Raw genomic sequence first — 54,323 nt, 5'->3', positions numbered from 1 at the left:
AGGGCGAAGGTGCCGCTGTGCTCGCCTTCCTCGGCGAAGTAGCGGGGCTCGGGATAGGACATGCTCTCAGCTCCTCCAGCTTTCTAAGGAACCTTAGAATAGCGACGGAAGCACCTCCGCCGCCAGCCGTTCGAGCTGTTCTGCTTCGTCGGACATCGCATCCAGCAGCACCAGGTCCGCGCCCGCCCGCAGCACCTCGGCCAACCCCTGCGCGCATGCGTCGGGCGGTCCGCTGACCAGCATGTCGGCGCTGCCGTACATGCGGGACAGCGGCCCTTCGAGCCTTGCCTCCGCACCCACCGACACGTAGACACGCTTGGCGACCCGGAAGCTCGCCGGATCGCGCCCGGCCTGCTCCAGCTCCGCTCTGAGCATGCGCACCTGCCCGGCGAACGCGTCCGTGGTGGCCCCGCCCGCGCCGATGAAACCGTCGCCGTACCGGACCGCCCGCCTGATCGCGGCTGGCTGATGCCCGCCCAGCCAGACCGGCGGATGCGGCTTCTGGTACGCCTTCGGCTCCATGGCCGTCTCCACCTCGAAGAACCGCCCGTGGAAGGCCACCTTCGGCTCGCTCCAGCACGCCTTCATCAGCTCGATGCCCTCGGTGAAGCGCGTCACGAATCCCTCGGGGGAGACGCCGAAGGACGCCAGCAGGTCCCTGGAGCCCAGCCCGAACCCCACCTCCAGACGTCCCCGGCTGAGCTGGTCGAGGGTGCTGAGGCTCTTGGCCAGATGCAGCGGGCTGTGCACGACGCTGACGTAGATGGCGCAGCCGAGGCGCAGGCGTTCGGTGCAGGCCGCGGCGTACGTCATGACCTCGGTCGGGCCGAGGGTGGGGACGGGGTTGAGCGTGCCCTCGCGGGTCCAGGCGCTGTGGAAGCCGAGGTCCTCGGCGCGGCGCAGGTAGGCGCGGAAGGCTGCCGGGTCGAATGTGGCGTCGGGGATCTGCTGGGGGAGGGAGACGGCGAAGCGGTCCATGGTGGTTTCTGTCATGCACCACCGCATAACTCAGCCATGGCGGCGCGTCCAGTCTCACGCGCCCGCCGGAGATGGACGAGTGATGACGGTGGGGCGTTGTGGCTCTGAGGTTGTGGTCCGCTCCCTGGTCGGGACGGCCGAGGAAGAATCTTCCAGGAGATCAGGACCATGGCAGGTCGGCCCACACTACGCGGTGCTCACCATCGGTGAGATGGGTGCCGCAGCGAATCGCCAAGCTCGCCACCAAGCTCAGGCCCCGGCCCGATTGCCGCATCGAGCCCGGGTTCAGCGGCTCAAAGCGAGGCTCGCGATGGGGCGTTCCTGGATCGATCACCTTCAGCCGGATGAAGTCGTCGGCGGTGCCGAGCCGGACCTCGACCCAGTTGCGCTGATCCCCGGCCGGGACATGCCGGATGACGTTGGTCACCAGTTCGCAGGCGACCAGCACCGCGTTGTAGCGCAGATCAGGGTCGACATCGCCTAGCCACCGCCGGAGCATTCTCCGGGCCTGACATGGTGTTTCTTTGCTTCGCCGCAGCGTTGTGCCCTGCCAGCGGGCGACGTCCGGCATCGATGCGAAAAAGGCCGGTACTGACATGAAATCACCGACTTCCCCATGATTGTGTGCGATTTTCGAGACACGTAGGCTGTCGTGATCGAACGTGTCGGCTCTCAGCATGGATGCTCGCGCTGCCCGCACACTGGTCAACGTCATGAAATCTGGCCGACAAAGAAATACATACTCTCTGTATTGATCGTCGTCTCGGCGTCGCAGTACCGTAATGAAGGAGTTCTGTCCTGCTCACCACCGCGGAGACGTCATGCAGGCAGCCCCCGGCGACTCGATGTCACCCCGTGCCCGCTTCGCCCATGATTTGACCGAATATCGTAAATCAGCAAAAATGACGCAGGCCGCGCTGGCGCTGCGAATGCGCTGTCATGAGTCGCTCATCAGCCATATCGAGACCGGCCGGCGCGCCCCCACCGTAGATATCGCCGAGGAAGCCGACAGAACCTTCGGCCTTGACGGGCACTTCGTTGCCCTGTTCACGAGGATCGCCCAGTCGCCCACCCTTGGCTGGTTCGCCCGCTGGGTGGAAGAGATCGAACCCCGCGCGGTGATCCTGCAATCGTGGGATCCGTTGCTGATCCCGGGCATCCTGCAAACTCCCGACTATGCGCGCGCGATTTTCCAGACCGGCTCCGCTCCCGACCGTGTGGAGGAGCGGGTCGAAGCGCGCATCCGGCGGATCTCCATCTTCGACGGCGCATGCCCGCCGACCTTCCTCGCCCTCATGGACGAAGGCGTACTGCATCGCCCGATCGGCACGGCCGACATCCTGGCGGCCCAACTGCGTTACCTGCTCGAACTGACCAGGCATCCACAGATCACTGTCCAACTGGTCCCTGTCGTGGCTGGCTGTGTCCCTGGCATGATGAGCGCATTCGCCTTGGCGCGGCTGCGGGACGGCTCGGAAGTCGTCTCGGCCGACTCGGTTCTGTCCGGCCAGGTGACTGCGGACCATGACGCCGTCGTGCAGCTCAAGCAGAGATATGACCGCATCAGAGCGGATGCGCAGCCGAGATTTGATACGCAGCAGGCGATAGAGGATGCGATCGGAAAATGGACCAGGTGAACCTCGACGAAGCCGAGTGGCGCAAGGCTACTGCCAGTGGCGACAACGGGCAGTGCGTGGAAGTCGCCACCAACCTGCCCGGCATCGTTGCTGTCCGGGACAGCAAGAACCCGCAGGGGCCCGCGCTGATTTTCACCCCTGGTGAGTGGAAGGCGTTCTTGAAGGGCGCCGGCCGAGGCGAGTTCGACATCTGACAACAACGGTCGGCCGAGGTCGTCGAGCGGTGCCGGCATGCCGACGACCTCGGCTTCTACCTGCGGCTCGTGGGCCATGGTCCACTGACTTCCGTCTTCCGAGGCCATGGGGCCGGAACGGCGGACGACTTCGTCCGGTCGACGGTTTGGCACAGTGGGCGACATTGAATCGCCTCGATGTCGCGGATCAGGTGTGGTGTGAAAAGATTCTGTCGGGGCGTTATGTGCGCTCATGAGCTCTCTCGGATGCGATGTTCAAATGTCTCACACGCGGTTGGTCAGCCAGAAGGAACGAGGTTTCTCTCTACGCGGGCCCGACAAACCTGCTCGCCTCATTTCCGAAGGAACAGCATTCGGAGTTGTTGGAGGTGCTCACGGCTGACGCGCACGGGTCACATGCTTATGTGATGCTGGAGCTCAGCGAAGCGGGCTAGAAAATGGCAGGGTCGCAGTAGGGCTTGCGATGGCTGTCGCGCCCCGGGGTCGGCGGGCGTAATTAGAGAAGACCGCTCGGAGCGGGCTCCCAACGGTGCATCGGAAACGAGCGGGCAAGAGCTGTGAGTACGCATGCAGGAATCCTCAATGGCACGCCTGCTGTCCGCGCGTCGACACATCCGCGGTGGGTTTCCGGAGCAGCAGCGCGGCGACCGCCTCAGGGTCCTCACGCATGGCGTTGTGTCCGGTGGGGAGGTCGTGAACCTGCCACTCGGGATCGGCCTGGAGCCGGGCGCGGAGTTCAGCGAACGGCGTCCGGTCCTCCCACCCCGAGCAGTAGACGAACTCCCGCCGGGAGCCCCGGGCCAGCCCGCCCGTGAGCCGGACCGCCTGCAAGAACGAGGCGAGCGGATGAGGCCGCCGCCGGGGATCGCCACCGGCCGGCGGGAGGACGGCGTAACCGGTGCTCGCGGCCCCGGCGGCGAACACCTCCCGGTAGCGCTCGGTCGTCGCCGACCAGCACGACTCGCCGTCGCGCGGCACATAGGCGTCGAGATGCACCAGCCGCGAGACCCGGCCACCGGCACGATCGGCGGCGGCGGCGATCACCATCCCGCCGTAGCTGTGGCCGACCAGCGTCGCGTCGGTGAGGCGGGCGCGATCCAGGAGCCGCAGCACGTCGTCGGCGTGCGTGTCGAGGTTGGCGGCCGCGACCGCCGCCTCGTCGTCTTCCGGACGCAGACCGGTCAGGGTCAGGGCGTGAACGGCATGTCCGGCGCGTTCCAGCAGCGGGATCACCGTCTCGAACGACCAGGCGCCGTGCCAGCCGCCGGGCACGAGGACGAACGTTGCCATGTGTCTCTCCTTCGGTCGCGAGCGGTCCGGTCGGCTACCGCTTCGCATGCAGGCAAGTCTCGCCAGCGCTGGGTTTGGCTTGCTACCGATAAGATGCCAACCGATGCCCTTTCGCCGCCAACCTCGTCAGACGTCGCACCTGTGGCCCTCCGGCGGGCGTCACCTCTGGCCCTCCGGCGAGACGAGCCCAGCGCAGACGCACGCAAGAGGACACCTGGTGTACGCGGCCAGTGGCGTCCTGACCGTGCACACCGAGCGCGGCACGTCGATCGTTCCGGCCAACCGGGTTGCCTGGACGCCCGCCGGGTTCACTCACCAGCACCGCGCCCATGGCGACACGGACATGCGGATCGTCTTTCTCGCGCCGTCCCTCGCCCGGCTCATCCCCGACCGTCCCGCCGTGTTCCTGGCCTCCGGCCTCGCCCGCGAGGTCCTGCTCGCCCTGACCGGCCCTGGCAACTACGACGACACCGCGCCTGCTTACAGCCGCTCTGCGCGCTCGCGCCTGCTTCGCGTGCTTGTCGATGAGCTCCGCGAAGCGCACGAGCAGGCGCTGCACCTGCCGGAGCCACGGGACGACCGGCTGCGGGCCGTCGCCAGGATGTTGGACGAGAATCCTGCGGAGAACGCCACGCTGGCCGAACTGGGGAAGGCGATCGGAGCCAGTGCACGCACTCTCAGCCGCCTGTTTCGTGATGAGCTCGGCATGACCTTCTATGAGTGGCGCACGCAACTGCGTATCTACCATGCGCTCGTGCTTCTCGGCGATGGTCATGACACCACTCAGACCGCGTATGCCTGCGGGTGGGCCAATCCCAGCAGTTTCATCGCGGCGTTCAGCAACGTCATGGGGACGACTCCGGGCCGCTATCGGGCGGGCGCTCGCGGGTCTGGCCTCTCAGCGGAGTGACTCAGGCAACGGGCAACTCAGTAGGCCATGGTGATGGGTGGATGTGCCTCTGAGGGGGAGCTGGTGACGGCTCGGGGGAGCGCGAGGGGGCTGGAAAGCCCTCTCGCCCCGGGGCTTGCGGCGAAGCCGCGAGCCGCGGATAGGCGCAGCCCGAGCCGAAGGCGAAGTCCCGTTGTCTTCGGGGCGGGCTCCCAACGGCCAGCCCGGTAAATGGGATTGGGGCGGGCTGGGTTTGGAAGGACGCCCGAGCGATCAGCGAGGACCGAGCAGTTGCGGGGTCGAAGGGGCGGAGCCCCTGGGAGGCAGGGGCCCGAGCCCTCGATTGGCGCGTAGCGCCCGCTTGTGAGGACCGTGCTTTTAGAAGGTGATGACGGTTCGGGCGACGGTGCCTTGGCGGACGTGTTCGACGCCGTCGTTGAGTTGGTCGAGGGGGAGGCGTTCCGAGATCAGCGCGTTGAGGTCCAGGCGGCCCTGTACGTACTGGGCGGCCAGCATCGGGAGGTCGTGGGCGGGGGAGGAGTCGCCGCCCTGGGTGCCCATCAGGCGGCGGGAGGCGAAGAGGAGGCCTGTGTCGAGTTGCATGGGCTGGCCTGCTGGGGGGCTGCCGACCATGACCGTGGTGCCGCCGGGCTGGGTGGAGGCGAAGGCTTGGGCGAGGACGCCGGGGGCGCCTGTGGCGTCGAAGGCGTAGTCGACGCCGCCCCGGACCACGTCTGAGACCTGGCGGGGGAGGTCGGTGGCGAGGAGGGTGTGGGTGGCGCCGAGGCGTTCGGCTTGTTTGAGTTTCTGGTCGGCGACGTCGGCGGCGATGATCGTGGTGGCGCCCGCCAGGAGTGCGCCCTGGATGACGTTGAGGCCTACGCCGCCGCAGCCGACCACGAGGACGGTGGCGCCTGGGGGGACCTGGGCGACGTTGAGGACGGCGCCGACGCCGGTGATGACGCCGCAGGCGAGGAGGCACATGGCGTCGAAGGGGAGGGATTTCGGGATTTTTACGCACATGGGTTCGGGGATGACGGCGTACTCGGCGAAGGAGCCGATGCCGATGAAGCGGCGGACCTCCGTGCCGTCCAGGGTGATGCGGGGCAGGCCGCCCATGATGGTGGGCAGGCGGCTGGGGCCCGTGCAGAGGTGGAAGCGGCCGGAGGCGCAGGGGCGGCAGCGGCCGCAGGGGCCGTTCATGGCGATGATGACGTGGTCGCCCGGTTGGAGGGTGGTGACGCCGGGGCCGGTCGATTCCACCACGCCGCTGCTCTCGTGGCCCAGGATGTAGGGGAGTTCGCTGACGACGGGGCTCTTGCCGTCGATGGCCTTGAGGTCGGAGCCGCACACGCCCGACGCCTTGATCTGGACGCGGACCTCGCCGGGGCCGGGGTCGGCGATCTCGACCTCGCGCAACTCCATGGGGGCGTGGAACGCGGTGAGCACGGCGGCGCGCATCAGCATGCGACTCACGCTAGCCGGGGCATCGGTCGCAAACAAGCGGTTGCTCGGTAATTCCGATCACCCCCGTTGACGTCCATGGCGAGGAAACTTACGCTCGCGCTAACCAAGCGAGCGCTAGGCCGAGTGTGAAAGTTGGGCCGGACGTGCGGGAGGCCGTCATGAAGCGGAGGAAGTCGGCGGCGATGCTGGTCGCGGTGCTGGCCGCCGCCGGATGCGCGGCACAACAACAAGGCAGCCGGCAGAACGAAACGGAGCAGGGCGTCACCGACACGACGATCAGGATCGGCGGCGTGCTGACCAAGACCAGCGCCAGCGGCTACTCCACCAAGGACGCCGAACTGGGGGCGAAGGCCAGGTTCGAGCGGGCCAACGCCGAGGGCGGCGTGCACGGCAGGAAAATCGAATTCCTCGGCGCCGAGGACGACGGGCAGGACGCGGCCAAGGGCGACGCGGCGGCCAAGAAGCTCGTACAGAAGGACCAGGCGTTCGCCCTCGTCCCGGTGCACGCCCCCAACTTCGGCGGCGCCGCGTTCCTGGAGCAGCAGGGCGTGCCGTGGTTCGGCTGGGCGACGGGCCCGCAGTGGTGCGGCACGAAGACGGGCTTCGGCTACAACGGCTGCCTGGCGCCCAAGCAGGGGGCCGGGTCGCAGACGTGGTGGGGCAGGCAGATGGCCGACCTGCTGGGCGGCTCGGAGGGCAAGAGCGTCTACGTCCAGACCTCCGACTCCAGCGGCAGCAAGTACGGCGGCACGACCATCTCGCAGTCGTTCACCGCCGCCGGCTTCACGCTGGCGGGCGTGAACTCCGGCCTGCCGGCGGCCGCCCCGCCGCCCGACTGGCTGCCGTACGTCAACAAGATCATGACGTCGGACGACGGCGGCCCCCCTGACGTGGTCGTCTCCGTGATCGCCGGGACGAAGTTCAACGTCGGCCTGTACGCGGCGCTCAAGCGGGCGGGCTACCAGGGCGTGCTGACGGACGCCACCAGCTACGACGTCGCCATCCTGAAGGACCAGGCGAGCGCCCAGGCCCTGGACGGCGTGATCGCGGCCCCCATGTTCGAGCCCTTCGAGTCCACCGCCCCCGAGATCGCCAAGCTCAAGCAGGACGTCGAGAAGGTCGCCCCCGGCACGCAGCTCACCCAGCACCTGGCGATCGGCTACTGGGCGGCCGACATCTTCCTCGACATGCTGAACAGGACCGGCAAGGAGCTGACCAGGCAGAAGTTCCTGGCGACGGGCAACGGCTCGTACCTGTACGAGAACGCGGGCTTCGGCCGGATCGAGTACCCGAAGGACCATGACGAGCCGAACGGCTGCGGTGCCCTGGTCAAGCTGGAGGGCGGCGCCTTCCAGGTGGCCAAGAGCATGAAGTGCTTCGACAACGTGCCGCTCAAATGATCCTGGACTACGTGCTCAGCGGCCTGGTCACCGGCGCCGTCTTCGCGATCATGGGCTCGGGCCTGACGCTCTCGTACGCCGCCACGGGCGTGTTCAACTTCGCCCACGGCGCCATCGGGTTCCTGACGGCCCTGCTGTTCTACCAGCTCGGCCAGGCCGGGCTGCCCGCGTGGCTGTCGGCGCTGCTGGCGGTGGCGCTGTTCGCGCCCGCGCTGGGCTACGTGCTGCACAAGGCGATGTTCAGGGGGCTCGCGCAGGCGGGCGAGACGGCGCAGATCGTGGCCACGATCGGGCTGACGATCGCGCTGCCCGCCCTCGGCCTGCTGGTCGTGGACCTGGCGGGGCTGCCTCCGGCGGACGCGACCGCGTTGCCGCGCGGCGTCGGGCCGCATCCGGCGCAGGCGTTCGACGTGCTCGGCGTGCGGCTGGACAGCGACCAGCTCATCACGTTCTGCTTCTCGGCGGTCGCGGCGGCCGGGTTGTGGGCGTTCATCCGGCACACCCCGTACGGCCTGCGCATGCGCGCCTCCGTGGACCGGCGGCGCCTGGCCACGCTGCGCGGCATCGACGTGGACGCCACGTCGGCGCTGGCCTGGATGCTCGGCTCGGGGCTCGCCGGTCTGGCGGGAGTGCTGGCGGTGTCGGTGCTGGGGCTGGACGCGACCGCGTACACGGTGCTGCTGTTCGCCTCGGCGACGGCGGCGGTGTTCGGGCGGCTGCGCTCGATCCCGTGGACGTTCGCGGCCGGGCTGGCGCTCGGCGTCGTGCAGAACCTGGTCGCCGGCTACACCGACTTCCTCGAAGAGGTGACGGGGCTGCGCACGGCGGTGCCGGTGATCCTGCTGTTCGCCGGGCTGGTGCTGCTGAACAGGTCGCGCGAGCGGGTGGCGGGCAGCGCTTCGGAGGACGTGCCGCCGCCGGACCATCTGGCCGGGCTGCCGCCGTGGCGGCGCAGGCTGCCGTGGGCGGCCGGGGTGGCGGCGCTGGTGGTGTTCGCGTTCACCGGGCCGGAGTACTACGTGGGCGTCGCGGCGCAGGGCCTGGTGCTGGCGCTCATCTTCTGCTCGTTCGTGGTGGTGACAGGGATCGGCGGCATGGTGAACCTGGCGCAGGCCGCCTTCGCCGCCATGGCGGCGCTGACCTGCGGGTGGGCGTTCGCGTCGGGGCTGCCGTTCTTCGTGGCGATCGTGCTGGGCGTGCTGGCCGCCGCCGCGGTGGGGATGCTGGTGGCGCTGCCCGCGCTGCGGCTGGGCGGGCGGGTGCTGACGCTGGCCACGCTCGCTCTGGCGCTGCTCGCCGACCAGGTGCTGTTCCAGGTGGACGCGTTCAGCAACGGGACGATCGGCTGGTCGATCCCGGCGCTGGGGTTCGGGTTCGCCGACACCTCGGACGCGCGGGTGCGGGTGGTGGTGCTGCTCCTGCTGATCGGCGCGGTGGCGCTGCTCGTGCGGAACCTGGAGCGGTCGGCTTCCGGACGGGCGATCCTGGCCGTGCGGTCGGCCCCGGCGGCGGCCACGACGTCCGGGCTGTCGGCGCCGCGGACGAAGATCACGCTGTTCGTGCTGGCGTCGGCCGTCGCCGGGCTCGGCGGGGTGCTGTTCGCGATCTCCAAGGGGTCGATCACGGCGACCGACCTGCCGGCGTTCGCCGGGTTCGTGTGGCTGGCCGTGGTGGTGCTGCAGGGCGTGCGGCGCATCGGCGGGGCGGTGCTGGGCGGGCTGATCGCCGTCGCCGTGCCCGAGGTGCTCTCCACCTGGGACGTCTCCGCGCACGTCGGCGCCATCCTGTTCGGCCTCGGCGGCATGATCCTGGCCAAGCATCCCGACGGGGTGCTCGCCCAGGTCGCCGAGCTGCGCCACAGCCGCGCGAAGCCGCCCGCCGGGGAGTCGCCCGCCGGGCCGCGCGAGCCCGCGCTGTTCGCCCTGGAAGGCGTCTTCGCCGGGTACGACGACGTGACCGTGCTGCGCGGCGTGGACCTGCAGGTGCGTCCCGGCGAGGTCGTCGCGCTGCTCGGCGCGAACGGCGCGGGCAAGTCCACCACGTGCGCGGCGGCGGCCGGGGACCTGCCGGTGACCGCCGGCCGGATCCTGCTGGACGGCGCGGACGTCACCGCCTGGCCCGCCCACCGCAGGGCCCGCGCCGGCATCCTGCTCGCCCCGGAGGGCAGAGGCGTCTTCCCCGGCCTCACCGTCGAGGAGAACCTGCGCACCTGGCTGCCCGACCCCGAGCCCGTCTACGAGCGCCTGCCCCACCTGGCCGAGCGCCGTACCGTGCTCGCCGGCGCGCTGTCCGGCGGTGAGCAGCAGCTCCTGACGCTCGCCCCGGCGCTGGTGCGCCCGCCGCGCGTGCTGATCGCCGACGAGCCGTCGCTCGGGCTGGCGCCGATGGTGGTGCGGCAGGTCTTCGACGTCTTCGCCGAGCTGCGCGAACGCGGGGTCGCGCTGCTGCTCGTCGAGGAGAAGGCCACCGAGGCGCTGGCGATCGCCGACCGGGTGGCGTTCATGCGGCTGGGCCGCGTCACCTGGGTGGGGCCGCGGGCCGAGGTGGACAGCGAGCGGCTGACCGCCGCCTACCTGGGGGTGCGGTGAGCATGCTGGCCGTGGAGGGCGTGTCGGTGGCGTTCGGCGGGGTCAGGGCGCTGGACGGGGTGACGTTCGAGGTCGGGAGGGGCCTGGTCTGCGGCGTGATCGGGCCGAACGGGGCGGGCAAGACCACGCTCTTCGACGTGGTGTCGGGGCTGCGCGGGCCGGACGAGGGGATCGTCCGCCTCGACGGCCAGGACGTGACGGGGGTTCCGGCGATCAAGCGGGCCAGGGCGGGGCTGCGCCGCACGTTCCAGCGCACCCAGGTGTTCGGGCGGCTCACCGTGGCCGCGAACGTGCTTGCCGCGCTCGACTGGCACGGCGGCGGGGGCGGGCTCGCCGCCGACCTGGCCGGCTGGCCGTCCAGGCGGCGACTGGAACGGGAGCGGCAGGAGCGCGTGGCCGAAGTGCTGGAGCTGTGCGGGCTCACCGAGCTGCGCGACGCGTACGCCGCCGCGCTCCCCGTCGGCCAGCGCCGCCTCGTCGAGCTGGCCAGAGCCCTGGCCGACCACCCCCGCGTGCTGCTGCTCGACGAGCCCACCTCGGGGCTGGACGCCGGGCAGACCGCCCGGCTGGGGGAGGTCGTCAGGGCCCTGGACACGACCGTGCTGCTGGTGGAGCACGACATGGGGTTCGTGATGGACGCCTGCGACCGGATCGTCGTGCTGGACCTCGGCAAGGTCGTCGCCACCGGCACGCCGGACGAGGTCCGCCAGGATCCCGTGGTCAGGGCCGCCTATTTGGGCTGAGCGTGCCGTTCGGTGAACGACAGGATCCGCCGCCAGGCGTCCTGGCACGCCTCGGCCCACTCGCCGTAGGTGCGGTCGAAGAACGAGTGCGGCGCGCCCTCGTAGATGTGCGTCTCGTGCTCGGTGCCGGCCCTGTCGAGCGCGGCCTCGTACGCGGCGAACTCCTCCGGCGAGGACACCGTGTCCGCCCCGCCCCGCAGCAGGAGCAGCGGCGCGCCCGGGCCCGACTCCGGCGCCTCGATGAAGCGCAGCGCGCCGTAGAAGCCGATGCCGCCCGACAGGCCGTTGCCGCCGGCGGCCAGCCACCAGGACAGGGCGCCGCCCATGCAGAAGCCGGTCGTGAAGACGGGGCCGCCGAGCGCGTCGGCGGCGGCCCGCGCGTCGGCCCGTGCGCCTTCGAGGGTGACCTGCTGGACGTGCGGCATGAAGTCGAAGTCGTCGTCGCGGACGCTCAGGCCGGCGGTGCGGCCGAAGTAGTCGATCGCGATCGTGCGGAACCCCGCCTCGGCGAAGCGCTGGGCCAGGTCCATGTAGAAGGGGTGCAGACCGCGCACGTCGGGCAGGATCACCATGTTGCGCCCGTTCGGCTCCGCGGGCTCGGCCCGGTAGGCGAGGAGCCGGTTGCCGTCGGACGCGGTCAGCTCGATCTGCTCGTGTGAGGCCACCTCGCCCTGGACGGGCGGTGCGGGCGGCCTGCTGTCGGTGGAATGGCACATGGGAATCAGCATGCCCGTAGACGATCCCGGCTATCCAGGTACGCGCAGGGACAGGCTGGGCCCGTCCGTGAACCAGCAGACTGATGGGGTGAACAGGGAACTGGGCGCGTTCCTGCGGGCGCGCAGGAGCGAGGTCGCGCCGCAGGACGTCGGGCTGGCCGGCGGGTCGCGCAGGCGGGTGCGCGGGCTGCGCCGCGAGGAGCTGGCGGACCTGGCGGGGATCAGCGTCGAGTCCCTCCCCCGCCTCGAACAGGGCCGCACGGAGCAGCCGTCGGCGTCCGTCCTGGAGTCGCTGTCCAGGGCGCTCGGCCTGAGCGACGCCGAGCGGGCGCACCTGTTCGACCTGGCCGCCCCGCGTCCCAGGCCGAGGCCGTCCGGCGGGGTGCGGCCCGAGCTGGCCCGGCTGCTGGAGCGGATCTCCGGCGCCGAGGTCCCGGCGCTCGTCACCGGCCACCGGCTCGACGTGCTGGCCTGGAATCGCCTGGCTGACGCGCTCTTCCCCGGCCTGTGCCGCCCTGGTGCGAACCTGGCCCGCTACAACTTCCTGCACGCCGGCGACCTGTACGCCGACCGCGAGGAGGTGCTGCGCGCCACCGTGGGGCAGCTCCGCCTGGCCACCGGCCGCCATCCCGGCGATCCCGCGCTGGTCTCGCTGATCGGCGAGCTGTCCGTGCACAGCGAGCGCTTCCGCGTGTTGTGGGCCGGGCGGGTGGTCAAGGAGCGCATCAGCGGCGTCAAGCGGTTCCGGCATCCCGTGGTGGGGGAGCTGGCGCTGCGCTACGAGACCTTGGACGTGCCGGGCGGCGGCGGTCAGCGGCTCAGCCTGCTGCACCCCGAGCCGGACGGGGTGACGGAGGAGTCGCTGCGGCTGCTGGCGTCCTGGGAGGCTTGATCCGAACAGCTGGGCTTGATCGGAACGGCTGAGCTTGATCAGAATGACTGGGCGGCGCGCAGCTCGCGCACCAGGTGCTCGCGTACGCGGACCACGGCGGGCCTGAATCGAGCAGGTCGTCGAGCTGCTCGCCGAACGGCGGGCCTGAGGCGGGTAATCGCCGCCGGATGTCGGTTGTGCCCCAGGGGTGTGGGATCTGACCATCTAGGAGTAGTACTGCCGTCCCGTGGAAGGGAACCCCCATGGCCCACCCCAACCTCGATCCGGAGCTGCGCGCCGGGATCGAGCAGTTCCCGATGCCGCCCGGCGACATGTCCGCCCTGTTCGCGGACCTGCCAGGGCAGCGGGCGCAGCTCAACGCGATGATGGCCGCCGCGCCCCCGCCCGACACGCGGATCTCGATCGAGAACCGCCACGTGCCGGGGCCCGAGGGGGCGCCCGACGTTCGGGTGCGCGTCTACCGGCCGGAGGAGCGCGGGGAGAACCGGGCGGCGCTGTACTGGATCCACGGCGGCGGCATGATCATGGGCTTGCCCGAGGGTGACGACGCCCAGATGATCGAGTACGTCGAGCGGCTCGGCGTGGTCGTCGTCTCCGTCGACTACCGGCTGGCCCCCGAGCACCCGCATCCCGCCCCCGTCGAGGACTGTTACGCCGGCCTCGTCTGGACGGCCAAGAACGCCGCCGAGCTGGGCATCGACCTGAGCAGGCTGGCCGTGGGCGGGGCCAGCGCGGGCGGCGGGCTCGCCGCCGCGACCGTGCTGCTGGCCAGGGACAGGGGCGGGCCCGAGGTGGCCTTCCAGCTCCTCGTCTGCCCGATGCTCGACGACCGCAACACCACGCCGTCCAGCGTCGAGTTCACCGAGGCCGTGGTGTGGGACAGGCAGGCCAACCTCTTCGGCTGGGGGGCGCTGCTCGGTGACCGGATGGGCGCCGAGGACGTGTCGCCGTACGCGGCTCCGGCCCGGGCCACCGACCTGTCGGGGCTGCCGCCGGCGTTCGTGGACGTGGGGGAGCTGGAGGTGTTCAGGGACGAGTGCGCCGACTACGCGTTGCGGCTGGCGCGGGCCGGGGTGTCGACGGAGTTCCACCTGTATCCGGGGGCTTTCCATGGGTTCGACATGCTGGTGCCCGGGGCGGCGTTGAGCGTCAGGGCGCGGGAGGCGCGCGAGGCGGCGCTCAAGAGGGTGTTCGGTATTTAACAGAGCAGGCGGACCAGGACCAGGGCCAGGTGGGCGCGCATCCGGCCCGGCTGGTCGCCCAGGGAGAAGCCCAGCGCGGACTCCGCGCGGGAGATCCGGGCGGCCAGGGAGCTGTGGTGCAGGTGGACGGCCTGGGCCGCGCCACGGACGGACCCGGCCAGGCACAGGGCGCGCACCGCCAGCAGCGACTCCTCGCCCAGTCGTGACATGGCCCGCACGTCGGGCAGGCCGGCGATCGCCTGTTCGGGCAGGTCGGCGAACAGGGCCAGCGCGCCCAGGTCCGACCAGCGCATCACCGGGTCGTGCGGGCCGGTGAACCGCAGTGCCGTGCGGGCGCCGGCCCACGACTCGGCCGCCCGCGCGCCGGGCAGCTCGGGCCCGACCCCGACCCTGGACGTGCCCGGCGGCTCGGGGCCGACCCCGACCCTGGACGCGCCCGGCGGCTCGGGGCCGATCCCGGTCCCGGTCCGAGGCGCGTCGGGCAGCTCGGCGCTGAGGGTGGTCGCGACCAGGACGGCCTCCGTGTCGCCGATCGTGGCGGCCCGCACGTGGTGCCCCATCGCCCGCAGCCCGGAGGCGAGCCCCTGGTCGGGCAGCGCGATGGCCAGGGCCTGCAGCGGCGTGGCGGGGTCGAAGCCGAGCAGCCGCAGCGCGCGGGCGCGCTCGGCCTCGCCGGTCTCGGCCGACAGGGCCAGCTCGACCAGGGCGGGATCACGGGCGGTGTGGACGAGGGCGGCGGCGCGTTCGAGGGTGACCTCGGCCGCCGCCGCGTACCGTTCGAGCACGATCTCGTCGAGCCCGTGCGCGGGCCCTTCGCGTTCCATCCAGACGGCGCCGAGCCCGGAGCTCAGCTCCCGCACGGAGCCGGGGAGGGCAGGGGTGTCGGCCGTGCCGTCGGCGCGGACCCGGGTGCGGCGGCCGGTGGCGGCGTCGAGCAGGCCGACCGGGCACTGCGTAAGCCGGGCGGTGGCCGTGAGCAGCACGGGCACGCTGACGTGGTCGCGCACCAGCGAGTCGAAGTAGGCGATGACCCGGACCGCGCTCTCCGCGTCGGTGTCGAGGGTCGAGAGCCGCAGCAGCAGTCCCTGCACGACCTCCACACTAGCCTGGTCACGATACCAAGCGTGCGCTAGGTTGGTTGTCGTGGATCTCGACTACTCCACGGCGGAGCTCGCCTTCCGCGCCGAGGTACGCGACTGGCTGAGCAGGCACGCCCCGCCACTCCTGCCGTCCATGGACACCAGGGAAGGCTTCGCGGCGCACCGTGCCTGGGAGGCGGAGCTGGCGTCCGCGCGGCTGTCCGTCGTCTCCTGGCCCGAGGAGTACGGCGGGCGCGGCGCCTCCCTCATCGACTGGCTGATCTTCGAGGAGGAATACTGGGCCGCCGGCTGCCCCGCCCGCGTCACCCAGAACGGGATCTTCCTCCTCGGCCCGTCCCTCCTCCGCAACGGCACCCCCGAACAGCGCGAACACTGGCTGCCCCGGATGGCCAGGGGCGACGACGTGTGGGCGCAGGCCTGGTCGGAGCCCGAGGCGGGCAGCGATCTGGCCGCCCTGACCTCCCGCGCCGAGCCCTGTCCAGGCGGCTGGCGGCTGTACGGGCACAAGACGTGGAGCTCGCGGGCCGCCTTCGCCACCCACGGCTTCGGCCTCTTCCGCACCTCGGGGGCGCGGCACAAGGGGCTGACGTACTTCATGTTCCCCATGGACGACGTCGCCGTCCGCCCCATCGCCCAGCTCGACGGGCTGCCCGGCTTCGCCGAACTGCGCTTCGACGGCGTCTTCACGCCCGAGTCGATGGTTCTCGGCGAGGTCGGCGAGGGCTGGCGCATCGCGATGGCCACCACCTCCTCCGAACGCGGCCTGACCCTGCGCAGCCCCGGCCGCTTCCTGGCCACCGCCGACCGGCTCGTCGAGCTGGTCCGCGACGCCGACCCGGTGCTCGCCGACCGGGCCGCCCGCTGCCGGGTGGAGGCGGAGGCGTACCAGTTGCACACGTTCGGGACGGCGCGCCGCATCATGGCGGGGGAGGAGATCGGGTCCGCCGCCAGCATGGGGAAGATCTTCTGGTCCGAGCTCGACCTGCGCATGCACGCGCTCGCCCTGGAGCTGCTCGGGGACCGGGCGGAGAGCTGGCTCGACGGGTTCCTGTTCTCGCTGGCCGGGCCCATCTACGCGGGCACGAACGAGATCCAGCGCACCATCGTCGCCGAACGCGTCCTGGGGCTGCCGCGATGAACTTCGGCTTCAGCGAGGACCAGCTCGCGCTCGCCACCAACGTACGGGACGTGCTGCGCACGCACTGCCCGCCCGGCTCGCTGCGCGCCGAGCGGCGGCCGGGATGGGAGCAGCTCGCCGCGCTCGGCTTCTTCGGGCTGCTGCTGCCCGAGCACGCCGACGGCCTCGGCCTGAGGCTGGTCGACGTGCTGCCCGCCCTGGAGGAGACCGGGCGTGCCTGCCTGCCCGGGCCGGTCGTGGAGACCGCCGTGGTCGCGCCGTACCTGCTGGCCGAGGTGCCCAAGCTGGCCTCCGGCGCGGTGAGCGTCGCCGTGCTGCCACCCGGGCAGGCGTACGCGGCCGACGCCGACCTGGCCGACCTCCTCGTGGTCGTGCGGGACGGCCGGGCGCGGGTCGTCCAGCGTCCGGACGTGCGGCTCACGCCCCGGCGCGGCGTGGACCCGTGCAGGCCGCTGTTCGAGGTGGGCTTCTTGCGGTCCGAGCCCCTGCCCGCGCCGGTGGGTCCGGTGCTGGCGCGGGCCATGGTGGCCATCGCCGCGCAGCTCGTCGGGGTCGCCAGGGAGCTGCTGTCGGTCACCGTCGGATACGCGCGCGTGCGCACCCAGTTCGGCGCGCCGATCGGGTCATTCCAGGCCGTCAAGCACCAGCTCGCCGACGTGGCCGTGGCCGTGGAGTTCGCGGCTCCGCTGGTGTACCGGGCGGCGCTCACGGTGGAGACCTCTGGTTCGGACGGCTGCGCCACGGACGGCTGCGCCACGGACGGCCGCGCCACGGACGGCTTCGCTTCGAGCGGCGCCGGGCGGGACGCGAGCGCCGCCAAGGCCGCCGCAGGCGAGGCCGCCGCCCTGGCCGCCAGGGCCGCCCTGCAGATCCACGGCGCGATCGGCTACACCGAGGAGCTGGACCTGCGGTTCTGGCTCGCCCGCGCCTGGTCGCTGGCCGCCGCGTACGGCACCACGGCCGCCCACCGCGAACACCTGCGGAACGCGATCGCCGGGAGGCGCCCGTGAAGTTCGGCGTCCCCCTCGGACTGGTGCATCCCGACGCCTGGAAGGACGTGGCCGTCGCCGCCGACGAGCTGGGCTTCGAGTCGGTGTGGCTGCCCGAGCACCTCGTCTTCGCCACCGACCTGTCCCTGGCCGTCTACCCGGGCACCTCCGACCCCGGGATCAAACCGCAGACGCCGCTGTTCGACGCGCCCGCCTACCTGTGCTGGCTGGCCGCCCTCACCACCCGCGTCCGGCTCGGCACCGCCGTCCAGCTCCTCGCGCTGCGCCACCCGTTCGTGTCGGCGCGCGCCTTCGCCACCCTGGACGTGGTCTCGTCCGGACGGGCCATCTGCGGCGTCGGCGCCGGCTGGTACCGGGGGGAGTGGGACGCGGCCGGCGTGCCGTTCGCGACCAGAGGGGCGCGGCTGGACGAGGCGATCGAGGTGGTGCGGCGGCTCTGGAGCGAGCCCCTCGTCGCCCACTCCGGGCGCTTCTACGCCTTTCCCGAGGTCGCCTTCGAGCCCAAGCCGGTGCAGCGGCGGCTGCCCGTGCTCGCCGGCGGCGAGTCGGCCGCCGCGCTGCGCAGGGCCGCCACGCTCTGCGACGGGTGGATCAGCATGCCGCACACCATCGAGTCGATCAAGCCGCAGCTCGCGCGGCTGGCGGCGGGGGTGCCGGTGACGGCGCACGCGTACGAGCTGGGCTCGCCCGGTGAGGTGGAGGAGTGGGCGGGGATCGGGGTGGAGCGGCTGATCGTCCGGCCCTGGACGCGGAGCAGGGACGCGGTGGCGCGGCTGGCCGCGTTCGCCGACGAGTACGGCGTCAGGAGCACACCCTAGAGGTGGTCTTGCCCGACTTGACCGTCCTGCACCGGCGGGAGGTCGTCGCCGTGGGCCTGGTGGTGGGCCTGGTGGTGGGCTTCGTGGTGGGGCTCGTCGTGGGTCTTGAGGTGGGCTTCGGGGTGGGGCGGGGCTCGTCCGTCTCGGGAGGGGCGGTGGTGGGGCGCACCATGGCCTTGGCGCCCTTGCCGCCGTCGCGCCGCGCCCTGAACGTGTCCACGAAGGCCGACGGGGTGAACGTGCCGCGCTCCGCCTTCTTCCCGATCGCGGCCACCTGGCGCTCCATCGGCAGGAAGTACCACTCGCGGCCGTCGAGGTGGTCGTCGCAGTGGTCGTCGGGGACGCGGACGCGGGTGCGGGCCCGTACGCAGATCATGACGCGGTCCTGCTCGTCCACGATCAGCACGCCCGTCCCCGGACCGCCCTTGCGCGCGGCCCTGTAGGTGCGGCGGGGCGGCGCGTACGGGATGCCGATGGTCACCTTCGCGCCGACGGCGGGCACCGTGGACGTCACGGGGACGTAGTGCCAGGCGTGGTCCGGCTCGCGGTCGTCGCAGCGCTGGTCCTCCTGCCTGACGCGGGTGGCCTGGCCGACGCAGATCTGGGCGTGGTCGACGGTGCTGGTGTCCCGTTGCGCCGCCGTCCGGGTGGGGGGCGCGCTGGGCGGTCGTTCCCCGGAGGCGGTGGCGGCGCATCCCGAGGCCAGGAGGAGGGCCAGGCTGACGGAGGCGAGGTGGCGGACGGTCGGCGACAAGGCGCTCCCAGATCTGCATGTATCGGACTGGACGGACCAACGACAGTCGCAGAAGGGGAGTTCCCGTTCGCCGATCAAGCCCGGTGGCGGCCTCCGCCGACCAGGCGCTGCTCGTCCTCCCTCAGCGCCCTGCGGTGGCGGCGGCCCCTGAGCGGGACGTCGGGCGCGTACCCGGCGTGCTCCTCGACGGCGGCCCGCCTGCGCCTTCCCCGGTAGGCGGCGATCTCGGGGGAGTCCAGGAGGTCGCCGCCGCCGCGCCTGCCGCGGGGCGGGTTGAAGGCGTCGAACGCGCTGGTCGCCCCCGGGATGAGGACGCGGTCGAACGAGCTGGTGTCCACCAGGCGCTGGAGCGGCCCCGTGTCCAGGACGACTTCGAGGGGGCTCGGCTCGTCCGGGAACGTGATGCGCTCCAGCGGGCCCGTCTGGTCGGTGAACGCGAAGCGGCTCGGGTCGAAGTCCGGCTCGTACGGCTCGTTGTCGAAGGCAGGGGTGAACGAGCCGGCCCCGGTGGTGGCGCGGTTGTGCGGGGCGGCGTCGGTGGTGAGGTCGAACGGCCTGGTCTCCAGGGGCAGCTTGCGGTGCCGGGCGCCGCCGGAGCGGGCCGTGCCGTGGCCCGTGAGCTCCCTGCCCGCGGCGTGCCGCGCCGCGCCCCGGCCGGTGGACCGATGGTGGGTGTGCGCGGCGGCGTCCCCGCGACCGTGTGCGGCGGCGGCCTCGCGACCGTGTGCGGCGTCCCCGAGGCCGTGTGCGGCGGCGGTTTCGCGGCCGTGCGCGGCGGCGGTTTCGCGCAGGTCCGTGGCGGCGGTCTCGCGGAGGCTCGTGACGGCTTCCGCGGCGCTGAGGGAACGCAGGGCGGCCGACGTGGCGAGGCGGTCGGCGTTCTCCTGGAGCTCCACCGTGGTGGCCGCCGTGGCGGCGGCCGTCACGGGGACGGGCCCGCGGCGACGGCGGCGGCCCTTGGCGCGGGACGGGCGGGCCGGCTTGCCGGCCGTGGCGGCGGCCGGGCTCATGCGCAGGCGGCGGGTCTTGGCCACGGCGAGCAGCGCGAGCGCGGCGACCAGCGCCGAGCCGATCAGCGTCGGGGAGTCGATGGCGGGCAGCGGCCCGGTGGCGGAGGCGTCGGTGTGCGACGGGAGCGGCTCGGCGGTGGCCGCCTCGGTGTCCGCGGTGGCGGGCTTGGCGTGCTTGCCCTTCTTGATCGCCCCGGGAGCGGGCGAGGCGGCGCCCTGCTGGGCTGACGACTGGGAGGCGGACGGGTGCGGGGCCGTGGTGGCGCCGGCGCGGGGCGCCGTGGTGGCCGCCGGCTGCGGCGCGGAGGCCGTGTCAGCAGGCTTCTTGGCCGCGGCGGTGCCGTCCGTGACCTGGCCCTGGGCCTCGGCCGGGGTGCGGCCCTCGACCTGCCCCTTGGACGGCGTCTGCTCCCTGGCCGGGTCCTGCGACTGGATCCGGCCGGAGACGAAGGGGCTCTGGGCCGAATGCCCGGCCTCCTGCGCCCTGGGGATCAGCGAGCTGAGCGACTCCTCGGGGATCTGGAGCGTGCCATCCTTGGCCTGCTTCTTTGCCGCGGCCGCGTCCAGGCGCTCCTTGACGCGGTCGGGGTAGCCGTAGCCGACCACCTTGCTGGTGTCACGTTCCTTGCGCTTGGCGACGCCACCGTCGATGTTGCCCTCGATGGTGTGGATCGTGTTGCCCTCGACCCTCGTCACGATGCCGACGTGGTCGATGTTGTCGATGTCGTTGGAGCCGCTCCAGTCGTAGAAGACGAACGCGCCGGGCTTGGGCGTCTTCCCCCAGGCTCCCTGCTCCTTGAACCACTCCGCGTGCGCCACCGTCCACGCGAACTGCCCGATCCACTCCTCGTAGCCGAGCTTGTGCGCGGCCCATGAGAGGTACATGTCGCACCACGGCGCGGAGCTGTAGTCGGCGTCGAACTCGACGTTCTTGCCGTACCAGTCGCCGAACTTGGTGTAGGACCCGGATTTCTCCGAGTACCCGAGCTGGCTCTCGAGCAGTTCGATGTACTTCTGGATCTCTGGCGTCATGGAAGTATGGGGGCACCTTCCGGGCAAGACCGGGTTTGCCCACGCAGCATCGGGTAAGGAGGGGAACCCGGGACTGGTGTGACAAAACCGGAGGCCTGTCGTCTTCCGTGCTGAGTGAGGTTATCAACCCGTAACCCCAGCTCACGTACGTCCCCAGGAGAAACCATGTCACTCCGGGGTTAGAAACCGCAGGTCAGAGATGCTGCCAGAAATGTCCGAGGCTAGGTGGTTTAACCCTAAAAGATCTACCTTTAGGACAGGTCTCAGTACCCTGCGCCGGTCAGCAGGCCGCCGTCCACCGTCACCTCGCTGCCCGTGCAGTAGCTGGCCCGGTCCGAGGCCAGGAAGGCCACCACGTGCGAGACCTCCACGGGCTTGGCGAACCGCTTGATGACCATGGACTTCACGAACGCGTCCGCGTCGACCTCGGCCACGATGTCCGGGTCCAGGGCCATGGCGGTGTTGATCGCGCCGGGGTGCACCGAGTTCACCCTGATCTTGAACCTGGCCAGCTCCCGCGCCGCCGACTTGGTGATGCCGCGGATGCCGAACTTCGAGGCCGAGTACGCGGACAGGCCCTCCGCGCCGACGTACCCCTCGATGGAGGAGATGTTCACGATCGAGCCGCGCCCGGCGGCCTTCATCGGCTCGATGACCGACTTGACGCCCAGCCAGGTGCCCTTGAGGTTGACGTCGATCACCCGGTCGAAGTCCTCAAGCGACATATCACTGATGCGACGAAATTTTAGGATCCCGGCGTTGTTGACCAGCACGTCCAGCTTGCCGTAGGCCTCCACAGCCGTCCGCACGGCCCGCTCCCACTCCTCAGGGCTCGTCACGTCGTGCCGCAGATAGATGGCGCCGGTCTCCTCCGCCAGTGCCTTGCCCTCCTCGTCCAGCACGTCCCCGAACACCACCCGCGCGCCCTCCTCCAGGAACAGCCGCACGTGCGCCGCCCCCATGCCCCGCGCCCCGCCGGTGATCAGCGCCACCTTGCCGTCAAGCAACCCCATGCCGTCCTCCTGCCGCGACGGCCACGGCGGCCGCCTCCATGGTGCGGTAGACGGGAATCCCCGCCGCCGCCGCGATCCGACCGACCTCGTCCTCGACGCCCGCGGGGGCGCACTCGCCGTTCCTGGTCACCAGCGTGATCCGCACGCCGGGGCGGGCCGCCTGGGCCGCCGCCAGGGCGCGCGTGCAGGCGTACAGGGGTTCGGGGGCGGTGCCGTAGGTGAAGAAGGCCTGCACGTTCACGTGCGCCACCACGTCCCGGTACGGGCCCGCGAGCGCGTCGATCACGTCGGCCACCAGCTCGGCCCTGCCCAGCGGGCCCACGGGCACCTCCAGGGGGTTGCCCGTCGCCACCACGCCGAGCCGGCGCAGCGCGTCCAGGCGGTCGTCCGGCAGCGGGTCCAACGGCACGCCTGCGCGGTCGAACGCGTCCGCGGCCAGCACGCTCGCACCCCCGCTCGGCCCCACCACCAGCACCTGCTCCCCGTACGGCACCCCGCCCGAGGCCGCCTGCCCCCCACCTGGGACGCGCGCGCCGTGAGCCTGGAAGTACGCCAGCACCCCGATCAGCTCGTCCTGCCCCGACACCAGCGCCGCCCCGGACTGCTCGGCCACCGCCTCCCAGACGCGGCGATCGCTCACCAGGCCGCCCGTGTGCGAGGCCGCCGCCCGCTGTCCCTGCCCGCTGCGCCCGCCGACGAGCAGCACCACCGGCTTGCCCGCCGCCCGCAGCGCCTCGTACAGCTCGCGCCCGTCCCTGGGGTCCTCCAGGTACAGCCCGACCGCCCGCGTCTCCAAGTCCAGCGCCAGCCAGCGCAGCAGCTCGGCGGGCGTGACGTCGGCGGCGTTCCCGACGGTGACGACCCGGCTGAACGCCAGCCCCCGCCGCTCCCCGACCTTGATCACCTCGCCGGCCAGCCCGCCGCTCTGCGAGATCAGCGCGACCGTCCCGGCAGGGCCCAGCCCGCCACCCACGAACGTCTGCCGCCCCACAGGGCAGTACACGCCCATGCAGTTGGGCCCGAGCAGCCGCGTCCCCGCCGCGCGGGCCGCCGCGACCAGCTCCTCCTCCAGGTCCTGCCGCCCCGCCTCGCCGAACCCGCCGCTCATCACCTGCGTGAACGGCACGCCGCGCGCCTGCCGCACGACCTCGGCGCAGCGTTCGGCGGGCACGGCGACCAGGGCGTAGTCCACGTCGGCGTGCGCCAGCGAGGGCACCGCGGGCACCCCGCCCACCTCGGGCGCGGTGGGGTGCACGGCCACCAGCGGCACGCCGGCGTCGCGGTAGAAGCCGAGGAACATGTTGCCGAAGTTCGGCCGGGACGTGGACGCCCCGACGACGGCCACGGCCTTGGGCTCGAAGAGCGGCAGGAGATCGACCACACCAGCCGCCGCCTCGGACGGGAGGCGGCGGGCCGTCGCCTCGTGCTGCGTCGTCACAGGTCGCGTGCTCACGGGCCGCGTCGTTTCGTCCGGGAGGTAGCGGGCGTCCACCGCGATCGCCCCCGAGGGCCCGGCGATCACGGGGTTCAGCTCGAACTCACCCAGCTCCAGCCGCTCCCACAACCCGCCCGCCCCGCCCACCGCCATGATCACCTTGACCAGGGCGTCCACGTCCACAGGAGGCCCGCCCCGCCAGCCGTCCAGCAGCGAGGCCCCGCGCAGGGACGCCAGCGCCCGCCGCACGTCCGTCTCCGTGACCGGGCAGAGCCGCAGCGCCGTGTCCCGCAGCGCCTCCGCCCACACCCCGCCCAGTCCCACGAGCAGCACGGGCCCGAACGCCGGATCCCGCACCAGCCCCACGATCAGCTCGACCCCGGCCGCGGCCTGCTCCTCCACGAGGAACCCGGCAGGCTCCAGCCGCTCCCGCATCCCGGCCGCCGCGGCCTCCAGCTCCTCGTACGCCAGCCCCAGCACCACGCCCCCGGACTCGGACTTGTGCGTGAGCCCAGGCCCGAACGCCTTCAGCACCAGCGGCCCGGCCAGCTCCCGAGCCGCCTGGAAGTCGTCGCCGTGCACCACGACCCCGCGCGGCACCGGCACCCCCGCCTCCGCGAGCAGCGCCTTGACCTCGTGCTCGTACGGCCCCGCGGTCACGGCATCAGCTCGCGGATCTTCCTGCGCAGCAGCTTGCCGGGCCCGCCGGAGGCGTCCTCGGAGTGCGGCAGCTCGCCGGTGACCACGATGTGGTCGGGCCGCTGGTGCGCGGGGAGCAGGTCGGCCAGGGCGAGGGCGAGCTTGGCGGCGTCCAGCGACTGCCCGGCGCGCGGGACCACGGCCAGCAGCACCTGCTGCTCCGCCGCTCCCTCCGGCACGCCGACGGCGCCCGCTTCCGCGACCCCGTCCAGCGCGGAGGCGGCCTCCTCGATGACGGACGGCTGGGTCCAGATCCCGCCCTTGAGTATGGAGTCCTCCCGCCGCCCGAGCACCCGCAGCACGCCGTCGGGGGAGATCGTGCCGAGGTCGCCGCCGACGTACCACTCGCCGCGCAGCACCTCCGCCGTCCTGTCGGGCAGCCCGTCGTATCCGGTCATGCGGTGCGGCCCCGCCAGGTTGATCTCGCCGACGGCGTCCGTGACGGAGGCGCCCTGCGGGTCGGTGACGCGGACCGCGTTCCCCGTGCGGGCGCGGCCGGAGGAGCCGAGCGGGGTGGAGCCGTCGTCCACGCGGCCCATGCACGTGTACGGGGCCTCGGTCTGCCCGTAGTAGGAGTACACGCCGGCCTGCGGCAGCCTGGCCTTGATCCGGTCCAGCATGGTGGCGGTCAGCGGCTCGCCGCCCAGCATGATCACCTGGATGGACGACAGGTCCACGTCCTCGTGGTCGGACGAGGCCAGCAGCGCCGAGTAGAACGAGGGGATCTGCGACAGGTGCGTGACCCGTTCGCGCGGCACGACCCGCAGGAAGTTCGCCGGTCCCCAGTCCTGCTCCAGCACCAGCCGCATCCCGGCGTAGAGCGCGGGCCCGGCGATGGCGGGGAAGCCGATGCCCCAGATGATCGCGCCCGTGCCGAACACCGAGTCGGGCCCGCGCGGCACGTCCAGCCAGATCTGCGCCGTGGCCAGCGACGAGGCGTGCGTGTGCACGACGGCCTTGGGCAGCCCGGTCGTCCCGGAGGTGAAGTACAGCGCGAGCGGGTCGTCGTGGAAGGCGCCCAGCGGCGGCTCCTCGTCCGAGGAGCCCTCCAGGTCCCGCACGTGGATCCAGGCGGTCACCTCCGGCAGGGACGGCCTGATCTGCTCGACCACCGACTCCACCGTCGCGTCGTACACGAACGCCGTGCACCGCGCCGCCGCCACCACGTCGCGTAGCGTCTCCACCGGCCAGTACGGGTTCAGCGCCGCCGTGACCGCCCCGATCTTGGCCTGCGCCAGGTACACCTCGGCGACCCGTAACGTCTCGTTCAGCAGCGCCGCCACCCGCGTGCCCGGGTTGATCCCGGCGGCGAGCAGGGCGTGGGCGCGGCGGTTGACGTTCCTGTTGAGCTGGTCGTAGGTGAAGCTCTGCTCGCCGCAGTAGGTCAGCGCCACCCGATCGGGCGTACGCAGCGCGCCGGCGGTCAGGATCGCGTGGCCGTAGTTGCCGTAGGGTGATCGGGCCATGGGGGTGCCTCCCTAATGAGCGGGCCGGGGCAGGTCAGAGGGGCGAATAGAGCACGAAGACGTTGCCCGAGGGATCGCGCAGCACGGCCCGCGTCTCGTGCGGCCCCGCCTCGGGCTCCCGCACCACCTCGCCGCCGCGCGCGGTCAGCTCGCGCACGGCCGCGGGCACGTCGTCCACCTTGTACGACGGCGCGGCCGACCCGGTGACCTGCTCGGCCGGGCCCGCCAGCGCCACGGTGACCCCGCCGCCGTCGAGCGCGGCGAACCGGTCGCCGTCGCGGAACTTCACCGGCAGCCCGTAGAAGGCGATCGCCTCATCCAGGTCGGCGACGGGGATCAGCACGTTGCCCAGCTTCACGCGGGCCTCCAATGGGGCAGGTCGTCTCGGAACGTCACGCGTACCGGCAGGCCGACGCGCACCTGCCCGGGCGGGCACCCCACCACGTGCCCGAACGCCCGCACCCCCTCCGGCAGGTCCACCCAGGCCATCACGTACGGCTCACGCCCCTGGTAACCCGGGGCGAACGAGCGGTGCACGACCGTGTAGGTGTGCACGACGCCGTCGCCGGAGACGGGGTCGTAGGCGAACCCCCGGCCGCCGCACCAGGGGCAGGCGGGCTCGGGGAGGTGGATGCGGCGGTCGCAGGCCGTACAGCGCTGGATGACCAGCTCGCCGCGCTGGCAGGCGGCCCAGTAGGGGGAGGTGTCACCGCTCATCGCTGCCAAGCTAGCGCACGCTTGGTTGTGCGACAAGGCCCGCTCCGCCGCCGGTCACTCCGCGTCGGGCGGCTCCGGGGAGGCGGGCAGGAGCGGCGCCGCCGAAGGCTGCGGCCAGAGGCGTGACGGGTCGCCGGAGGGCTGCGCGGCGGGGACGTCCGAGAGTCGCGTGGGTGGGGTCTCGGTGGGCAGCGCGGCGGGGGCCTCCGGGAGCCGGGTGGGAGGGGTGCCGGTGGGCTGGGCGGCGGGGGCGTTCGAGGGTGGGTCGGGGGGTCGCGCGACCGGGCTCTCGGAGACGGGCGGTGGCGCGACGGGGGCGTCCGATGGTGACGGCGTGGGGGTGCCGGTGGCCGAGGCGGAGGGTTGCGAGGTCGGGGTGGCGGAGCGGGTCGGCGGGGGAGTGGGGCAGGCGGGTCCGTTCACTGCGGCCTCGCTCACCTGCGGCCCGTTCGCCGCCGCCGGCTCCGTCATCACCAGGAGCCCGGCGTACACCCGCTCACCGCACGCCGGCCGCCCCGGCGCGTACGACACGGCGCTGTTGTAGGAGGTGCTCCCGCGCAGCGTGCGCGTCTCCTCCCGGACCGTCCTGGCAGCCCCGCCGTCCCCGTCCCGCAGCGTGTACGAGATCAGCAGCCGCACCGGCCCCGTGCCGTCCGTGGAGACGGCGATCGAGCCCGTGGCGCCGTTCCAGCCGACGATGCCGGCCGACCGCACGGTGGGGAGCGACACGGAGGTGCCGCCCTGTGGAGTGGGTAGCGGAGGCGGGGCGCTGCTGGGCGGAGGGGTGGTGGCGCGGGCGGTCGGGGCGGTGGTGCGGGCCGTGGGGGTGGCGGTTCGGGAGGACGCGGTCTGCGGCTCCGTCTGGGCCTCCGTCTGAGCCTCCGTCTGGGCCTGGGGAGGCGGCATGAGGATCGTGCCGGGACCCGAGGGGAACCGGCCGCCGGACAGCAGGATCGCGATCAGCGCCGCCACCACGGTCGCGCCCGCCACCCAGAGCTGCGGCGGCAGCCGGGGCACCCGCTCGCGCAGGTTCGCCGCGACGGAGGGGCGGCTGTCGGTCCTGGCCAGCGGGAAGCGCAGGGCCAGCAGGGTGGCCTGTTCCGCCAGGTGCCGGCGGCCGCGCTGCTCCCAGTCCGGGCCGTACGCCGCCGCCGCGTCCTCCTCCAGCTCGGCCGCGAACTGCCTGGCTGATGCGTACCTCTCGGCCGGGTCCTTGGCCAGGCCGCGCCTGAGCAGGTCGCGCAGCGCGTCGGGTGCGACCTCCAGCGGTATCGGCTCCTCCGCGTGCTTGGCACGCAGCGCGGGCACTTCGGACGCCTCGCCCTCGCTGCCCTGGTGCGCCGCGTACGGCGGCCGTCCCCTGACCGCCTCGAACAGCACGCACGCCGCCGCGTACAGATCGGCCGGCGGCCCGTCCCGGCCCTGCGTCCACAGCTCGGGCGCCATGTACGGGGGAGTCCCCGCCGGCACGCCCGGCTCCTCCACGTGCACGACGACGCCGAAGTCGCCCAGCTTGGCGGTGCCGTCGGCCTGCACCAGGAGGTTGTCCGGGGTGACGTCCCGGTGCGGCACGCCGCGCTCGTGGGCGGCCGCCAGGGCCTGCAGCGTGCTCTTGAGCACGGCCAGCGCCGCCTCGGGGGTGACGTGGCCGTGCTCGGTCAGCAGCGTGCGCAACGACACGCCGTCCACCAGCTCCATGACGACGGCGGCCCTGGTGGGCGTCTCGACGTACTCGTACAGCCGCACCACGGAGGGGTCGTCGATCTCGACGAGATGCGGGGTGTCCGACCGGAAGCGGTCCATGAACTCGGCGTCCCTGCGCAGGGTGGCGTTGAGGTACTTGATGGCCACGTACGCGCCGGTCGACTGGTAGGTGGCGAGGAACACACGGCCGGTGCGGCCGGCGCCGAGCTGGCGCACTTCACGGTAACCAGGGACCAAGTCGTACCCCCATCAGGCAGCCGTCATGGATTCGACGGTCTCACCCGGGGTTCCGGTTGTCACGAGCCGGGAGATTTCGTCCGGTGTTATGCTGATCCAGGTTCCCAAGCAAGCGCTCGGCTAAGAAGCATGGAGGTCGCCGGTGGAGCGCGTGGCGGTGCTGGTCATGGAGATGCAGCGGGGCGTAGTCGGCGATCTGACGAAATTTCCGGACCTGGTGGAGGCGTGCGCGCGGCACGACGTCCTGGCCAACGCCGCCCGCCTGCTCCAGGCGGCCAGGCAGGCCGGGCTGCCGGTGATCCACTGCACGGCCGCGTTCCGGCCCGACCGCGCCGGCTCCCACACCGGCAACTGCCCGTTCATCGTCTCCCTGCTCAAGGACCCGCGGCACATGCTGGAAGGCACGCCCGCCACGGAGGTGCTCCCTTCGCTGCGTGCGGACACCGACCTGGAGAGCCGCCGCCACCACGGGTTCTCGCCGTTCACCGGCACCGCGCTCGACATGACGCTGCGCTCGCTGGGCGTCACGTCCGTCGTCGCGCTCGGCGTCTCGCTCAACCTCGGCATCCCCGGACTGGCGCTCGAAGCGGTGAACCTCGGCTACCGGGTGACCGTCGTCACGGACGCGGTGGCGGGCATCCCCGAGGAGTACGCGCGGGCCGTGCTGAGACACACGATCAGCCTGCTCGCCACCCGCGCCACCACCGCCGACCTGGTCGAGGGCTGGAAGTCATGATGGACGGGCTGCGCCTGGACGGACGCGTGGCGGTGGTCACCGGGGGAGCGGGCGCCATCGGCACGGCCATCGCCACCGACCTGGCCGCCCTCGGCGCCGAGGTCGTGCTCGCCGACGTGGCCCTCGCGAACGACGGAAGGCGAGCAACACATCTGGACCTGGCCTCGCCGCAGTCCGTGGAGGAGTTCGCGGGCGCGGTCGGCGAGGTGGACATCCTGGTGCACAACGCCGGGGTGGCGATCGTGGAGCCGTTCACCGAGAGCGACCCCGCAGGCTGGGACCTCATGTGGCAGGTCAACCTGCGCGGGCCGATGCTGCTCACCAAGCTGCTCCTGCCCGGCATGATGGCCAGGGGCTGGGGACGGCTGGTGTTCGTCTCCTCCGACGGCGCCAGGGCCGGGTCAGGGGGCGAGGGGGCGTACGCGGCGACCAAGGCGGGGCTGTTCGGCCTGGCCAAGACGCTCGCCAGGGAGGCCGCCAGGGCGCACGTCACCGCCAACGTGGTCTGCCCAGGACCCACCGACACCCCGATGCTCCGCCGGGTGTCCGAGGCGGAGCCGGGGCTGGTGGACAAGATCGCGCGGGCCATCCCGCTGCGCCGCCTCGGGACGCCCGCCGACGTGGCCGGGCTGGTCGCCTACCTGTGCACGGAACGCGCCGCGTACATCACCGGACAGACCCTGTCGGTGAGCGGCGGCGTGACCATGCACTGAACGGTCATGCGCTCACAACGAGTCGTAGACGGCCTGCAGCAGGCGCAGCCCGCGCAGGTTGCCGGAGATCGCGTTGGCCATCTTGTTCATCACGTACCCCATGGCCAGGCCGCGCTCCGGGTCGCCGACGCCGATCGAGCCGCCCGCGCCCGAGTGGCCGAACGCGGTCGGCGAGGGCACCATGAACGTGGTCGACGGGCGCATGAAGCCGAGGCCGAACGAGGTGTCGAGGCAGAGCACCCGGTCGGGGCCGCTCACGCGGGGGCGCAGCGCCTCGCGCAGGGTAGCGGGGCGCAGGATCTCGCCGGCGATCAGCGCTCGGTAGAAGCCGGACAGGCCCCGGGCGGTGGTGACCATCCCGGCGGCCGGCCAGCCCGCCCGCAGGATCACCGGGTTGTTCGCGCCGCCGTCGAGCAGGTTGATGGCGGGGTTGCCGAGGGCCCGGTTCATCAGGCTGTCCGGGTCGAGCGCCGCCCTGGCCATCTCCTCCAGCGGATTCTCCGCCGGCCCGCCTCCAGCACCCCCCGCCGCCCCCGAATCGCCGCTTCCTCGCCCCGAAGCCGCCGTCCCGGCGTCGGCGCCGGCCCGTCCGGGAGCCGTCGTCCCCGCGTCGGCGCTCGCCGTCTCCGTGACGGTGGCGGGGCGGGCGCGTTCGCCCGCCGTCAGCCGCGCCGCCCGCTCGATCACCTCGTCAGGCGCCCCCACCCAGAGCTCCAGCCCCAGCGGCCCGGCGATCTCTGCCGCCACCAGCTCTCCCACCGTCTTGCCGCTCACCCGCCGCACCACCTCCCCGGCCAGGAACCCGTACGTCAGCGCGTGATACCCGTGCGCCGTCCCCGGCTCCCAGATCGGCCGCTGACCGGCGAGCCGGGCCGCGATGGCGGGCTGGTCCTCGAACTCCTCGACCGGCACGGGCTCCTCCAGCGCCGGCAGCCCCGCCTGGTGGCTGACCAGGTGCTCGACGGTGATCGCCCGCTTGCCGGCCGCCGCGAACTCGGGCCACACCCCGGCGACGGGCGCCTTGACGTCCACCTGCCCCCGCTCGACGAGCTGCAGCAGTACGGCGGCGGTGACGGCCTTGGTGCAGGAGTAGGCGAAGGCGGGCGTGCCGCGCTCCCAGGGCCGTCCGGTGTGCCGGTCGGCGACGCCGTCCCAGAGGTCCACGACCAGCTCGCCGTCCAGGTGGACGGCGAAGGCCGCGCCGAGCTCCTCGCCGTCGGCGAAGTGCCGCTCGAACACCTCGCGGACGCGGGAGAACCGAGGATCGCAGTGCATCAGACCTCCGCAGCAGAAAGGGAGCGCTTACTTGGTCACCGAGCCTAACAACTGGGGACGTTTCGGCCCAGACGATCAGCGTGGCACCCTGAACCTGCTGACCCCGTCCGTCGTCCTGGACGCCCTGCGCAGCGCCGTCTCCGGCGAGGTGCTGAGCCTGGCCATGCCGATCAGGGGCGCCACCTCCTCACCGGCGCCCGGCACGGTGCCGCACCTGCCGGGCCGGCCACTGCCGCAGCACTTCATGTCCGTGGACGGCGGCGACTACGCGGCCGGCGCCCGGCCGATCGGCGCGGGCCTGCGGGTGGCGGACGACGCGCTGGTCGTCACCCACCACGGCACCACCACGCACATGGACGCGCTGTGCCACATGTGGTCGGGCGACGAGCTGTACAACGGCCATCCGGCCGCCAGGGTCCGCTCGTACGGGGCCACGAGGTGCGGGATCGAGCACGTGGGCGGGGTGGTGGCCAGAGGGGTGCTGTACGACGTGCCGCGCCGGCTCGGCCTCGACCACCTGCCCGCCGGCCACCGCATCCCCGCCGGGCTGCTGGAGGAGATCGCGGTGCCCAGGGCCGGGGACGTGGCGGTGGTGCGTACGGGCTGGCCGGTGGTGTGGCAGCGCTCGCGGGAGGAGTACTGGTCCGGCCAGCCGGGGCTGTCGGCGGAGGCGGGGCGGTGGCTGGCGGCGCACGACGTGGCGGCCGTCGCCTCGGACAACGCCGCCATCGGCGGGCTCAACGCGCACGGCATGGCCTACGAGAGCGCCGAGGACGACCTGCATCTCGTGCTGCTGCACCGGCACGGCATCCACCTGATCGAGATGCTGTGGCTGGAGGAGCTGGCCGCGACGGAACGGACGGAGTTCGTGTTCGTGGCGGCGCCGCTGCGGATCGAGGGCGGCACCGGCAGCCCGCTCACCCCGCTCGCCATCCTGTAGCCCCGTGCGCTCAGTCCCAGGTGACCGGCAGGCACGCGACGCCGAACACCGCCGCGTCGCGCTTCAGCGGCACCTCGCCCGCAGGGACGGCCAGCCGCAGGCCGGGGAAGCGCCCGAACAGCGCGCCGTAGCCGATGCGCAGCTCCACCCTGGCGAGCTGCTGCCCCAGGCACTGGTGCACGCCATGCCCGAAGGACAGGTGCCTGCGCGCCTCCTCGCGTCCGGGGTCGAGCACGTCCGGATTCTCGAACAGACCGGGATCCCGGTTGATCATCGGGAGGGACAGCGCGACGGTCTCACCCGCGCGCACCAGCACGCCTGCCACCTCGACGTCTTCCTGCGCGGCCCTGGTGGGCGCGCCGAACTGCAGGATCGACAGCCAGCGCAGCAGCTCCTCCACCAGGCCCTCCTCGTAGGGGATCCCGCGCTCCAGCAGCGCGAGGACGCCCAGGGCCAGCATGTTCGCGGTGGTCTCGTGGCCCGCCACCAGCAGGAGCATCGCCACGTTGGTCAGCTCCTCGTCGGAAAGGTCACCGATGAGGCCGCTGATCAGGTCGTCGGCGGGCTCGGCGTGCTTGCGCCGTACCAGCTCGCCGAGGTAGCCCGCCAGATCGGCGGTCGCGCCCGCCACGTCGCCGTCCGGGGTGACGAGCTGGAGGCTGCGGGACTGGAAGAACTCGTGGTCCGCGTACGGCACGCCGAGCAGCTCGCAGATGACCATGGACGGGATCGGCAACGCGTAGGCGCTCACCAGGTCCACCGGCGGCCCGGCGGCCGCCATCGCGTCGAGGTGGTCGGCGGCGACGCGCTCGATGCGCGGTTCGAGCAGCCGCATCCGGCGCAGCGTGAACTGGCCGGTGAGCAGGCGGCGGTAGCGCGTGTGCTCGGGCGGGTCCATGGCGCCGAAGAAGCCCGGGGGAGCGGGGCGCCCGGTCGCGCCGGGCGTGGTGAACCGTACGGGGGCGTGCTTGAGCTCCCGGCGCGCGCTGAACCTGGGGTCGGCGAGCACGGTCCTGGCCGCCTCGGCCGTGGTGGCGAGCCAGCCGAGGTGTCCGTCGGCGAACTCCATCCGGCTCATCGCGGGCAGGCCGCGCAGCTCGGGGGGCGGGTCGAAGGGGCATCGGGCGTCGCGGGTCAGGGGAAGTCGCATAATTGTGAGAGTAGACTCTCAAAAGAGAGTTGTATAGCGATTGGGCGCGATCTCCTGGAAGTGGACGTGAGCCGCCGCAGCCCCGAGAATGCGGAGACATGAGCGATCGACCGGGCCTGCGCGAGCGGAAGAAGGCCAAGACGAGGGCGCTGATCCAGAAGGAGGCGCTGCGGCTGTTCCGCGAGCAGGGGTACGCGGCCACGACGGTCGAGCAGATCGCGGAGGCGGCGGAGGTGGCGCCCAGCACCGTCTTCCGCTACTTCGCCTCCAAGGAGGACCTGGTCATCGTCGACCAGTTCCCGCCCTTCGTGGAGGCGCTCGACCAGGTGCCGCCCGAGGTGCCGCCCGTGCGGGCGGTGCGCATGGCGATGCGCGCCATGATCGAGGCGCAGACGCCGGAGGAGCGGGCGGACAGCCTGGAGCGGGAGGTGCTCATGCTCACCGTGCCCGAGCTGTGGGCGGCCAGCGTCGAGAACGTGACCGGGGTGGCCACGACCCTGCGCGAGCGGCTCGCGGCGCGGGAGGGGCGGCCTGGCGATGACCCGGGCATCCGGAACGTGGCGGGGGCGGTCATGGGGGTCATGGTGGGGGTGTGGGCCGATTGGGTGAAGGATCGCGACATCGACGCGCCCGCCCGCCTCGACGAAGCGCTCGCCCACCTGGAAGACGGGCTCCCGCTACCCCGCCCCTGAGCCCGACCTCATGCGGTGGTCAGACGCCCGGGTAGTTGCCGCCGCCGTGGGCCGCGTCCAGGGCGTCGTAGTCGGGGGTGAAGCCGCGCTTGGGAATGGTGTCCACGAACGCCACGTGCCGCGGCTTCTTGTACGACGCCAGCACCCCCTTGACGTGCTCCACCATCTCCTCCTCCGAGGCCAGGGCGTCGGGCTTGAGCACCACGACGGCCTTGACCACCTGGTGCCAGTCGGGATCGGGCACCCCGATGACGGCGGCGTCGGCGACGGCGGGATGGGTCTTGAGCGCCCGCTCCACCTCGGCGGGGTAGACGTTCTCGGCCCCCGACTTGATCATGCGCAGCTTGGGCCCGATGAAGGTGATGGTGCCGTCGGGCTCGCGGCGCCCGAGGTCGCCGGTGTGGTGCCAGCCGTACGCGGACTTCTCAGCATTTAAGTCGGGCCGGGCGAAATATCCGGAAAAGAGGGTCTTGCCGCGGGCGCAGATCTCGCCCGTCTCACCCACCGGCAGCTCCGCCCCGTCCGGCCCCAGGATGCGTACCTGCGCCAGCGGCGACGGCCGCCCCGCGAACCCCGCCCCGCCCTCCGCCAGCCCCAGGAACGTGAGCATCCCGCCCACCTCGGTCTGCCCGTACCCGCCCATCCTGGACCGGCACCACGGCGAGTCGTCCACGGTGATCATGTCGTCCCACTCGGCGGAGTGCGCGACGAACCGCAGCGACGACAGGTCGTACTTGCCGCCCGCGTTCGCCTTCACCACCGCGTCGATCATCCCCCCGAACAGGAACGCCTGCGTCACCCGCTCGGCGTCCACCAGCCGGCACACCTCCTCGGGGTCGAAGGCAGGCGTGAACACGTTCGTGCCGCCGATCTGCAGGGTGGCCAGGCAGAACATCATGGTGCCCACGTGGAAGAGCGGCCCGTTGTTCAGGAAGGTGAAGCCCGGCTCCATCTGCCGCACCACCAGCAGTGAGGTGGCGTGCGCGACGAGGGCGGCGCTGCTGAGCAGGGCGGCGCTGGGCCGGCCCGCGAAGGCGGCGGTGTAGAGGGCCAGGACCGGCTCGGTGTCGGCGACCTGGGCGAACGCCCGTTCGGGAGCCTCGGCGATGAGCCGTTCGTACTCCTCGCCCGCCTGGATCCACCGCGTGTCGCGCAGCGGCGCGGCGGTCTCGGAGTGCTCCCAGAAGACGGCCGCGGGCGTGAGGTCGGTGAGGACGAAGCGCAGCTCGTCCTCCGACTGCCGCCAGTTCGCCGGGCAGAAGACGGCGCCCAGCCTGGAGCAGGCGAGCAGCAGCTCCAGCACCGCGTACGCGTTCTGCCCCAGCCACAGCACCCGGTCGCCGGCGGACACCCCCAGCCCGTCCAGGGCGGCGGCCAGCCGGGTCACCCGCTCGTCCAGCTCGGGGTAGGTGAGCCGGGTCTCGCCGTCCACCACCGCCGTCACCTGGGGGCGGCTGCGGGCGTGGTCGGCGAGCACGTCCGACAGAGTCAGGCTGTGGATCATCGTCCGCCTCCAAAGGCCGGCATGACTTCGGTCGCGAAGAAGCGCATGACGCGCTTCATCTCCTCCAGCGGCATCGGCCGGGTGCTGCCGAAGTCGCACAGGAGGTTGGTGAACCCGGCGTCCCTGAGCAGCGAGATCTGCTCGATCACCCGCGCGGGGTCCCCGATCACCTCCAGTTGCTCCCATCGGAAGTCGGCGGAGAGGTCGCCGCCCTTGAGGTAGCGGTCCTGGTAGTACTCGAAACCCTGGGCGGCTCTGCCGGTCTTGGGGTCGATGGGGGCGCTGCGCTGGTTGAAGATGCGCGAGCGGTCGAACGACGCCTCGAACCGCTCCTGGTCCGCGCGGGCCTGCTCCAGGGTGGGGGCGACGTACACGCTGCGGGCCACGACCAGCTCGGTGGTGTCAGGGTGCCCGGCCTGCGCGGCGGTCTCGCGCCAGGTCTCGGCCGCCTTGACGACCTTCCTGAACGGCGCCGCCGGGTCGGCCAGGATGGGCAGGCCGCGTTCGGCGTACATGGTCACGGTCTCGGGGGAGACGGCCGCCACGTGCAGCGGCGGGTGGGGGCTCTGCAGCGGCCTGGGCACCAGCGACACCTCGGCGCCGGTCCGGTAGAACTTCCCCTCGTGCTGGTACGACTCCCGCGTCCAGAGCCCGACGATCACCTCCAGCGCCTCGTTGAACCGGTCGCGCGCCTCGGCCAGGTCGATCCCGAACCCCTCGAACTCGAAGCTCTGGTACCCCCGCCCGATCCCGAGGTCCAGCCGCCCGCCCGACAGGACGTCGACCTGCGCGGCCTCCTCGGCGACGTGCACGGGGTTGTGCAACGGCAGCACGACGATGCCGGTGCCGAGCCTGATCCGGGAGGTCCTGGCGGCGGCGTGGGCGAGCATGGTGAACAGGTTCGGCACGACCCCGTAGTCCCTGAAGTGGTGCTCGGCCAGCCGTACCCCGTCGAACCCCAGCTCCTCGGCCAGCTCGATGAGCTCCAGGTGGTAGTCGTAGACGTCCTTGAAGCTCTGCCCGTCGAACCGGTGGAAGAGATGGAAGGTCGAGAACCTCATGCGGCATCCCCTCAGCAGGTAAACCAAGCGCTCGCTTGGGAGCGTATCAGCCGAAATGCGGTTTCGCATCACCGCAGGGTGCCCCTAGCGTGGCGCTGTGACCCAAGTGATCGTGTTGAACGGCGGATCGAGCGCGGGCAAGTCGGCGATGGCCAGGAGCCTGCAAGCCGTCCTGCCCGAGCCGTGGCTGAGCATCTCCATCGACGACCTCGTGGACGCGATGCCCGCCGCCATGCAGAGCATGGACAGCGGCATCGAGATCACCGACGACGGAGAGGTGAACGTCGGGCCCGACTTCCGCAGGCTGCAACTGGCCTGGCGGGAGGGCGTCGCCGCGATGGCCCGCGCGGGCGCGCCCGTCATCGTCGACGACGTCTTCCTCGGCGGGCCCTCGTCCCAGCAGGAATGGCAGAAGGCGCTGTCCGGCCTGGACGTGCTGTGGGTGGGCGTCAGGTGCGAGAGCGCGGTCGCCGCCCAGCGCGAGCTGGCGCGGCGGGACAGGCCCCAGGGGATGGCCGAGTTGCAGGCCGGGGTGGTGCACCAGGGCGTGCGCTACGACGTGGAGGTGGACACCACGCACACCGGCTCCCTGGAGTGCGCGCGGACGGTCGCCGCGCGCGTCCGTTAGTCGCGGCTCCCGACAAGGCTGCCGTCACCGGCGGGCCGGGCGGACGCGCCACCCGAGTGCCGCACGACGCGGGCGAGCAGCGTCATCACCACCATCACCCCCGTGATCATCGCGAACGCGGCCGGATAGGACAGGCCGTCCGCCAGCCATCCCGTGATGGGCGGGGCGACCATGCCCGACAGGTACGTGATCGTGGCCACTCCCGTCACGCCCTCGCTCGCGTTCGTCCCCGCGTTGCCCGCCGCCGCCATCACCAGCGGCATGACCACCGCCACTCCCAGCCCGACCAGCGCGAACCCGGCGATGCCGAGCGCGGGCGTGCGGGCCGTGACCACCAGAACGCCGCCGAGCACCCCCACGACCCCGCCCGCCCGTACGGCCGTCACGGGCCCGAGCGCCCGGATGAACCGGTCTCCCGTCAGCCGCATGCCGGCCATGCACAACATCAGGACGGTGTAACCCGCCGCGGCCACGCCGGGCCCCGCGTCGGTGACGGCCGTGAGGTAGACGGCCGACCAGTTCGCGCTGGCGCCTTCGGCGAACACGGCGCAGAACCCGACCACGCCGAGGGGCAGGATCGCCCGCGAGGGCAGGGCGAAGCGTCGCGGTGCGGGCCCGCCGGAGGGTGCGGCGCCGGCGGGGCCGTCCTGGAGCAGGCCGCGCCCGGCCAGCACGCTCACGGTGAGCAGAACGGCGGCGACCGCGCCGATGTGGATGCGGGCGTCGATGCCGGCCTGCGCGGCCAGCGTGCCGACGCCGCCTCCGGTCAGGCTGCCCACCGCCCACATGCCGTGCAAGCCGGACATGATGGAGCGCCCGAGCCGCCGTTCGAGGACGACGGCGTGGGCGTTCATCGTGATGTCGGACATCCCCGCGCCGACCCCGGACAGTAACAGGGCGGCGGCCAGCCAGAGCGGTGACGGTGACAACGGGGGCAGGGCCATTACCAGGCACCACAGCCCGAGCAGCACGCGGGTGGCGGCGCGGCTGCCGAAACGGTGTGCCACGCGGGCGGCCATCGGCATGCCGACGAAGGCGCCGATCGGCGGGCACAGCAGCGCCATGCCGAGCGTGCCCGGATCGAGGGAGAGCTGGTCCTGGAGCCAGGGCAGGCGGGTGGACATGGTGCCGGCCACGGCGCCGTGCACGGCGAAGATCACGGCGATCGCACGATGATGACTCATGAGCCGGAAAACTATCAGGCAGGCTTCCTGATGAAAAGAGATTTTAGGCAGGCTCCCTGCTTATTATGGGAGCCGTGAAGACCGCGACCCCCGCCATGGCCCGTGCGATCAACGACCGCCTGGCCCTCGACCTGCTCCTCGACCGCGGCCCGCTCACCGCGCCCCAGCTCCGCGAGCTGACCGGCCTGTCCAGACCGACCGTGTCCGACCTGATCGAGCGCCTCACGCAGGGCGGCCTGATCGAGGTCACCGGCGAGTCGGGCGAGGCCCGGCGGGGCCCGAACGCCCGCGTGTACGGGCTGGTGGCCGGGCGCGCCCACGTGGCGGGGGTGGACCTGCGGCGCGAGACGATCTCCGTGGCCGTCGCCGACATCACCGGCCAGGTGGCCGGCAGCCGCACCCGGCCGGTCGGCGGCGACCTCGTGGACCTCGTCGCCGAGGTCGTCACGGAGGCCGCGGGGGAGCGGGAGATCGACACGGTCGTGGTCGGCGCGCCAGGGCTGGTCGCGCCGCGCGACGGCGAGCTGGTGTCGTCCAACGACGTGCCCGGCTGGCGCACCGGCCTGGTGGCGGCCTGGAGCGAGCGGCTCGGCGTGCCGGTGACCCTGGAGAACGAGGTCAACCTGGCCGCCATCGCCGAGCTGCGCACCGGCGCCGCCCAGGGCACCGAGGACTTCGTGCTGATGTGGGTGGGCGACGGCGTGGGCGCGGCGGTCGTGCTCGGCGGGCGGCTGCGGCGCGGCGTCTCGGGCGGCGCAGGCGAGATCGGATTCTTGGAGGTGGACGGCACCGCCTTCTGCAACCTGGTCACCGAGAGCGTGGCGAAGCGGCTGGACCGGACCGAGTTCGCCGCGCGCCTCGCCAAGGGCGCGTTCGCGTTCGTCACGCTCCTGGACCCCGGACTGGTCGTGCTCGGCGGGGAGGCGGGGCAGGCGGGCGGCGGCGAGCTGGCCGCCGAGGTGGCCGCCCGGCTACGGGAGCTGGCGCCCGCCCCGACCGAGGTGCGCGCCAGCGCCGTGGCGGGCAACGCGGTGCTCCAGGGCGCGGTGCTGACGGCCCTCGACCAGGCGCGCGACCGCGTCTTCCGCTAGCGGTGAGAGCGCTCTCAATCAGGCCAGGGCCGTGATCAGACCCATCGTCAGCGCCGTGCGCTCCGGGATGTGCTCGATCACCACGTGCTCGTGCCGCGCGTGCGCGCCGTCGCCGACCGCCCCCATGCCGTCCAGCACCGGCCGTCCCAGCGCCGAGACGAAGTTCCCGTCGCTGGCGCCGCCGACCGCCGCCTCGTCCATCAGCCAGCCGAATCCGGCCGCCACCTCCTGCGCCTCCTTGAACAACCGCTGGGAGGCCGGGTTGGCGATCATCGGCGGCCGGTTCCACTCCCCGGTGGCGGAGATCTTGACGCGCGGGTCCGAGACGCGCAGCGCGGCGAAGACGTCGTCGATGCGCCCCATCTCGGCAGGGTCCGTGACGCGCACGTCCACGCCGCAGGTGGCGCGCCCGGCGGCGACGTTGCGGCCGGTGCCGCCGCTGATCAGGCCGACGTTCACGGTCGTGCCGCGCTCGCGCGAGCCCGCGCCCGCCAGCGTGGTGACGATCTCGGCCAGCGCGTGCACGGCGCTGGCCCCCGCGTACGGGTCCAGCCCCGCGTGCGCCTCCACCCCGGTCACGGTCACGTTGAACAGCCCCACGCCCTTGCGGGCCGTCTTCAGCGCCCCGTCCAGTGACGCCTCGAACACCAGCGTCGCCAGCGCGTCCTCGCTGGCCGCCTCGATGTGCTCCCGTGAGGCCGGGCTGCCGATCTCCTCGTCGCCGTTGAACAGGAACCGCACGCCCGGATGCGGCAGCCCCAGATCCCGCAGCCCGCGCAGCGCCCAGATCGACTGCACCAGCCCCGTCTTCATGTCGAACACGCCCGGCCCCGTCGCCTTGCCGTCCAGCACCGCGAACGGCCAGCCCGCCAGCGTGCCCGTCGGCCAGACCGTGTCGTAGTGGCTGAGCATGAGCACGGTCCCCGGCGCGGTGCCCCGGTAGTAGAGCTCCAGGACGTCGCCGTGCCGGCCGCCCTCGTGCAGGATCTCGTCGTCCGGTGTGCCCAGGTGCCCGACCGCCCGCGCGCGGATCTCGCGCAGCCCCCTGACCAGCATGACCTTGTCGTAGCTGTGGGTCTCCAGCTCCACCACGGCCCTGAGGTCGTCGAGCATGGCCGGCAGGGCCTGCCGCGTCCAGTCGGTGATCAACACGAGAGTCCTTTCGAGGATTGTCAGGGGACGGGCGCTGCGGGCCCGAGCGGGACGAGCACCACGTACGCGGCGCCGGAGGCCATGTGCGACGCCATCCCGGTGATCGCCAGCGCGAACGTCACCCACTTCGGCGACACCCTCGGCACCCCGGCCGCCGCCGGCCCCCGGCTCACCGGGGACAGCAGCACGCTCAGGACGACGAACAGCCAGAAGGGATGCGGCAGCTTGTCGCCCAGCCGCTCGATGGCGACGAGCCCCCTGAGCGGCACGTTCAGCGATCGCGACTCCGTCACCGACTCCGGCGTGCTCATGGGGGCGGTCTCCTTCCCGCATTTCGGTCACCCATTACACGCGGTCAGAAGACGTCCTGACAAGTCGGAGTCGGTAACGATGCGCGATCAGGTGGTGGCCGTGGGCTCCCGGAGCGGCAGCCGTACCTCGAACCAGGTCTGGCCGGGAACCGAGCGCACCTTGATCTCGCCGCCGTGCCGGCCTGCCACGATGCGGTAGGAGATGTCCAGGCCGAGACCCGTGCCCTCGCCCACGCTCTTGGTGGTGAAGAACGGCTCGAAGATCCGGTCCCTGATCGCCTCCGGCACGCCGTGGCCGGTGTCGCCGATCTCGATGATCGCCTCGTCCTCGTCGTGGGCGGTGCGGATGGTCAGCGTGCCCTCCCCGTCCATCGCGTCGAGGGCGTTGTGGATGAGGTTCGTCCAGACCTGATTCAGCTCGCCCGCGTAGCAGGGGATCTCGGGCAGCGTGCGGTCGTAGTCGGTGACCACGGTGACGCCGGGCGGGATCTTGCCGCGGAAGATCGCGACCGTGCTGTCGAGCAGGTCGTGCACGTTCACGAGCTGGAACGGCGCCCGGTCCATCTGGGAGTACTGCTTGGCCGAGCGGATCAGCGTCGTGATGCGCTCGGTCGCCTCGGTCACCTCGTTGAGCATCTGCGAGATCTCGATGGCCTCGGCCAGCCAGTGCAGCGCCTTCGGCGTGTGCTCCTCGCCCACCTTGGTGCGGATCTTCCGCAGGTAGTCGCTGGTGAAACCGGCGTTGACCAGCGCGGGCGCCAGCTCCCACGGGTCCTCGACGCCCACCTCCTCCAGCGCCTCGCCCAGCTCGTCCTCGGCGTCGGAGATCTCCAGCGGCGAGCGCTTGTCCAGCTTGCCGAGGTTGCCGGTGCACGCCTCCTGCGCCTCGATCAGCGCGCGCAGCTTCTCGGGCGCTATGCCGTCCTCGGCGAGCTGGGCGAGCTGGAAGCGCGAGGCCTTGATGAGCGAGCGCAGCTCGCTGACCGCCCGCACGGCCGCCGCGGCCGGGTTGTTCAGCTCGTGCGTGAGCCCGGCCGTGATCGTGCCGAGCGCGCTCAGCCGCTGCCGCCGGTCGATGATCTCCCGCTGCATGCGCCCGCCGGACATCATGCCGTCGAGCAGGTGCATCGCCATCGGGAACCACTCGGCCACGATGTAGGCGAACTTCTTGGCCGGCAGCGTGAACACCCGTGACGGGGCGGTGGCGCGCAACGTGTGCTGGTAGGTCTGCGGGGCCCGCTCGCCCAGGTAGGCCGAGGTGGCGCCGCCGTAGACGCCAGGCTGCGAGGTGCGGGGCATCGCGACGGTCCCGGCGCTGACCGTCTCGGTGATCATCTGCATCTCGCCTTCGAGCAGCACCGCGAAGCAGTCGGCGGGCTCGCCCTGGCGGAGGATGTCCTCGTCCTGGGCGTAGCTCTGCACCCGGCCGGTGCTCGCCAGCTTGGTGAGCTGCTCGTCGGAGAGTCGCTCGAAGAGGAACAGTTTGCGCAGCTCGTCAATGTCGATCATTGCTTCTCCAGGTACCGATGCACGAGCGCGACGGCCATCGCGCCCTCCCCGACGGCGGAGGCCACCCGCTTGATCGATTCGGCGCGCACGTCGCCGGCCGCCAGCACCCCCGGCACGTTCGTCTCCAGGAAGTACGGCTCGCGCCGCAGCGGCCAGTTGCGCGGCCGCCGCCCGCCCTGCACCAGGTCGGGCCCGGTCAGCACGAACCCGCGCGCGTCCCGCTCGATCGTCTCGCCCAGCCACTCGGTGTACGGCTGCGCCCCGATGAACACGAACAGCCACTGCGCGTCCACCGTGCGCTCCTCGCCCTTGGTGGACAGCGTCAGCCGCTCCAGGTGCCCGTCACCGCTCCCGCCGACGACCTGCGTCTCGACGTGCACCTCGATGTTGGGGATCGCGGCGATCTGCTCGATGAGGTAGTGCGACATGGACTTCTCCAAACCATCACTCCTCACCAACAAATGGACCTTGCTCGCGAATCCCGACAGGTAGACGGCCGCCTGACCGGCCGAGTTCGCCGCGCCCACGATGAACACCTCGGTGTTCTTACAGGCCGGCGCCTCCGTCAGCGCGGCGCCGTAGAAGACGCCACGCCCCACGAACTCGTCCAGACCCGGAGCCTCCAGCCGCCGGTAGGTGACGCCGGTGGCCAGGATCACCGCGTGCGCCGCGATCTCCCCGCCGTCCTTGAACCCGATCACCCGCGCCTGCCCGCGCGGTTCCAGGCTCGTCACCTTGCGCGCGGTCAGCAGCTCGGCCCCGAACTTCAGCGCCTGCCTGCGCGCCCGGTCGGCGAGCTGCTGGCCGGAGACGCCGTCGGGGAAGCCCAGGTAGTTCTCGATCCTGGAGCTCTGGCCCGCCTGCCCGCCCGAGGAGTACGCCTCGACCAGCACGGTGTTCAGCCCCTCCGAAGCGCCGTACACCGCCGCGCCCAGCCCCGCCGGGCCGCCGCCCACCACGATCAGGTCGTAGAAGTCGGTGGCCGGGGTCGTCGAAAGGCCCACCGCCGTCGCCAGCGTCGCCTGGTCGGGCGACTCCAGCGTGGTGCCGTCGGCCGTCACCACGAGCGGCAGGTGACACCCCTCACCGGCCGCCTTCACCAGTTGCGCGCCCTCCGGGTCCTCCGCCAGCATCCACTGGTACGGCACGTGGTTGCGGGCCAGGAAGTCACGCACCTTGTACGACGGCGCAGACCACCGGTCGCCCACCACCCGCAGCTCCGTGCGCTCCACCCGCTCGGTGCGCAACCAGGCGTCGAGCTGCCCGTCGATCACCGGGTAGAACTTCTCCTCCGGCGGGTCCCACGGCTTGAGCAGGTAGTGGTCGAGATCGACGACGTTAATCGCCTGGATCGCCGCGTCGGTGTCGGCATAGGCGGTCAGCAACACGCGGCGCGCGTACGGATACATGTCCATCGCCGCCTCAAGGAACTGCACGCCGTTCATCTGCGGCATCCGGTAGTCGGCCAGGATCGCCGCCACCTCGTCGCCGCGCAGCCGCATCTCCCGCACCGCGTCGATGCCGTCCCTGGCGGTCTCGGCGCGCACGACCCGGTACTCCTGCCCGTAACGGCGTCTCAGGTCACGGGCGACCGCCCGCGAGACGCCCGGATCGTCATCCACCGTCACGATGACCGGCTTGTCCATGCCCCACGTCCTTCTTCATGGTCTTCCTCCTCAGAGGATGTCATGCACGCCCGTGTGGGTGAGCACGCGCTCATATCATGGGCGGATGGGCACACGCGACCGCATCCTCGACGCGGCTGAGCAGGCGATTCGCGAGTTCGGCATCGCGGGGGCCACCACCAGGCGCATCGCCCAGCGGGCCGCCTGCTCCGAGGCGCTGCTCTACAAGCACTTCGCCGGCAAGGAGGAGATCGTCCTCGCCGTGCTGCTGGAGCGCTCGCCCGCGCTCGGCCCCGCGCTGGCGAAGCTGCGGTCCAGCGTGGGGGAGGGAGACCTGGACGCCCACCTCGTCGAGTTCACGGGAAAGACCCTGGAGTTCTACACCAGGGCGGCGGCCGTCGCCGGAGGGGTGCTGGGCGACCCGCCGCTCATGGCCGGGTTCAGGAGCATGCTGGCCAAGGCCGACCTCGGCCCGCACCTGCCGATCGAGGCGCTGGCCGAGATCCTGCGGGCCGAGCGGCAGGCGGGCCGGATCGCGGCGGGCGTCGATCCCGGTGCCGCCGCCTCCCTGCTGATGGGCGCCTGCTTCCACCGGGCGAGCCTGACGCACTTCGTGGACCTGCCCGACGACGACGCGACCTGGGCCGCCGCGGTGGTCGACACCCTGTTCAGGCGATGACGCGGCTCTCCCCGCCGTCCACCAGCAGCGAGACGCCGTTCACGAACGAGGCCCGCTCACTGGCCAGGAACGCCACCACGTCCCCCACCTCCTCGGGGCGCCCGATGCGACCCACCGGCACGCTCTCGCCCCGCTTGCGCAGCGCCTCCTCGCCGCCCGACAGGTCGCGCAGCCGCTCGGTCTCGATGGGGCCGGGCATCACGTTGTTCACCCGCACGCCGTCGCCGCCCACCTCGCGGGCCAGCGTGCGCACGACGCCGGCCACCGCGGAGCGCATGGCGTTCGACAGCGCCAGGTTGTCCAGCGCCTCGCGGGCCGACCTGCTGGTGATCGTGACGATCCGGCCCCAGCCGCGCGAGCGCATCTCCGGCAGCACCGCGTGGACGAGGCGCACGGTGCCCAGCAGGTTCCGCTGGACGGCCACGTCCCAGTCGTCGAGGCCGACCGCGTCGAAGCGGCCGGCCGGCGGGCCGCCCGCGTTCGCGACCAGGATGTCGACGGGGCCGAGCACGTCACGCGTCTCCTCGGCCAGCCGCCGCGCGGCGGCCGGATCCTCCACGTCGGCCAGCACCGCGTGCACGACCTTGCCGAACTCCTGCAGCTCCACCACCGCGTCCGCCAGCTTCTCCGGGTCGCGGGCGCTGACGCACACGTCGCAGCCCTCCCGCGCCAGGCTCTTCGCGGCGGCGAGCCCGATGCCCGCGCTGCCTCCGGTGACGAGGGCGACCTTGCCCGAGATGCCGAGATCCATGGGGCGACTCTATCGACCGGACGCCCCGGGCAGCTCAGGCCAGGTGCACCCGCGCGAGCTTGTCGGGGTTGAGCACGCCGTAGATCTCGCTGATCCGGCCGTCCCTGATGCCGATCATGACGAGTTGCCGATGCCCGCCCACCTGAGTGGCAGCCGCGGACATGCCGTTGACCTCGACCAGCCGTCCGCCCTTCAAGTCGTAGCGGGACTGCAGCCCGAGCAGGAACGCCACCACCTTCTGCCGGCCGGTGATCGGCCGCAGCGCCGCCCTGACCTTGCCGCCGCCGTCGTTGTAGGACACGACGTCCTCGTGCAGCAGCTCGGTGAGCGCCGCCAGGTCGCCGCTGCCCGCCGCTCTGATGAACTTCGTCAGCAGCTCGCTGTGCTCCTCGGTGGACGGGTGGAACCGGTCACGCCCCTGCGCCAGCCGGGTGGACGCCCGGTGATGCATCTGCCGGGCGTTCGCGACCGACGAGCCGACGATCTCGGCGATCTCGTCGTAGGGCAGCTCGAACGCCTCCCGCAGCACGAACACCGCCCGCTCCGGCGGCGACAGCCGCTCCATCATGTGCAGCGTCGCGTACGAGACCGTGTCGCGCAGCTCCGCCGTGTCCAGCGGCCCCGCCTGCGACGTCTCGACCGGCTCCGGCAGCCACGGCCCCGTGTAGGCCTCCCGCTTGACCCGCGCCGAGCGGAGCTGGTCGAGCGCCAGCCGCGACACCACCGTCACCAGGAACGCGCGCGGCTCCCTGATCTCGTCGTGATCGACCGCCCGCCAGCGCAGCCAGGCCTCCTGCACCACGTCCTCGGCGTCCCACATACTGCCGAGCAGGCGGTAGGCCAGCCCGAGCAGCATCGGCCTGTGCTCCTCGAAGTCGTCCACGACCGGCATCATGCCCTGTCCCCGAAGAACGAGGCGTGCCGGGGCCGCCAGTTGAGCAGCAGCCGGGCGCGCGTGTTGGCCGCGCCGCGCAGCCGCGTCATGTACGCCACGCCGAAGCTCCCCACCAGCATCCTGGCCAGGAAGACCGGCACGCGCCTCGGCGGCGGCGCGCCCAGCCGCGCCGCGAACTCGGGCAGCCACTCGCCCATCCTGACCGGGGTGTCGTCCACGACGTTCAGCACGCCGGAGACGTCGCGGTCGAGCGCGGCGACGACGGCCGTGGCGGCGTCGTGCGCGTCCGTGAACGACAGGACGGACCCGCCGTCGCCCACGATCGGCATCTTCCCCGCCCGCACGGCCAAGGTGGTCGAGCCGTCCTCGGCGTACACCGACCCCGGCCCCGTCAGATGGCCGAACCGCAGCACCAGCCCGCCCGCCGCCGTCACCTGATCCTCCAGGTTCGCCAGCGCCGCCACCAGGGGCGCGAACTGCTCGGGCGCGTCCCGCCACAGCGGCGCGTCCTCGTCGGCCAGGCCCGGCGCGGGCGCGTACGCGTACGCCACGCCCTGCGCGACGATCCGCGCGCCGGGAGCCGCCTCGATCAGGTTGCGGGTGCCCTCGGTGCGCAGCCGGTTCGTCAGCGCGAACTGCCTGCCGATCCGGCGCGGGTCGATGGCCGGCGGGATGGCGGTCAGCAGGTGCACGACCGCGTCCGGCGCCGCCTTCCGCACCGCCCGCACGGTCGCCTCCCGGTCCAGCGCGTCCACCCGAAGGCCGGCGTCCGACCTCGACAGCGTGACCACCTCGTGCCCCACCGCCCTCAGCAGCGGGACGAGCCGCCTGCCGATCACCCCGGTGGCGCCGGCGACGAGAACCCTCATGACCTTCCCCCTCTTTCCGTACGAGGACTGGACGGGGCAAGGGCGCCACATGTGACAGCCAACGGGTGGAAAACCAGAGGAGTCCATGATGAGCTGGGCAAGTGGCGAGAAATCTGATCCTGTCAGGAGGCCTGTTCCATGACTTCGCCGCCACGTCGGCCGCCCTCGCGGAGGTGCTCGCCGAAGTGGGGGTCGAGTCGGAGATCACCGAGGACATCGCGGGCGCGCTGAGCGAGCCGTCGGAGGTCCAGCTCATCACGGTCAACGCGCTGCGCTGGCAGATGACCCAGGACCGCTTCGCCGACCTGCGTGACCAGTGGCGCTTCGGCTTACCGGCACAGGCCCGCACCACGCTGCTCGACCACCTCGACCGGGGCGGCGGGCTGCTGTGCATGCACACGGCGTCGATCTGCTTCGACGACTGGCAGGGCTGGCCGCGCGTGCTGGGCGGCGCCTGGACCTGGCCCAAGTCCCACTACCCGCCGCTGGGCTGGACGGGCGTGCGGGTCCACGGCAGGCATCCGGTGGTCGACGGGCTGCGCGACTTCGACGTGGTGGACGAGGTCTACAGCGACCTCCACGTGCTGCCCGACGTCGAACCGCTGGCCTCCGCCAACGGCCAGCCGATCGTCTGGGCGCGGCCGGTGCGGCGGGGCCGGGTGCTCTACGACGCCCTCGGGCACGACACCCGCTCCTACGACAACGAGGTCCACCGGACGTTGCTCCAGCGGGCGGCGCTGTGGCTGCTGAGGCGGCCGGTGACGATCACGGAGTAGCCGACCACTCGCTCCACCTGGTCACCTCGACGAGGACGACGGGGCCGGCGGGCCGGCGCTCGCGGTACTGCGCGTACTTCGCGACCAGCGCGTCGAGCGCCCGCTCCCGCTCCTCGCCGCCGTCCAGGACGCGGGCCAGCCCGTCGGCGCGCACCCACCACAGGCGCGTCCAGTCGTCCTCGTAGTGGTCGGCCAGCACGCTGACGGCGGGGTTCGCCTGGATGTCGCGCAGGCGGGCGAGGTCGGTGGTGGTCTTGGGCTTGTGATCGACGGCCGTCACCACGTCGCCGTCGAGTATGGCGAAGGTGATGGGCACCACGCGGGGCGTGCCGTCGGGGGCGAGCCTGGCCAGCCGCGCCACTCGTTGTGCGGCGAACCGCGCCGCGCTCATCGCCGCGCCACCGGCCGCGCGGGTCACCGCGCTCCCACCAGGCTCTCGATGCAGGGCCGCAGCAGGTCGAGGATGTCGTCGGCGGACGCGTCCGCCAGCGCGCTGTGCTTGAGCAGGTAGCGGTCCACCACCAGCCCGGTCATGATCGCGGAGATCAGCGCGGCCCGCAGCTCGGGACGGTCGGCGGGGATCGCCCGCTCGATCGAGCCCAGCCAGTCGCGGCCCGCCTCGCGGAAGTCCTCGGCCGCCTCGCCGTGGGTGAACATCGAGCGCAACACGGCCAGCGAGGCCACCGGCGGTCCGTCCAGGCGCTTGCGCAGCGTGGCGAGCAGGGCCTGCGCCGGATCGCCCGGCGGCAGCTCGTCGGCGGGCAGGTGGGCGGCGCTGGCGAACAGCTCTTCCTTGGAGCCGAAGTAGTGCATCACCAGCCCTGGCCTGACCCCGGCGGTGGCGGCCACCGCGCGGATCGTGGTGCGTTCGTAGCCGAGCTCGGCGAACGTCTCGCGGGCGGCGGACAGGATGCGGGCTTCTGTGTCGCGGCGCTGCTCGGCGCGGGTGCGGCGGGGCGGCTCTGTCACCGGCTCATTGTACGGGTGTTCAACAATCGACATTCGTTGTACGCTCATTCAATGAACACTTGTACAACGAAAGTGGCGGAAGAGGTGCTGCGGACCAGCCTGGCCGGCGACACCGAGCGCTTGCTGGAGCTCATGGCCCCCGACGTCGTGGTCGAATGGCCGTACCGCCCCGACGGCGTGCCCGGCGAGGTGCGCGGCAGGCGGGCCTTCGCGGACTTCTTGGCCGCGTACGGCGGGATGATCACCTTCCACGAGTACACCGACGTCGAGCTGCACCAGACCCTGGACCCCGAGGTCGTCATCGTCGAGTACGCCGTCCGCGGCGCCGTCAACGCCACCGGCCGGTCGTTCGAGCAGCGGCCGGTCGCCGTCCTGCGGGTGCGGGGCGGCCAGGTCGTGACCTACCGCGACTACGTCAACCCGCTGCCCGTCATGGAGGCCCTGCGCTCCTAGGACATGTCCGGAACCTACAAGACCGACCGGCGGCGATCTGGGCACGATGAGTGCATGAACCCGAACCTTGACCTGATCCCAGGCTTCCTGGCCGGGCACGGGCGCGTCCTCGACCGCCGCCGCTACGACCTGCTCGCCGGCGACGGCGACGCGGCCGGCCTGCTGGCGGCCCTGGAGGGGTACCGCAACGCCGACGGCGGCTACGGCTGGGGGCTGGAGCCCGACCTGCGCTCGCCCGAGAGCCAGCCGGGCGCGGCGTTGCACGCCTTCGAGGTGTTCGAGGAGGCGGGCCCGCTCACCTCGCCGCACGCGGCGACGCTGTGCGACTGGCTGGAGACGGTGACGCTGCCGGACGGCGGGCTGCCGTTCTCGCTGCCGCTGACGTACTCCCACGCCACCGCCCCCTGGTGGTCGGGCGGTGACGCGACCACCTCGTCCCTGCAGATCACGGCCATCACCGCGGCCGTCGCCCACCGCGTGGCCGTTCACGATCCCGCCGTGGCGGCGCATCCGTGGCTGGAGAAGGCCACGCGCTACTGCTTCGAGACGATCGGGGCGCTGGAGGAGGCGCCGCCCGCGTACGTGCTGATGTTCGCCGTGCGGTTCCTGGACGCCGTGTACGACACCCGGGCCGGCGCCGCCGACCTGCTCAAGCGGCTCAGCGCGTTCATCCCCGGCGACGGCCGGGTGCCCGTCGAGGGCGGTACCGAGAACGAGGCGCTGCGCCCGCTGGACTTCGCGCCGTTCCCCGGGCGGCCGGTGCGCGACCTGTTCGAGCCCGCGGTGATCGCGGCCGACCTGGTCCGGCTGGCGGGGGAGCAGCAGGACGACGGCGGGTGGACGGTGGACTACGCGCGGATCTCGCCGGCCGGGTCGCTGGAGTGGCGCGGCGCGGCCACGGTCAACGCGGTGTGCATCCTCCGGGCCAACGGCCTGGACTAGGGCGTCACGCGGCGGGCCGACTCCGACTCCTGGGCCATGCGGCGCAGCGTGTCGAGTGCCCTGCCGTACAGGACCGTGCCCAGCACCAGCGCCTCCACGGCGGCGTCGCGCGGCCCGTCGAACGGGATGCTGTCCATCTCCACCTCCGACACCAGCTTCCGCGCCACCTCCACGTACGGCGTCAGATCGACGGGCACGCCGAGCTGCCGCATCCTGACCAGCGTCTGGGTCAGCTCGTCGCGGGTGGGGGCGTCGGGGTGGACGTCCCAGCCCAGGTCGGCGAGGAAGGCGTCCACCTCGGCGCGCGTAGCCCGCCACTCCTCGCCGGGCTCCGGCTCGACGGCAGGGCTCAGCGCCCAGTGGGCCGTGCCGAGCATCTCGTGCACGGGCATCGACTCGTCCTCGACGGCGGCCACGATCTTCTTGATCGCGGCCACGGAGAGCCGGCCCACGTCCAGCAGGGCCCGGATCAGGCGGAGCCTGCGCAGGTGCGTCTCGTCGTACTCGGCGCGGGTGGCGGCCGTCTGCACGCCCTGGTGGAGCATGCCTTCGCGCAGGTAGTACTTGATCGTGGGGATGGCCACACCGGACTTGGCACTGAGTTCGGAGATCCGCATCATTAGATAATAGAGCTATCCAGAGCGTGCCAGATGCCGGGCCGCACTCACCAGCTCGTGCACGTCGGACTGGCGGTTCCACAGGAAGACCACCTCGATCGGCGGCACGTCCTCCTTGATCGGAATGAACACCAGCGAGTCGGGCACGGTGGTGCCCTCGCGCACGCACAAAGCGTAGCCGGTGCCCTCCCCGACCGTGCTGACGACCGCGTCGTGGCTGGCCGCCGACGGGCCGAGACGGGGGTGCAGGCGCTGGCGTACGAAGGCCTCCAGGAAGCGGCGCGCTCCGGCCACGGCGTCGGACTCCGGCATGACCAGCGGCTCGCCCGCCAGGTCCGCCAGTGACAGCGTCTCGTACTCCGCCAGGTGGTGCTCCCTGTGCAGCAGCGCGCGCACCGGGAAACGGTGGATGAGCATGCGGCCCACCCCGCGCGGCAGCGAGCCGGGCGCGTACCCGAGCCCCGCCTGCAAGGCGCCGTCCGCGATCGACACCATCTGCTCGGCCGTGCCCATCGGCGCCATGCGCAGGCGGCCGGTGCGCAACTGGGAGAGCAGCCGGGCGGCGACGTCCGCCAGGCCGTCGGCCACACCCAGGCGGGCCGTCTCGCCCGTGCACCTGGCGGCGGCCACCGCCCGTTCGAAGGCGTCGACGGCGACGGTCGCCTGAGCCAGGAACGCCTCGCCCGCCTCGGTGAGCGTCACCCCGCTCGACGATCGGCTGAACAGCTCGACGCCGATTTCCTTCTCCAGCGCCCTGAGCTGCTCCGACAGCGTGGGCTGAGCGATGTGCAGCGCGGCAGCGGCCCTGCGGAGGCTGCCTGCTCGTGCGATTGCCATCGCGTACCGGACATAGCGTAGATCCATCGCTCACCTCGGCGTAATGATGATGAGCTATCGGTAGATCGCACCTCCGTATTACAAGAGGCGCTAGCTTCCGTGAAGATGTCCAGTCACCTGTCTGCATGGATATTTCCGCTTAAATGCCATGGAGTGCTGGTCAGGCGGGTTGTTGGGGATTTCGCCAAGGCGCGCGTCCATTGCCTTGGGACGGAAGTTAACGCCGTTATGGTTGCCCGTAAATTCGGCCGGTGAAAGGCCGGGCCGGAGGGCGGCGGCGGTCCCCAAGCAAGCGTTTGCCCTACATGGTGGAGCCCCACTAACGTGGCGGACGACCAGTCGCTCCGCACGGAGGGAGTGCCATGCAGCCCTTCGCGGGCAGGGCGGCCGTGGCCGGGATCGGGATGACCCCCCTGAGCAGGGAGTCCGGCCGCACCGAGCTGGAGCTGGCGACCGAGGCGTGCCGGGCTGCCTGCGCGGACGCGGGCATCGCGCCGTCCGAGGTGGACGCCGTCCTCAGCTACCACCTGAACGACTCCGCGCCCGTCGTCCAGGTCGCCAGAGCCCTCGGTATCGACCGGCTCGGCTGGCACAACGACATCGCGGGAGGCGGCACCCAGGCGGCCTCCGTCCTGGGCGACGCGGCCATGCTCATCCACTGCGGCCTGGCCCGCAACCTCCTCGTCTACCGCGCGCTCAACGGCCGCTCGGGCAAGCGCATGAACACCGTCTCCACCGGCCCCCAGGAACGCTTCACCTACGGGATGGCCGGCCCCATCCCGATGTTCGCCCTGGCCGCCACCCGCTACCTGCACGACACCGGGCTCACGGCCGAGCACCTGCACGCCGTCGTCGCCCAGTCCAGGCAGAACGCCAAGACCAACCCCCGCGCCCTGCGCCGCGAACCGCTCGAACTCGCCGACTACCTGTCCAGGCCGTACGTCTGCACCCCGCTGCGCACCGTCGACTGCTGCCAGGAGACCGACGGGGCGTGCGCGCTGCTGGTCAGCGGCGTGCTGGACGGGCCGCGCGTGCGGGCCGTGGTGCGCGGGGGCGGGCCCGGCTGCTCGGCGATGGACCGCGCGCCCGACGTCACGGCGATCTTCTCGGCGTACGTGGCGCCCATGCTCTGGGAGGCGTCCGGGCTGCGGCCGTCGGACGTGGACGTGGCGGTGCCGTACGACGCCTACTCATGGCTGGTGCCCAGGCAACTGGAGGACTTCGGGCTGGTGGCGCGCGGGGAGCTGGGGGCGTACCTGCTGGAGCGCCGCCACGCGTGGGTGAACCCGCACGGCGGGCTGCTGTCCGAGGGGTACGTGCACGGCCTGAACAACGTCGCCCAGGCCGTGCGCGAGCTGCGGTCAGGCGGCGAGGTGGCGCTGGTGACGGGGTTCGGCGGCAGCTACGGAAGCGCGGCTTTGCTCGTACGGTGAAATGCCGTGGGTTGTTGTGACATGTGAGTGGTGTCCCAATCCCGCAACCGAGGAGGCCGACCATGGGGACCGCCCGTGGATGACCGGAAAGACCGGTTCGAGGCCGTCTACAAGCAAACCTACGAGCACATACTCGGCTACGCCGTACGCCGCTGCGAATCCCCCGAGGACGCGGCGGACGTCGTCGCCGAGACGTTCGCCATCGCCTGGCGCCGCTTCGACGCACTCCCGGCGGGCGGCGAGGCCAGGCTCTGGCTGTACGGCGTCGCCAGGAACGTGCTGGCCAACCACCGGCGAGGCCTGGCCAGGCACCGGCACGCCGAGCTCGACCATGACGTCGCCGACCTGTACGCGCACTCGCCCGAGAGCAGCGTCGAGCTGAGCGCCATCGCGCGCGCGTTCCACGAGCTGCCCGAGAGCGACAGGGAGCTGATCTCGCTGCTCGCCTGGGAAGGGCTGGATCCGGGAGAGATCGCCAAGGTGCTCGGCTGCTCGCGCAACGCCGTACGCATCAGGGTGCACCGGGCGCGCAAACGACTGTCCAAGGCGCTGGCCGGAGCCGGCGTGTCCATGAGCCGTCTTGTGATGGAGTCCGCATGAACGACCTGAAAAGCCTCGCCCGCGTCCGCGACGAAGACCTGGCCGGGCGAGCGTCCGGCGCGGGGGCGCGGGCGCTGCTCGCCTCGATCACCGCCGAGGAGCCCGCACCGGCGGCTACGCCGATCGCGGTCAGGAGCCGCCGCACGCGCCGCTTCGCCGCAGGTGCCGTGGCCGCCGCCGGGCTCGCGGCGGCGGCCGTGGTCGGTCCGGCCGTCCTGGGCGGCGGCACCGCCACCTCCTACGCCAACTCCGCCATCGACGTCCGGCTGCGGGGTGAGTACTACGTCGCCACGATCAAGGATCCGCTGGCCGACCACAGCAAGTTCACCGAGGGTTTCCAGGCGGTGGGGCTGGACGTGCGGCTCGACCTGGTCCCCTCCTCACCCAGCCAGGTAGGTGAGGTCACCGGCGTGAACGCCGGTCCGGGAGGGGCCAGCCCTGACAAGGACCGCCGGATCGGCACCGGCACCTCGCCGGCGGGCTGTGAGCTCGGCAAGCCCGGGTGCGCGATGACCGTCCTGGTGCACACCGGCTACGACAACAGTGGCGTGGTCACGATCGGGCGTCCGGCGGAGCCGGGGGAGAAGTACCGCAACTTCCGGCCGGCCACGAGCAAGGGCGAGATGCTGGAAGGCTTCAGGGCCGACGAGAAGACGGTCGGGGAGGTGCTCGCCGAGGCTCGCCGGCGCGGGCTCACGGCGGTCTACCAGATCATCACCCCCGCGCCGGACGGCAACGGGTACCGCGTGGACCCGGGCAACCAGTCGGCCAAGGTGGGGGACGACTGGATCGTGTGGGAGGC

Annotated in this window: 55 protein-coding genes (2 of these 55 only partly in view); 24 read left to right on the top strand and 31 right to left on the bottom strand. The window is 72.1% G+C overall.

Annotated elements, in window-relative coordinates:
- From FXF51_RS28895 to FXF51_RS28885, 3 genes are all read right to left on the bottom strand, one after another.
- Positions 1-62, bottom strand: partial view of a cupin domain-containing protein gene (locus FXF51_RS28895; protein ID WP_148437820.1) — the beginning only. Its footprint begins 430 nt before the window's first position; 62 of the gene's 492 nt are visible here — the first part of the coding sequence; it begins with the start codon at positions 60-62; its stop codon lies beyond the left edge, outside the window.
- 31 nt (positions 63-93) lie between these two features.
- Positions 94-993: an LLM class flavin-dependent oxidoreductase gene (locus tag FXF51_RS28890; RefSeq protein WP_222871515.1), complete on the bottom strand. Its 900-nt coding sequence runs from the start codon at positions 991-993 to the stop codon at positions 94-96.
- 145 nt (positions 994-1,138) lie between these two features.
- Complete coding sequence (locus FXF51_RS28885) at positions 1,139-1,657, bottom strand: ATP-binding protein (protein ID WP_187414622.1); 519 nt, start codon at positions 1,655-1,657, stop codon at positions 1,139-1,141.
- 142 nt (positions 1,658-1,799) lie between these two features.
- Here FXF51_RS28885 and FXF51_RS28880 point away from each other — a divergent pair, with 142 nt between their 5' ends.
- Together FXF51_RS28880 and FXF51_RS28875 are read left to right on the top strand one after the other, a co-directional pair.
- Positions 1,800-2,615, top strand: a complete 816-nt coding sequence (locus tag FXF51_RS28880) for a helix-turn-helix domain-containing protein (RefSeq protein ID WP_187414621.1) — start codon at positions 1,800-1,802, stop codon at positions 2,613-2,615.
- Positions 2,603-2,809 carry a DUF397 domain-containing protein gene (locus FXF51_RS28875; protein ID WP_222871514.1) on the top strand — a complete coding sequence of 69 codons (207 nt, stop codon included), beginning with the start codon at positions 2,603-2,605 and terminating at the stop codon, positions 2,807-2,809. Before FXF51_RS28880 ends, FXF51_RS28875 begins: the two co-directional genes overlap by 13 nt.
- A gap of 579 nt (positions 2,810-3,388) precedes the next feature.
- On the opposite strand, the gene FXF51_RS28870 is transcribed toward FXF51_RS28875, so the two are convergent.
- Entirely contained in the window at positions 3,389-4,099 is a 711-nt protein-coding gene (locus FXF51_RS28870; protein ID WP_148437816.1) for an alpha/beta fold hydrolase, read from the bottom strand.
- 103 nt (positions 4,100-4,202) lie between these two features.
- Between FXF51_RS28870 and FXF51_RS28865 the strand changes: the two genes are divergently transcribed.
- Positions 4,203-5,009 (top strand): AraC family transcriptional regulator, encoded by an 807-nt coding sequence (locus tag FXF51_RS28865; RefSeq protein ID WP_148437815.1) that lies wholly within the window; start codon positions 4,203-4,205, stop codon positions 5,007-5,009.
- A gap of 357 nt (positions 5,010-5,366) precedes the next feature.
- Here FXF51_RS28865 and FXF51_RS28860 read toward each other — a convergent pair whose 3' ends face one another.
- A complete protein-coding gene (locus FXF51_RS28860) occupies positions 5,367-6,455 on the bottom strand; it encodes an alcohol dehydrogenase catalytic domain-containing protein (RefSeq protein ID WP_148437814.1) in 1,089 nt (362 codons plus the stop codon).
- 158 nt (positions 6,456-6,613) lie between these two features.
- Here FXF51_RS28860 and FXF51_RS28855 point away from each other — a divergent pair, with 158 nt between their 5' ends.
- From FXF51_RS28855 to FXF51_RS28845, 3 genes are read left to right on the top strand one after another with little or no spacing between them, the layout of a single operon-like run.
- Positions 6,614-7,855, top strand: coding sequence for an ABC transporter substrate-binding protein (locus tag FXF51_RS28855; protein ID WP_148437813.1), 1,242 nt, complete (start codon positions 6,614-6,616; stop codon positions 7,853-7,855).
- Positions 7,852-10,443 (top strand): ABC transporter permease subunit, encoded by a 2,592-nt coding sequence (locus FXF51_RS28850; RefSeq protein ID WP_148437812.1) that lies wholly within the window; start codon positions 7,852-7,854, stop codon positions 10,441-10,443. The genes FXF51_RS28855 and FXF51_RS28850 overlap by 4 nt, the downstream gene beginning before the upstream one ends.
- A 2-nt stretch (positions 10,444-10,445) precedes the next feature.
- On the top strand, positions 10,446-11,186 hold the full coding sequence (locus tag FXF51_RS28845) for an ABC transporter ATP-binding protein (RefSeq protein ID WP_148437811.1): 741 nt from the start codon (positions 10,446-10,448) through the stop codon (positions 11,184-11,186).
- Here FXF51_RS28845 and FXF51_RS28840 read toward each other — a convergent pair.
- Positions 11,174-11,902 (bottom strand): dienelactone hydrolase family protein, encoded by a 729-nt coding sequence (locus FXF51_RS28840; protein WP_148437810.1) that lies wholly within the window; start codon positions 11,900-11,902, stop codon positions 11,174-11,176. The two genes, FXF51_RS28845 and FXF51_RS28840, sit on opposite strands and share 13 nt — an antisense overlap.
- A gap of 88 nt (positions 11,903-11,990) precedes the next feature.
- On the opposite strand from FXF51_RS28840, the gene FXF51_RS28835 reads away from it, so the two are divergent.
- A complete protein-coding gene (locus tag FXF51_RS28835) occupies positions 11,991-12,794 on the top strand; it encodes a helix-turn-helix transcriptional regulator (RefSeq protein WP_262379904.1) in 804 nt (267 codons plus the stop codon).
- A 242-nt stretch (positions 12,795-13,036) separates the two neighbouring features.
- A complete protein-coding gene (locus FXF51_RS28830) occupies positions 13,037-13,996 on the top strand; it encodes an alpha/beta hydrolase (RefSeq protein WP_148437808.1) in 960 nt (319 codons plus the stop codon).
- Here FXF51_RS28830 and FXF51_RS28825 read toward each other — a convergent pair.
- Positions 13,993-15,087 carry a helix-turn-helix domain-containing protein gene (locus tag FXF51_RS28825; RefSeq protein WP_148437807.1) on the bottom strand — a complete coding sequence of 365 codons (1,095 nt, stop codon included), beginning with the start codon at positions 15,085-15,087 and terminating at the stop codon, positions 13,993-13,995. The genes FXF51_RS28830 and FXF51_RS28825 overlap by 4 nt on opposite strands.
- A 52-nt stretch (positions 15,088-15,139) precedes the next feature.
- Here FXF51_RS28825 and FXF51_RS28820 point away from each other — a divergent pair, with 52 nt between their 5' ends.
- Genes FXF51_RS28820 through FXF51_RS28810 form a run of 3 tightly spaced genes read left to right on the top strand, consistent with a single transcriptional unit; the run spans position 15,140 to position 18,062 of the window.
- On the top strand, positions 15,140-16,234 hold the full coding sequence (locus FXF51_RS28820; RefSeq protein ID WP_148437806.1) for an acyl-CoA dehydrogenase family protein: 1,095 nt from the start codon (positions 15,140-15,142) through the stop codon (positions 16,232-16,234).
- Positions 16,231-17,244 (top strand): acyl-CoA dehydrogenase family protein, encoded by a 1,014-nt coding sequence (locus tag FXF51_RS28815; RefSeq protein ID WP_148437805.1) that lies wholly within the window; start codon positions 16,231-16,233, stop codon positions 17,242-17,244. Before FXF51_RS28820 ends, FXF51_RS28815 begins: the two co-directional genes overlap by 4 nt.
- Positions 17,241-18,062 (top strand): TIGR03619 family F420-dependent LLM class oxidoreductase, encoded by an 822-nt coding sequence (locus FXF51_RS28810; RefSeq protein WP_148437804.1) that lies wholly within the window; start codon positions 17,241-17,243, stop codon positions 18,060-18,062. Before FXF51_RS28815 ends, FXF51_RS28810 begins: the two co-directional genes overlap by 4 nt.
- Here the strand turns inward: FXF51_RS28810 and FXF51_RS28805 are convergent.
- From FXF51_RS28805 to FXF51_RS28770, 8 genes are all read right to left on the bottom strand, one after another.
- Positions 18,046-18,816, bottom strand: a complete 771-nt coding sequence (locus FXF51_RS28805; protein ID WP_148437803.1) for a hypothetical protein — start codon at positions 18,814-18,816, stop codon at positions 18,046-18,048. The two genes, FXF51_RS28810 and FXF51_RS28805, sit on opposite strands and share 17 nt — an antisense overlap.
- Before the next feature lie 74 nt (positions 18,817-18,890).
- A complete protein-coding gene (locus FXF51_RS62810; protein ID WP_262379903.1) occupies positions 18,891-20,858 on the bottom strand; it encodes a CHAP domain-containing protein in 1,968 nt (655 codons plus the stop codon).
- A gap of 263 nt (positions 20,859-21,121) precedes the next feature.
- Positions 21,122-21,871: a glucose 1-dehydrogenase gene (locus FXF51_RS28795; protein ID WP_148437802.1), complete on the bottom strand. Its 750-nt coding sequence runs from the start codon at positions 21,869-21,871 to the stop codon at positions 21,122-21,124.
- Positions 21,858-23,966 carry an acetate--CoA ligase family protein gene (locus FXF51_RS28790; RefSeq protein ID WP_148437801.1) on the bottom strand — a complete coding sequence of 703 codons (2,109 nt, stop codon included), beginning with the start codon at positions 23,964-23,966 and terminating at the stop codon, positions 21,858-21,860. The genes FXF51_RS28795 and FXF51_RS28790 overlap by 14 nt, the downstream gene beginning before the upstream one ends.
- Entirely contained in the window at positions 23,963-25,471 is a 1,509-nt protein-coding gene (locus tag FXF51_RS28785; protein ID WP_148437800.1) for a class I adenylate-forming enzyme family protein, read from the bottom strand. Before FXF51_RS28785 ends, FXF51_RS28790 begins: the two co-directional genes overlap by 4 nt.
- Positions 25,472-25,505: 34 nt before the next feature.
- The gene (locus FXF51_RS28780; protein ID WP_411268386.1) at positions 25,506-25,829 is read right to left on the bottom strand and encodes a VOC family protein; all 324 of its coding nucleotides are present in this window, start codon (positions 25,827-25,829) and stop codon (positions 25,506-25,508) included.
- Complete coding sequence (locus FXF51_RS28775) at positions 25,826-26,188, bottom strand: Zn-ribbon domain-containing OB-fold protein (RefSeq protein ID WP_148437799.1); 363 nt, start codon at positions 26,186-26,188, stop codon at positions 25,826-25,828. The genes FXF51_RS28780 and FXF51_RS28775 overlap by 4 nt, the downstream gene beginning before the upstream one ends.
- Positions 26,189-26,242: 54 nt before the next feature.
- Entirely contained in the window at positions 26,243-28,108 is a 1,866-nt protein-coding gene (locus tag FXF51_RS28770; protein ID WP_187414619.1) for a serine/threonine-protein kinase, read from the bottom strand.
- Between the two features lie 163 nt (positions 28,109-28,271).
- Here FXF51_RS28770 and FXF51_RS28765 point away from each other — a divergent pair, with 163 nt between their 5' ends.
- Positions 28,272-28,865, top strand: coding sequence for an isochorismatase family cysteine hydrolase (locus tag FXF51_RS28765; RefSeq protein WP_262379902.1), 594 nt, complete (start codon positions 28,272-28,274; stop codon positions 28,863-28,865).
- Positions 28,865-29,578, top strand: a complete 714-nt coding sequence (locus tag FXF51_RS28760; RefSeq protein ID WP_148437885.1) for an SDR family NAD(P)-dependent oxidoreductase — start codon at positions 28,865-28,867, stop codon at positions 29,576-29,578. The genes FXF51_RS28765 and FXF51_RS28760 overlap by 1 nt, the downstream gene beginning before the upstream one ends.
- A gap of 12 nt (positions 29,579-29,590) precedes the next feature.
- Here the strand turns inward: FXF51_RS28760 and FXF51_RS28755 are convergent, their stop codons facing one another.
- A complete protein-coding gene (locus FXF51_RS28755) occupies positions 29,591-30,853 on the bottom strand; it encodes a serine hydrolase domain-containing protein (RefSeq protein WP_148437797.1) in 1,263 nt (420 codons plus the stop codon).
- Positions 30,854-30,884: 31 nt separating this feature from the next.
- On the opposite strand from FXF51_RS28755, the gene FXF51_RS28750 reads away from it, so the two are divergent.
- Positions 30,885-31,793, top strand: coding sequence for a cyclase family protein (locus FXF51_RS28750; protein WP_148437796.1), 909 nt, complete (start codon positions 30,885-30,887; stop codon positions 31,791-31,793).
- A gap of 10 nt (positions 31,794-31,803) precedes the next feature.
- On the opposite strand, the gene FXF51_RS28745 is transcribed toward FXF51_RS28750, so the two are convergent.
- Positions 31,804-32,943, bottom strand: a complete 1,140-nt coding sequence (locus tag FXF51_RS28745; RefSeq protein ID WP_187414618.1) for a cytochrome P450 — start codon at positions 32,941-32,943, stop codon at positions 31,804-31,806.
- Positions 32,944-33,041: 98 nt separating this feature from the next.
- Here FXF51_RS28745 and FXF51_RS28740 point away from each other — a divergent pair, with 98 nt between their 5' ends.
- Positions 33,042-33,635: a TetR/AcrR family transcriptional regulator gene (locus tag FXF51_RS28740; RefSeq protein ID WP_148437794.1), complete on the top strand. Its 594-nt coding sequence runs from the start codon at positions 33,042-33,044 to the stop codon at positions 33,633-33,635.
- Between the two features lie 19 nt (positions 33,636-33,654).
- On the opposite strand, the gene FXF51_RS28735 is transcribed toward FXF51_RS28740, so the two are convergent.
- Both FXF51_RS28735 and FXF51_RS28730 read right to left on the bottom strand, forming a co-directional pair.
- The gene (locus FXF51_RS28735) at positions 33,655-35,139 is read right to left on the bottom strand and encodes an AMP-binding protein (RefSeq protein ID WP_148437793.1); all 1,485 of its coding nucleotides are present in this window, start codon (positions 35,137-35,139) and stop codon (positions 33,655-33,657) included.
- A complete protein-coding gene (locus FXF51_RS28730; RefSeq protein ID WP_148437792.1) occupies positions 35,136-36,200 on the bottom strand; it encodes an LLM class flavin-dependent oxidoreductase in 1,065 nt (354 codons plus the stop codon). Before FXF51_RS28730 ends, FXF51_RS28735 begins: the two co-directional genes overlap by 4 nt.
- 97 nt (positions 36,201-36,297) lie before the next feature.
- Between FXF51_RS28730 and cpt the strand changes: the two genes are divergently transcribed.
- Positions 36,298-36,828 (top strand): chloramphenicol phosphotransferase CPT, encoded by a 531-nt coding sequence (cpt, locus tag FXF51_RS28725; RefSeq protein WP_148437791.1) that lies wholly within the window; start codon positions 36,298-36,300, stop codon positions 36,826-36,828.
- Here the strand turns inward: cpt and FXF51_RS28720 are convergent.
- Positions 36,825-38,012, bottom strand: coding sequence for an MFS transporter (locus FXF51_RS28720; protein WP_148437790.1), 1,188 nt, complete (start codon positions 38,010-38,012; stop codon positions 36,825-36,827). The genes cpt and FXF51_RS28720 overlap by 4 nt on opposite strands.
- A 74-nt stretch (positions 38,013-38,086) precedes the next feature.
- Here FXF51_RS28720 and FXF51_RS28715 point away from each other — a divergent pair, with 74 nt between their 5' ends.
- Positions 38,087-39,103 carry an ROK family transcriptional regulator gene (locus tag FXF51_RS28715; protein ID WP_222871512.1) on the top strand — a complete coding sequence of 339 codons (1,017 nt, stop codon included), beginning with the start codon at positions 38,087-38,089 and terminating at the stop codon, positions 39,101-39,103.
- Between the two features lie 18 nt (positions 39,104-39,121).
- Here FXF51_RS28715 and FXF51_RS28710 read toward each other — a convergent pair whose 3' ends face one another.
- From FXF51_RS28710 to FXF51_RS28695, 4 genes are all read right to left on the bottom strand, one after another.
- A complete protein-coding gene (locus FXF51_RS28710; protein WP_316247645.1) occupies positions 39,122-40,255 on the bottom strand; it encodes a M20 family metallopeptidase in 1,134 nt (377 codons plus the stop codon).
- A 20-nt stretch (positions 40,256-40,275) separates the two neighbouring features.
- Entirely contained in the window at positions 40,276-40,566 is a 291-nt protein-coding gene (locus FXF51_RS28705; RefSeq protein WP_148437788.1) for a hypothetical protein, read from the bottom strand.
- Positions 40,567-40,653: 87 nt separating this feature from the next.
- On the bottom strand, positions 40,654-42,075 hold the full coding sequence (locus FXF51_RS28700) for an ATP-binding protein (protein WP_148437787.1): 1,422 nt from the start codon (positions 42,073-42,075) through the stop codon (positions 40,654-40,656).
- Positions 42,072-43,721, bottom strand: a complete 1,650-nt coding sequence (locus FXF51_RS28695; protein ID WP_148437786.1) for an FAD-dependent oxidoreductase — start codon at positions 43,719-43,721, stop codon at positions 42,072-42,074. The genes FXF51_RS28700 and FXF51_RS28695 overlap by 4 nt, the downstream gene beginning before the upstream one ends.
- 85 nt (positions 43,722-43,806) lie before the next feature.
- Between FXF51_RS28695 and FXF51_RS28690 the strand changes: the two genes are divergently transcribed.
- The gene (locus tag FXF51_RS28690) at positions 43,807-44,379 is read left to right on the top strand and encodes a TetR/AcrR family transcriptional regulator (RefSeq protein WP_187414617.1); all 573 of its coding nucleotides are present in this window, start codon (positions 43,807-43,809) and stop codon (positions 44,377-44,379) included.
- On the opposite strand, the gene FXF51_RS28685 is transcribed toward FXF51_RS28690, so the two are convergent.
- The 3 genes from FXF51_RS28685 to FXF51_RS28675 are packed head-to-tail and all read right to left on the bottom strand — an operon-like array spanning position 44,369 to position 46,894.
- Positions 44,369-45,130, bottom strand: coding sequence for an SDR family NAD(P)-dependent oxidoreductase (locus tag FXF51_RS28685; protein ID WP_148437784.1), 762 nt, complete (start codon positions 45,128-45,130; stop codon positions 44,369-44,371). The two genes, FXF51_RS28690 and FXF51_RS28685, sit on opposite strands and share 11 nt — an antisense overlap.
- A gap of 34 nt (positions 45,131-45,164) precedes the next feature.
- On the bottom strand, positions 45,165-46,022 hold the full coding sequence (locus tag FXF51_RS28680; RefSeq protein WP_148437883.1) for an RNA polymerase sigma-70 factor: 858 nt from the start codon (positions 46,020-46,022) through the stop codon (positions 45,165-45,167).
- Positions 46,022-46,894, bottom strand: a complete 873-nt coding sequence (locus FXF51_RS28675; RefSeq protein WP_148437783.1) for an NAD-dependent epimerase/dehydratase family protein — start codon at positions 46,892-46,894, stop codon at positions 46,022-46,024. Before FXF51_RS28675 ends, FXF51_RS28680 begins: the two co-directional genes overlap by 1 nt.
- Positions 46,895-46,995: 101 nt before the next feature.
- On the opposite strand from FXF51_RS28675, the gene FXF51_RS28670 reads away from it, so the two are divergent.
- Positions 46,996-47,670 (top strand): ThuA domain-containing protein, encoded by a 675-nt coding sequence (locus FXF51_RS28670; protein ID WP_148437782.1) that lies wholly within the window; start codon positions 46,996-46,998, stop codon positions 47,668-47,670.
- Here the strand turns inward: FXF51_RS28670 and FXF51_RS28665 are convergent.
- Both FXF51_RS28665 and FXF51_RS28660 read right to left on the bottom strand, forming a co-directional pair.
- Positions 47,660-48,088, bottom strand: coding sequence for a TIGR03668 family PPOX class F420-dependent oxidoreductase (locus FXF51_RS28665; RefSeq protein WP_316247644.1), 429 nt, complete (start codon positions 48,086-48,088; stop codon positions 47,660-47,662). The two genes, FXF51_RS28670 and FXF51_RS28665, sit on opposite strands and share 11 nt — an antisense overlap.
- Entirely contained in the window at positions 48,085-48,639 is a 555-nt protein-coding gene (locus FXF51_RS28660) for a TetR/AcrR family transcriptional regulator (RefSeq protein WP_222871511.1), read from the bottom strand. The genes FXF51_RS28665 and FXF51_RS28660 overlap by 4 nt, the downstream gene beginning before the upstream one ends.
- Before the next feature lie 51 nt (positions 48,640-48,690).
- Here FXF51_RS28660 and FXF51_RS28655 point away from each other — a divergent pair, with 51 nt between their 5' ends.
- Complete coding sequence (locus FXF51_RS28655) at positions 48,691-49,092, top strand: nuclear transport factor 2 family protein (RefSeq protein ID WP_148437780.1); 402 nt, start codon at positions 48,691-48,693, stop codon at positions 49,090-49,092.
- Between the two features lie 54 nt (positions 49,093-49,146).
- Entirely contained in the window at positions 49,147-50,034 is an 888-nt protein-coding gene (locus tag FXF51_RS28650) for a hypothetical protein (protein WP_148437779.1), read from the top strand.
- Here the strand turns inward: FXF51_RS28650 and FXF51_RS28645 are convergent.
- The gene (locus FXF51_RS28645; protein ID WP_148437778.1) at positions 50,031-50,651 is read right to left on the bottom strand and encodes a MerR family transcriptional regulator; all 621 of its coding nucleotides are present in this window, start codon (positions 50,649-50,651) and stop codon (positions 50,031-50,033) included. The genes FXF51_RS28650 and FXF51_RS28645 overlap by 4 nt on opposite strands.
- Positions 50,652-50,666: 15 nt before the next feature.
- Positions 50,667-51,515 (bottom strand): LysR family transcriptional regulator, encoded by an 849-nt coding sequence (locus FXF51_RS28640; RefSeq protein WP_148437777.1) that lies wholly within the window; start codon positions 51,513-51,515, stop codon positions 50,667-50,669.
- A gap of 335 nt (positions 51,516-51,850) precedes the next feature.
- Between FXF51_RS28640 and FXF51_RS28635 the strand changes: the two genes are divergently transcribed.
- The 3 genes from FXF51_RS28635 to FXF51_RS28625 all read left to right on the top strand — a co-directional run.
- Complete coding sequence (locus FXF51_RS28635) at positions 51,851-52,921, top strand: thiolase C-terminal domain-containing protein (RefSeq protein ID WP_148437776.1); 1,071 nt, start codon at positions 51,851-51,853, stop codon at positions 52,919-52,921.
- A gap of 75 nt (positions 52,922-52,996) precedes the next feature.
- Entirely contained in the window at positions 52,997-53,521 is a 525-nt protein-coding gene (locus FXF51_RS28630) for an RNA polymerase sigma factor (protein ID WP_148437775.1), read from the top strand.
- Positions 53,518-54,323 carry the 5' portion of a hypothetical protein gene (locus tag FXF51_RS28625; protein ID WP_148437774.1) on the top strand. It continues 103 nt past the right edge of the window, so only the first 806 of its 909 coding nucleotides appear in the window; the start codon lies at positions 53,518-53,520; the stop codon falls past the right edge of the window. Before FXF51_RS28630 ends, FXF51_RS28625 begins: the two co-directional genes overlap by 4 nt.

Origin of the sequence: Nonomuraea sp. PA05 (genome assembly GCF_008086045.1) — a bacterium.
Taxonomy (GTDB): domain Bacteria; phylum Actinomycetota; class Actinomycetes; order Streptosporangiales; family Streptosporangiaceae; genus Nonomuraea; species Nonomuraea monospora.
This window is presented reverse-complemented; position numbering and strand designations above follow the sequence as displayed.

Bases quoted from the DNA above. Each gene is read 5' to 3' on its own strand.
- FXF51_RS28890 (WP_222871515.1), bottom strand. From the start codon at position 993: ATGACAGAAACCACCATGGACCGCTTCGCCGTCTCCCTCCCCCAGCAG.
- FXF51_RS28885 (WP_187414622.1), bottom strand. From the start codon at position 1,657: ATGCTGAGAGCCGACACGTTCGATCACGACAGCCTACGTGTCTCGAAA.
- FXF51_RS28880 (WP_187414621.1), top strand. From the start codon at position 1,800: ATGCAGGCAGCCCCCGGCGACTCGATGTCACCCCGTGCCCGCTTCGCC.
- FXF51_RS28875 (WP_222871514.1), top strand. From the start codon at position 2,603: ATGGACCAGGTGAACCTCGACGAAGCCGAGTGGCGCAAGGCTACTGCC.
- FXF51_RS28870 (WP_148437816.1), bottom strand. From the start codon at position 4,099: ATGGCAACGTTCGTCCTCGTGCCCGGCGGCTGGCACGGCGCCTGGTCG.
- FXF51_RS28865 (WP_148437815.1), top strand. From the start codon at position 4,203: ATGCCCTTTCGCCGCCAACCTCGTCAGACGTCGCACCTGTGGCCCTCC.
- FXF51_RS28860 (WP_148437814.1), bottom strand. From the start codon at position 6,455: ATGCTGATGCGCGCCGCCGTGCTCACCGCGTTCCACGCCCCCATGGAG.
- FXF51_RS28855 (WP_148437813.1), top strand. From the start codon at position 6,614: ATGAAGCGGAGGAAGTCGGCGGCGATGCTGGTCGCGGTGCTGGCCGCC.
- FXF51_RS28850 (WP_148437812.1), top strand. From the start codon at position 7,852: ATGATCCTGGACTACGTGCTCAGCGGCCTGGTCACCGGCGCCGTCTTC.
- FXF51_RS28845 (WP_148437811.1), top strand. From the start codon at position 10,446: ATGCTGGCCGTGGAGGGCGTGTCGGTGGCGTTCGGCGGGGTCAGGGCG.
- FXF51_RS28840 (WP_148437810.1), bottom strand. From the start codon at position 11,902: ATGTGCCATTCCACCGACAGCAGGCCGCCCGCACCGCCCGTCCAGGGC.
- FXF51_RS28830 (WP_148437808.1), top strand. From the start codon at position 13,037: ATGGCCCACCCCAACCTCGATCCGGAGCTGCGCGCCGGGATCGAGCAG.
- FXF51_RS28815 (WP_148437805.1), top strand. From the start codon at position 16,231: ATGAACTTCGGCTTCAGCGAGGACCAGCTCGCGCTCGCCACCAACGTA.
- FXF51_RS62810 (WP_262379903.1), bottom strand. From the start codon at position 20,858: ATGACGCCAGAGATCCAGAAGTACATCGAACTGCTCGAGAGCCAGCTC.
- FXF51_RS28795 (WP_148437802.1), bottom strand. From the start codon at position 21,871: ATGGGGTTGCTTGACGGCAAGGTGGCGCTGATCACCGGCGGGGCGCGG.
- FXF51_RS28785 (WP_148437800.1), bottom strand. From the start codon at position 25,471: ATGGCCCGATCACCCTACGGCAACTACGGCCACGCGATCCTGACCGCC.
- FXF51_RS28775 (WP_148437799.1), bottom strand. From the start codon at position 26,188: ATGAGCGGTGACACCTCCCCCTACTGGGCCGCCTGCCAGCGCGGCGAG.
- FXF51_RS28760 (WP_148437885.1), top strand. From the start codon at position 28,865: ATGGACGGGCTGCGCCTGGACGGACGCGTGGCGGTGGTCACCGGGGGA.
- FXF51_RS28755 (WP_148437797.1), bottom strand. From the start codon at position 30,853: ATGCACTGCGATCCTCGGTTCTCCCGCGTCCGCGAGGTGTTCGAGCGG.
- FXF51_RS28745 (WP_187414618.1), bottom strand. From the start codon at position 32,943: ATGCGACTTCCCCTGACCCGCGACGCCCGATGCCCCTTCGACCCGCCC.
- FXF51_RS28740 (WP_148437794.1), top strand. From the start codon at position 33,042: ATGAGCGATCGACCGGGCCTGCGCGAGCGGAAGAAGGCCAAGACGAGG.
- FXF51_RS28735 (WP_148437793.1), bottom strand. From the start codon at position 35,139: ATGATCCACAGCCTGACTCTGTCGGACGTGCTCGCCGACCACGCCCGC.
- FXF51_RS28730 (WP_148437792.1), bottom strand. From the start codon at position 36,200: ATGAGGTTCTCGACCTTCCATCTCTTCCACCGGTTCGACGGGCAGAGC.
- FXF51_RS28720 (WP_148437790.1), bottom strand. From the start codon at position 38,012: ATGAGTCATCATCGTGCGATCGCCGTGATCTTCGCCGTGCACGGCGCC.
- FXF51_RS28705 (WP_148437788.1), bottom strand. From the start codon at position 40,566: ATGAGCACGCCGGAGTCGGTGACGGAGTCGCGATCGCTGAACGTGCCG.
- FXF51_RS28700 (WP_148437787.1), bottom strand. From the start codon at position 42,075: ATGATCGACATTGACGAGCTGCGCAAACTGTTCCTCTTCGAGCGACTC.
- FXF51_RS28695 (WP_148437786.1), bottom strand. From the start codon at position 43,721: ATGGACAAGCCGGTCATCGTGACGGTGGATGACGATCCGGGCGTCTCG.
- FXF51_RS28690 (WP_187414617.1), top strand. From the start codon at position 43,807: ATGGGCACACGCGACCGCATCCTCGACGCGGCTGAGCAGGCGATTCGC.
- FXF51_RS28685 (WP_148437784.1), bottom strand. From the start codon at position 45,130: ATGGATCTCGGCATCTCGGGCAAGGTCGCCCTCGTCACCGGAGGCAGC.
- FXF51_RS28680 (WP_148437883.1), bottom strand. From the start codon at position 46,022: ATGCCGGTCGTGGACGACTTCGAGGAGCACAGGCCGATGCTGCTCGGG.
- FXF51_RS28675 (WP_148437783.1), bottom strand. From the start codon at position 46,894: ATGAGGGTTCTCGTCGCCGGCGCCACCGGGGTGATCGGCAGGCGGCTC.
- FXF51_RS28655 (WP_148437780.1), top strand. From the start codon at position 48,691: ATGAACACTTGTACAACGAAAGTGGCGGAAGAGGTGCTGCGGACCAGC.
- FXF51_RS28650 (WP_148437779.1), top strand. From the start codon at position 49,147: ATGAACCCGAACCTTGACCTGATCCCAGGCTTCCTGGCCGGGCACGGG.
- FXF51_RS28645 (WP_148437778.1), bottom strand. From the start codon at position 50,651: ATGCGGATCTCCGAACTCAGTGCCAAGTCCGGTGTGGCCATCCCCACG.
- FXF51_RS28640 (WP_148437777.1), bottom strand. From the start codon at position 51,515: ATGGATCTACGCTATGTCCGGTACGCGATGGCAATCGCACGAGCAGGC.
- FXF51_RS28635 (WP_148437776.1), top strand. From the start codon at position 51,851: ATGCAGCCCTTCGCGGGCAGGGCGGCCGTGGCCGGGATCGGGATGACC.